At 48.6% G+C, this 57671-nt stretch carries 57 protein-coding genes and 5 pseudogenes (2 of these 62 only partly in view); 20 read left to right on the plus strand and 42 right to left on the minus strand.

What is annotated here, in order from left to right; genetic code table 11:
- The 11 genes and pseudogenes from HS1genome_RS03605 to HS1genome_RS03660 all read right to left on the minus strand — a co-directional run.
- Window positions 1-1650, minus strand: the 5' portion of a protein-coding gene (locus HS1genome_RS03605) for an AAA family ATPase (RefSeq protein WP_126449652.1). It extends 954 nt beyond the left edge of the window; only the first 1650 of its 2604 coding nucleotides appear in the window; the start codon lies at window positions 1648-1650; its stop codon lies beyond the left edge, outside the window.
- On the minus strand, window positions 1647-2759 hold the full coding sequence (gene mre11, locus HS1genome_RS03610) for a DNA double-strand break repair protein Mre11 (RefSeq protein WP_126449653.1): 1113 nt from the start codon (window positions 2757-2759) through the stop codon (window positions 1647-1649). Before mre11 ends, HS1genome_RS03605 begins: the two co-directional genes overlap by 4 nt.
- A pseudogene (locus tag HS1genome_RS03615) lies at window positions 2759-4293 on the minus strand (helicase HerA domain-containing protein). Before HS1genome_RS03615 ends, mre11 begins: the two are co-directional and overlap by 1 nt.
- 80 nt (window positions 4294-4373) lie before the next feature.
- Window positions 4374-4754 (minus strand): annotated as a pseudogene (locus HS1genome_RS03620) (rubrerythrin); the annotation flags it as partial.
- Between the two features lie 79 nt (window positions 4755-4833).
- Complete coding sequence (locus tag HS1genome_RS03625) at window positions 4834-5601, minus strand: ABC transporter permease (protein WP_126449655.1); 768 nt, start codon at window positions 5599-5601, stop codon at window positions 4834-4836.
- A gap of 2 nt (window positions 5602-5603) precedes the next feature.
- Window positions 5604-6578, minus strand: coding sequence for an ATP-binding cassette domain-containing protein (locus HS1genome_RS03630; protein ID WP_229768105.1), 975 nt, complete (start codon window positions 6576-6578; stop codon window positions 5604-5606).
- A gap of 5 nt (window positions 6579-6583) precedes the next feature.
- Window positions 6584-7081, minus strand: a complete 498-nt coding sequence (locus HS1genome_RS03635) for a PadR family transcriptional regulator (RefSeq protein WP_197721522.1) — start codon at window positions 7079-7081, stop codon at window positions 6584-6586.
- 87 nt (window positions 7082-7168) lie between these two features.
- Window positions 7169-8269 (minus strand): MFS transporter, encoded by a 1101-nt coding sequence (locus HS1genome_RS03640; RefSeq protein WP_158613712.1) that lies wholly within the window; start codon window positions 8267-8269, stop codon window positions 7169-7171.
- Between the two features lie 24 nt (window positions 8270-8293).
- Window positions 8294-9249, minus strand: a pseudogene (locus HS1genome_RS03645) (acetamidase/formamidase family protein).
- Window positions 9250-9646: 397 nt separating this feature from the next.
- The gene (locus tag HS1genome_RS03655) at window positions 9647-11401 is read right to left on the minus strand and encodes a molybdopterin-dependent oxidoreductase (RefSeq protein ID WP_126449658.1); all 1755 of its coding nucleotides are present in this window, start codon (window positions 11399-11401) and stop codon (window positions 9647-9649) included.
- 5 nt (window positions 11402-11406) lie between these two features.
- Window positions 11407-11904 (minus strand): DUF4382 domain-containing protein, encoded by a 498-nt coding sequence (locus tag HS1genome_RS03660; protein ID WP_126449659.1) that lies wholly within the window; start codon window positions 11902-11904, stop codon window positions 11407-11409.
- A 76-nt stretch (window positions 11905-11980) separates the two neighbouring features.
- Between HS1genome_RS03660 and HS1genome_RS03665 the strand changes: the two genes are divergently transcribed.
- The 3 genes from HS1genome_RS03665 (at window position 11981) to HS1genome_RS03675 (ending at window position 14906) form a co-directional block, all read left to right on the plus strand.
- Window positions 11981-12661, plus strand: coding sequence for a chlorite dismutase family protein (locus HS1genome_RS03665; protein WP_126449660.1), 681 nt, complete (start codon window positions 11981-11983; stop codon window positions 12659-12661).
- 500 nt (window positions 12662-13161) lie between these two features.
- Complete coding sequence (locus tag HS1genome_RS03670; protein WP_126449661.1) at window positions 13162-13896, plus strand: DUF1614 domain-containing protein; 735 nt, start codon at window positions 13162-13164, stop codon at window positions 13894-13896.
- Window positions 13897-14177: 281 nt separating this feature from the next.
- On the plus strand, window positions 14178-14906 hold the full coding sequence (locus tag HS1genome_RS03675; RefSeq protein WP_126449662.1) for a hypothetical protein: 729 nt from the start codon (window positions 14178-14180) through the stop codon (window positions 14904-14906).
- Window positions 14907-15319: 413 nt separating this feature from the next.
- Here the strand turns inward: HS1genome_RS03675 and HS1genome_RS03680 are convergent, their stop codons facing one another.
- The 5 genes from HS1genome_RS03680 to HS1genome_RS03705 form a co-directional block, all read right to left on the minus strand.
- Window positions 15320-15574: a hypothetical protein gene (locus tag HS1genome_RS03680; RefSeq protein WP_126449663.1), complete on the minus strand. Its 255-nt coding sequence runs from the start codon at window positions 15572-15574 to the stop codon at window positions 15320-15322.
- A gap of 1091 nt (window positions 15575-16665) precedes the next feature.
- A complete protein-coding gene (locus HS1genome_RS03690; protein ID WP_126449664.1) occupies window positions 16666-17505 on the minus strand; it encodes an ABC transporter permease in 840 nt (279 codons plus the stop codon).
- A complete protein-coding gene (locus tag HS1genome_RS03695) occupies window positions 17498-18406 on the minus strand; it encodes an ABC transporter ATP-binding protein (RefSeq protein WP_126449665.1) in 909 nt (302 codons plus the stop codon). The genes HS1genome_RS03690 and HS1genome_RS03695 overlap by 8 nt, the downstream gene beginning before the upstream one ends.
- Window positions 18407-18964 (minus strand): hypothetical protein, encoded by a 558-nt coding sequence (locus HS1genome_RS03700; RefSeq protein WP_126449666.1) that lies wholly within the window; start codon window positions 18962-18964, stop codon window positions 18407-18409.
- Window positions 18964-19500, minus strand: coding sequence for a thiamine-phosphate synthase family protein (locus tag HS1genome_RS03705; RefSeq protein WP_126449667.1), 537 nt, complete (start codon window positions 19498-19500; stop codon window positions 18964-18966). The genes HS1genome_RS03700 and HS1genome_RS03705 overlap by 1 nt, the downstream gene beginning before the upstream one ends.
- Before the next feature lie 199 nt (window positions 19501-19699).
- On the opposite strand from HS1genome_RS03705, the gene HS1genome_RS03710 reads away from it, so the two are divergent.
- The 3 genes from HS1genome_RS03710 to HS1genome_RS03720 all read left to right on the plus strand — a co-directional run bounded on the left by HS1genome_RS03710 (window position 19700) and on the right by HS1genome_RS03720 (window position 21653).
- The gene (locus HS1genome_RS03710) at window positions 19700-20443 is read left to right on the plus strand and encodes a hypothetical protein (protein ID WP_126449668.1); all 744 of its coding nucleotides are present in this window, start codon (window positions 19700-19702) and stop codon (window positions 20441-20443) included.
- A gap of 25 nt (window positions 20444-20468) precedes the next feature.
- A complete protein-coding gene (locus tag HS1genome_RS03715) occupies window positions 20469-20912 on the plus strand; it encodes a PadR family transcriptional regulator (RefSeq protein WP_126449669.1) in 444 nt (147 codons plus the stop codon).
- 147 nt (window positions 20913-21059) lie between these two features.
- Complete coding sequence (locus HS1genome_RS03720) at window positions 21060-21653, plus strand: hypothetical protein (RefSeq protein ID WP_126449670.1); 594 nt, start codon at window positions 21060-21062, stop codon at window positions 21651-21653.
- Here HS1genome_RS03720 and HS1genome_RS13285 read toward each other — a convergent pair.
- The 8 genes from HS1genome_RS13285 to sul7d all read right to left on the minus strand — a co-directional run bounded on the left by HS1genome_RS13285 (window position 21650) and on the right by sul7d (window position 25851).
- Window positions 21650-21925, minus strand: coding sequence for a DNA/RNA nuclease SfsA (locus tag HS1genome_RS13285; protein WP_126451302.1), 276 nt, complete (start codon window positions 21923-21925; stop codon window positions 21650-21652). The genes HS1genome_RS03720 and HS1genome_RS13285 overlap by 4 nt on opposite strands.
- Complete coding sequence (locus HS1genome_RS03730) at window positions 21840-22064, minus strand: DNA/RNA nuclease SfsA (protein ID WP_126449671.1); 225 nt, start codon at window positions 22062-22064, stop codon at window positions 21840-21842. Before HS1genome_RS03730 ends, HS1genome_RS13285 begins: the two co-directional genes overlap by 86 nt.
- 277 nt (window positions 22065-22341) lie before the next feature.
- The gene (locus HS1genome_RS03735; protein ID WP_145986047.1) at window positions 22342-22719 is read right to left on the minus strand and encodes a hypothetical protein; all 378 of its coding nucleotides are present in this window, start codon (window positions 22717-22719) and stop codon (window positions 22342-22344) included.
- A gap of 32 nt (window positions 22720-22751) precedes the next feature.
- Entirely contained in the window at window positions 22752-23429 is a 678-nt protein-coding gene (locus HS1genome_RS03740; RefSeq protein WP_232018785.1) for an aldo/keto reductase, read from the minus strand.
- Entirely contained in the window at window positions 23426-23584 is a 159-nt protein-coding gene (locus tag HS1genome_RS12520; RefSeq protein ID WP_232018786.1) for a hypothetical protein, read from the minus strand. Before HS1genome_RS12520 ends, HS1genome_RS03740 begins: the two co-directional genes overlap by 4 nt.
- A 537-nt stretch (window positions 23585-24121) precedes the next feature.
- On the minus strand, window positions 24122-24637 hold the full coding sequence (locus HS1genome_RS03750; RefSeq protein WP_126449673.1) for an SLOG cluster 4 domain-containing protein: 516 nt from the start codon (window positions 24635-24637) through the stop codon (window positions 24122-24124).
- Window positions 24638-24669: 32 nt separating this feature from the next.
- Window positions 24670-25164, minus strand: a complete 495-nt coding sequence (locus HS1genome_RS03755) for a hypothetical protein (RefSeq protein ID WP_126449674.1) — start codon at window positions 25162-25164, stop codon at window positions 24670-24672.
- 504 nt (window positions 25165-25668) lie between these two features.
- On the minus strand, window positions 25669-25851 hold the full coding sequence (gene sul7d / locus HS1genome_RS03760; protein ID WP_126449675.1) for a Sul7d family chromatin protein: 183 nt from the start codon (window positions 25849-25851) through the stop codon (window positions 25669-25671).
- Between the two features lie 250 nt (window positions 25852-26101).
- Here sul7d and HS1genome_RS03765 point away from each other — a divergent pair, with 250 nt between their 5' ends.
- Window positions 26102-26968, plus strand: a complete 867-nt coding sequence (locus HS1genome_RS03765; protein ID WP_126449676.1) for a menaquinone biosynthesis family protein — start codon at window positions 26102-26104, stop codon at window positions 26966-26968.
- 491 nt (window positions 26969-27459) lie between these two features.
- Here the strand turns inward: HS1genome_RS03765 and trxA are convergent, their stop codons facing one another.
- The 3 genes from trxA to HS1genome_RS03780 form a co-directional block, all read right to left on the minus strand.
- Window positions 27460-27807 (minus strand): thioredoxin, encoded by a 348-nt coding sequence (gene trxA / locus HS1genome_RS03770; RefSeq protein WP_126449677.1) that lies wholly within the window; start codon window positions 27805-27807, stop codon window positions 27460-27462.
- A 36-nt stretch (window positions 27808-27843) separates the two neighbouring features.
- A complete protein-coding gene (locus HS1genome_RS03775) occupies window positions 27844-29670 on the minus strand; it encodes a glycoside hydrolase family 15 protein (protein WP_126449678.1) in 1827 nt (608 codons plus the stop codon).
- Between the two features lie 88 nt (window positions 29671-29758).
- Window positions 29759-30202 carry a peroxiredoxin gene (locus HS1genome_RS03780; protein WP_126449679.1) on the minus strand — a complete coding sequence of 148 codons (444 nt, stop codon included), beginning with the start codon at window positions 30200-30202 and terminating at the stop codon, window positions 29759-29761.
- 51 nt (window positions 30203-30253) lie between these two features.
- Between HS1genome_RS03780 and HS1genome_RS03785 the strand changes: the two genes are divergently transcribed.
- Genes HS1genome_RS03785 through HS1genome_RS03795 form a run of 3 tightly spaced genes read left to right on the plus strand, consistent with a single transcriptional unit; the run spans window position 30254 to window position 34144 of the window.
- Window positions 30254-31774: a site-specific DNA-methyltransferase gene (locus HS1genome_RS03785; RefSeq protein ID WP_126449680.1), complete on the plus strand. Its 1521-nt coding sequence runs from the start codon at window positions 30254-30256 to the stop codon at window positions 31772-31774.
- Window positions 31775-31833: 59 nt separating this feature from the next.
- Window positions 31834-33339, plus strand: a complete 1506-nt coding sequence (ppcA, locus tag HS1genome_RS03790; RefSeq protein ID WP_126449681.1) for a phosphoenolpyruvate carboxylase — start codon at window positions 31834-31836, stop codon at window positions 33337-33339.
- Between the two features lies 1 nt (window position 33340).
- Complete coding sequence (locus HS1genome_RS03795) at window positions 33341-34144, plus strand: ATPase (RefSeq protein ID WP_126449682.1); 804 nt, start codon at window positions 33341-33343, stop codon at window positions 34142-34144.
- Window positions 34145-34188: 44 nt separating this feature from the next.
- Here HS1genome_RS03795 and HS1genome_RS12525 read toward each other — a convergent pair.
- From HS1genome_RS12525 to HS1genome_RS03805, 3 genes and pseudogenes are all read right to left on the minus strand, one after another.
- A pseudogene (locus tag HS1genome_RS12525) lies at window positions 34189-34514 on the minus strand (recombinase family protein); the annotation flags it as partial.
- A 158-nt stretch (window positions 34515-34672) separates the two neighbouring features.
- Window positions 34673-35386, minus strand: a complete 714-nt coding sequence (locus HS1genome_RS03800; protein ID WP_126449683.1) for a hypothetical protein — start codon at window positions 35384-35386, stop codon at window positions 34673-34675.
- A gap of 166 nt (window positions 35387-35552) precedes the next feature.
- Window positions 35553-38174 (minus strand): ABC transporter substrate-binding protein, encoded by a 2622-nt coding sequence (locus HS1genome_RS03805; protein WP_126449684.1) that lies wholly within the window; start codon window positions 38172-38174, stop codon window positions 35553-35555.
- Window positions 38175-39252: 1078 nt separating this feature from the next.
- Between HS1genome_RS03805 and HS1genome_RS03810 the strand changes: the two genes are divergently transcribed.
- The 6 genes from HS1genome_RS03810 to HS1genome_RS03835 all read left to right on the plus strand — a co-directional run bounded on the left by HS1genome_RS03810 (window position 39253) and on the right by HS1genome_RS03835 (window position 44752).
- Window positions 39253-40245, plus strand: coding sequence for an ABC transporter permease (locus tag HS1genome_RS03810; protein WP_126449685.1), 993 nt, complete (start codon window positions 39253-39255; stop codon window positions 40243-40245).
- Entirely contained in the window at window positions 40242-41672 is a 1431-nt protein-coding gene (locus HS1genome_RS03815; RefSeq protein WP_126449686.1) for an ABC transporter permease, read from the plus strand. Before HS1genome_RS03810 ends, HS1genome_RS03815 begins: the two co-directional genes overlap by 4 nt.
- Window positions 41665-42663 carry an ABC transporter ATP-binding protein gene (locus tag HS1genome_RS03820; protein WP_126449687.1) on the plus strand — a complete coding sequence of 333 codons (999 nt, stop codon included), beginning with the start codon at window positions 41665-41667 and terminating at the stop codon, window positions 42661-42663. The genes HS1genome_RS03815 and HS1genome_RS03820 overlap by 8 nt, the downstream gene beginning before the upstream one ends.
- On the plus strand, window positions 42660-43586 hold the full coding sequence (locus HS1genome_RS03825; RefSeq protein WP_126449688.1) for an ABC transporter ATP-binding protein: 927 nt from the start codon (window positions 42660-42662) through the stop codon (window positions 43584-43586). Before HS1genome_RS03820 ends, HS1genome_RS03825 begins: the two co-directional genes overlap by 4 nt.
- Before the next feature lie 67 nt (window positions 43587-43653).
- Window positions 43654-44091, plus strand: coding sequence for a hypothetical protein (locus HS1genome_RS03830; RefSeq protein WP_126449689.1), 438 nt, complete (start codon window positions 43654-43656; stop codon window positions 44089-44091).
- Between the two features lie 7 nt (window positions 44092-44098).
- Window positions 44099-44752 (plus strand): uracil-DNA glycosylase, encoded by a 654-nt coding sequence (locus tag HS1genome_RS03835; RefSeq protein WP_126449690.1) that lies wholly within the window; start codon window positions 44099-44101, stop codon window positions 44750-44752.
- Here HS1genome_RS03835 and HS1genome_RS03840 read toward each other — a convergent pair.
- Both HS1genome_RS03840 and HS1genome_RS03845 read right to left on the minus strand, forming a co-directional pair.
- Complete coding sequence (locus HS1genome_RS03840) at window positions 44707-45837, minus strand: NAD(P)/FAD-dependent oxidoreductase (RefSeq protein WP_126449691.1); 1131 nt, start codon at window positions 45835-45837, stop codon at window positions 44707-44709. The genes HS1genome_RS03835 and HS1genome_RS03840 overlap by 46 nt on opposite strands.
- Before the next feature lie 49 nt (window positions 45838-45886).
- The gene (locus HS1genome_RS03845; RefSeq protein ID WP_126449692.1) at window positions 45887-46300 is read right to left on the minus strand and encodes a hypothetical protein; all 414 of its coding nucleotides are present in this window, start codon (window positions 46298-46300) and stop codon (window positions 45887-45889) included.
- Window positions 46301-46354: 54 nt separating this feature from the next.
- Here HS1genome_RS03845 and HS1genome_RS03850 point away from each other — a divergent pair, with 54 nt between their 5' ends.
- Window positions 46355-47002: a hypothetical protein gene (locus HS1genome_RS03850; RefSeq protein WP_126449693.1), complete on the plus strand. Its 648-nt coding sequence runs from the start codon at window positions 46355-46357 to the stop codon at window positions 47000-47002.
- On the opposite strand, the gene HS1genome_RS03855 is transcribed toward HS1genome_RS03850, so the two are convergent.
- Window positions 46999-47460, minus strand: coding sequence for a Dps family protein (locus tag HS1genome_RS03855; protein ID WP_126449694.1), 462 nt, complete (start codon window positions 47458-47460; stop codon window positions 46999-47001). The genes HS1genome_RS03850 and HS1genome_RS03855 overlap by 4 nt on opposite strands.
- 46 nt (window positions 47461-47506) lie before the next feature.
- On the minus strand, window positions 47507-48310 hold the full coding sequence (locus HS1genome_RS03860; RefSeq protein ID WP_126449695.1) for a tyrosine-protein kinase family protein: 804 nt from the start codon (window positions 48308-48310) through the stop codon (window positions 47507-47509).
- A gap of 407 nt (window positions 48311-48717) precedes the next feature.
- Here HS1genome_RS03860 and HS1genome_RS03865 point away from each other — a divergent pair.
- Window positions 48718-49674: pseudogene (locus tag HS1genome_RS03865) on the plus strand (IS5/IS1182 family transposase).
- 750 nt (window positions 49675-50424) lie between these two features.
- On the opposite strand, the gene HS1genome_RS03880 reads toward HS1genome_RS03865, so the two are convergent.
- The 4 genes from HS1genome_RS03880 to HS1genome_RS03895 all read right to left on the minus strand — a co-directional run bounded on the left by HS1genome_RS03880 (window position 50425) and on the right by HS1genome_RS03895 (window position 52904).
- A complete protein-coding gene (locus HS1genome_RS03880; protein ID WP_126449696.1) occupies window positions 50425-50817 on the minus strand; it encodes a type II toxin-antitoxin system VapC family toxin in 393 nt (130 codons plus the stop codon).
- The gene (locus tag HS1genome_RS03885) at window positions 50807-51031 is read right to left on the minus strand and encodes a type II toxin-antitoxin system CcdA family antitoxin (RefSeq protein WP_126449697.1); all 225 of its coding nucleotides are present in this window, start codon (window positions 51029-51031) and stop codon (window positions 50807-50809) included. Before HS1genome_RS03885 ends, HS1genome_RS03880 begins: the two co-directional genes overlap by 11 nt.
- A 486-nt stretch (window positions 51032-51517) precedes the next feature.
- Window positions 51518-51610, minus strand: coding sequence for a hypothetical protein (locus HS1genome_RS12530; RefSeq protein WP_229768104.1), 93 nt, complete (start codon window positions 51608-51610; stop codon window positions 51518-51520).
- A gap of 1087 nt (window positions 51611-52697) precedes the next feature.
- Window positions 52698-52904: a sulfocyanin gene (locus HS1genome_RS03895; RefSeq protein WP_126449698.1), complete on the minus strand. Its 207-nt coding sequence runs from the start codon at window positions 52902-52904 to the stop codon at window positions 52698-52700.
- A 136-nt stretch (window positions 52905-53040) separates the two neighbouring features.
- Here HS1genome_RS03895 and HS1genome_RS03900 point away from each other — a divergent pair, with 136 nt between their 5' ends.
- Window positions 53041-53415: a hypothetical protein gene (locus HS1genome_RS03900; RefSeq protein WP_126449699.1), complete on the plus strand. Its 375-nt coding sequence runs from the start codon at window positions 53041-53043 to the stop codon at window positions 53413-53415.
- A 926-nt stretch (window positions 53416-54341) separates the two neighbouring features.
- Here HS1genome_RS03900 and HS1genome_RS03905 read toward each other — a convergent pair.
- Entirely contained in the window at window positions 54342-55322 is a 981-nt protein-coding gene (locus HS1genome_RS03905; protein WP_126451303.1) for a pyridoxal-phosphate dependent enzyme, read from the minus strand.
- A gap of 790 nt (window positions 55323-56112) precedes the next feature.
- Complete coding sequence (locus tag HS1genome_RS03910) at window positions 56113-56292, minus strand: hypothetical protein (protein ID WP_126449700.1); 180 nt, start codon at window positions 56290-56292, stop codon at window positions 56113-56115.
- A gap of 41 nt (window positions 56293-56333) precedes the next feature.
- Between HS1genome_RS03910 and HS1genome_RS12990 the strand changes: the two genes are divergently transcribed.
- Window positions 56334-56459, plus strand: coding sequence for a hypothetical protein (locus HS1genome_RS12990; RefSeq protein WP_268243629.1), 126 nt, complete (start codon window positions 56334-56336; stop codon window positions 56457-56459).
- 500 nt (window positions 56460-56959) lie between these two features.
- Here the strand turns inward: HS1genome_RS12990 and HS1genome_RS03915 are convergent, their stop codons facing one another.
- Window positions 56960-57559: a hypothetical protein gene (locus HS1genome_RS03915; RefSeq protein ID WP_126449701.1), complete on the minus strand. Its 600-nt coding sequence runs from the start codon at window positions 57557-57559 to the stop codon at window positions 56960-56962.
- A gap of 10 nt (window positions 57560-57569) precedes the next feature.
- A protein-coding gene (locus HS1genome_RS03920) for a hypothetical protein (protein ID WP_158613713.1) crosses the window boundary here: on the minus strand, window positions 57570-57671 show its final stretch. The gene runs 702 nt beyond the window's last position; 102 of the gene's 804 nt are visible here — the last part of the coding sequence; its start codon lies beyond the right edge, outside the window; the stop codon is at window positions 57570-57572.

A 57671-nucleotide genomic window follows, 5' to 3' on the forward strand; every position in this document is an offset into this window, starting at 1 on the left:
GACTTCTTCCTCAGTGGAGTCGGACAACCTCAAGAACTCGTCGTGAATTGCCCTTAGCTCCTTTTCCTTGGAGGAAAGTTCCTCAAACTTCTTCGCTAGAGGTTCGAGTTTCTCCATTTGGTCGCTTATTTCCCTTTTTCTTTTCAATACGAGCTCAAGCTCTGCCTTAGAGCTTTGAAGTTGATTGAGAAGGACAGAGACCTTTTCTCTCTGCTTCTCGAGTTCCTTCACTCTGGCCCGGGTCCAGGAAAGCTCGTCGTTCAGTTCAACTTCCCTGGCGTCCAACGATAGTAACTCGTCCTCTGCTTCCGACTTCAATCTCCTCTTGTGTTCTTCATCTAGGGGCCTCCCGCAGACTGGACAGACTTCCCCCCTTATCTTAGATAGCCTCTCCTTTAGCTCATTTCTCTTGGTATATAGGTACTTTAGCTCACTGGAAAGTTCCGACTCCCGCTCTCTTAAATTCGAAATTTCACTTGAAATTTCCCTCTCTCCAGGCATAGACTCGAGCTCGGTCGACAACCTCTCCGCAACAGCAGAGGTAGTTTTCTCCTTCTCCTCCAACTGTTTAAGGGCGGCCTCTAGTCTGGTGTACTCCATGTACTCTCCATTGAGCTTATTGAGCGCCTCTCTCAACTCCTCGTACTGACGGGCTTTAGCTTCGAGTTGAACTCGTCTAGCTGCCCGAACCTCTAAGTTGCTCAATTGGGTCTTAAGGGTCCTAAGCTGAGAACTGAGGGTGGAACCAGCGTCCTCCAAGTTCTTGAAGTTCTGTAGCTTCAGCTTAAGCTCGTTAACCTTGCTCAACTCTTCTACTTTTCTTCTGAGTGCCTCTATCTTCTCGTCGCTGGGGAGGGAGGTCTTGACTTCACTTAACTCAACTTCGAGTTCGGAGATCTTTTTGAGTAGTCTTTCAACGTCGCTACTAAGTGTGACGTATTTGCTTTGTAGGCCGAGGAGAGTGTCCCTCTTTTTCCTGTAATCGTCGAGAGTTCTACGTACTTCTCGGAGCTCACTCTCACTGACCATTAACTCCTCCTCTCCCTTAGACAGTTGAACCTCGAGATCCTTGCGCCTTCTAGTCAACTCCTCTCGTCTCTTCATCCTCTCCTCTGCTATTTTCAAGTCCGCCTCAACCTTCTGTTGCAGAGCTCTTATGGGACCGTTAGTTGAGACGAGTTTCTCTATTCTATCAAGTCTCAACAAGAATGTCATCACTTCCCCCAACGAATCGAAGACGTCCTCGATTCTTCCTTGTCTGACGAACACCGTAGAGGTTAGTACGTTCTCATCGACCTTCAAAAGGTCTCTAATCCCTGCGGTCACTCCTCTAGCGCTCCTGTGAATAGGTTCATTGTTTCTCATGAGGAGGTCTTGAGGGTTGTTGCTTGTCAGCTCCCTCCTGACTTTGTACGTGACGTCCCCCTCAAACATGGAGAGTTCAACTAGACCTCTCCTGGTTCCTCGCCTCAATAGCTCGCCTATACCTCCCCTACTAGGTGTCCTAAAGAGGGCGAAAAGTATGGCGTCAACCACACTGCTCTTTCCCGCTCCGTTCTGGCCGACAATGACGTTTACACCCTCAGAGAACCGAACCAGCGTGTCCTCGTGGCTAAGGAAGTTGACCAGCTTCACAGACGCTATTTTCAAGTGAAAGCGAACCTCCTCAATTCGTCTTCGACACTCTCGTCACTTACCTCTATGATCTGCATGATCTTAGAGATCTCCTGTTCAGTATAACCGTTCTCCTTAAGGTATTGTGATATTATCTCTCGAGCTCCTAGGGACTTCACGTCTGCCCTTATTCCGTTGGAAACCACAGTCCTGTCGTCTAAGTTGTAATACTCGGCCACCTGAAGGAGGGAAGAGAGGACTTCCATGACATCTGACCTCCTCCTGGTCTTACCGATCAACGTGATATGAACTACGGGCCTCCTATGGTACCTGCTCAACTCTACCTTTAACTCTTCTACTTTAGACTCAAGGGTCTCCGAGTCTACCTGAAACTCCAGTTGCGGTCTGACCTCCACATCGATTTGCTGCAAATTAGGTTCTCCCTTGGACAAGTCCACTAAGTAGGCCCCCTTACGGTCTCTTTTATAGCTCTCAATTTCCTCCCTTCTCATGACCTCGGGAGATCCGGCTATGGCCAACAAGGAGCCGTCTGGCATCTTCTCCCTCTTTCTGCTATGTATATGTCCTAGAGCGTAATAGTTGAACCCCTTGGGGAGATCCCCTAACTCCAACTGCCAAGAGTTTTCATATGGAAGGTACTCTCTCATCCCTTGGTGCAACATAAGGACGTTCCTACCCTCTCTAGGCCTTGCGTTGGATAATAGTTGCCTCAACAACTCCTTAGAAGCCGTAGGATGGTGGGGAACGCCGAAGATGTTTATTTGAACGTCGTCCCTCACGGTGAACGGTTGCTCTGGGGTGGAGAGCACTTCCAAAAGGCCGATCTCTTTCAGTAGTTTGTGAGTGTAGGTTCCCTTCCTCTTCGGAGTATCGTGATCACCGGGTATTGAAATGAAGGGAATTCCTCTTTCCTTGAGCCTCCTCAACTCCCTCACAGCTACTAACTCGGCAGTGTTGGAGGGCTCGTAAACGTCGAACAGGTCCCCCGTGTGAACGACGGCCTTGACGTGCTCCCTAATGGCAGCGTCTACCAGTTGACTAAAGGCGTGGTAAACGTCCTGCTCCCTCGAGTCTAAGTTATACTGTCTCTTACCAAGGTGTGTGTCGGAGACGTGCATTATCATCAAAGGTCACCCATTTGGGCCACTTTCCTAGCTAAGGAAATCGAGTTCTCCATCTCCTCCTTCGCCCTGGTCCATTCTCCGATTATATCTGGATCCGAACCTCCTAAAGTTCCCTCAAACTTGTCCACCTGGAGTATCGCGGGAATGGAGACGATCTTTCCCACTACGATGGCTTGACCCGTGTTCAAACTGGAGAGTTGTTCCACTAGGTCCTCGCTGAGGTTGTCACTAGACTCTAGTATGTACCTCTTGTCTGAGGGTTCCACGATCCTTAGGACGATCTTATTGGTCATTTGACTAAGGATGTTTTCGTCCAATCCCTTCGGCCTCTGACTGACTATGACCAAGGAGACCCCGAACTTCCTTCCTTCCCTCGCTATTTTGGCTGCCCAAAACTTCGCAAGAGTGGGACTCCCCTTAGGGAGGAAGACGTGGGCCTCCTCCAACACAGTCACAACTGGAAAGAACTTGGTGTTCCCTCCCCTGGACCTCGCGCTCCTAGAGGACTTACCAGTCTCCAATAGCCTTCGAAGGTAGTGGGAAACCACTGCATCCATCGCTTCTTCATCTAGATTTATGAGATCTACTACGTTGACGTGTCCCAGCTTCAATTGGTCCACTACGTCCTTAGCCGTGAAGTCTATAATGGAAGCGTAGGTTTCAGCGAAGTCCTCCAGCTTATTGAGTACTTCAGCCGTAGTGTCCTTACCTCCCTTTCCCTGGAGTTCACTTTCGTTAGCCCCCAACATTCCCTTCAGTCTCTCTACGAACTCCTGTGCGGTGGAGGGTAGGGAGATCTGACCCTCTTCTCTACCCTTCTCAAGTGACTCCTTGAAGGTCTTCCATATGGTTCTCAATATCCTATACTGTACGAAGGCGTTGTCCCTTATGTTGATCAGGGTGGCGAACTCACGGGTGCTCAGCTTCAGAGGATTGAGCTTAGGTTGAATTGGATTCAGCTTGTCTATCGTGCTCGCAGAATACTCCCCGTGGTAGTCGAAAATTACCACAGCCCCTCCTAGTGAGGCGATCCTCTGGGCCAATACGGCGACTGTATTGGACTTTCCAGAGCCAGTGGCCGCGAGGATGGCTAGGTGACGAGTGAGGTACCTCAGCCTAATCTTGACTTCGGTCTCCGAGCCCACTAGTTTACCTAACCTAAGGTCGCCGTCGGAGAATACCGCTGCTAACTCTTCGTTAGTGGGTTCTCTCAGAGGGGTCCCTGGAGGTGGGGAAGGTCCGGTTGGAGGAGAGCACGATCGTTGAGGTTGCACAGTAGTTTGACCCTTACCGTAATGTACTCTGGGAACTTAACGTTGGAATTCAGTCTCATGTTAGAGATTCTCTCGGCCGCGTCGGGATCCCTAATGGAGCCGTTAAGTAGAGGACTTCCCCTGGACACTTTCGTCACTAAACCGAGGACTTTGTAACCATCGTACTCCAACACAACGTAGGTACCTAACCTGACTTTGCTGGCTGTTATCGCAGTGGCGGATAGAGTGTCAGCCTCGTCAATTACGTGCCCCAGTACCACCTGTTAAGAGTTGCCTCCACTTTATTTAAACTGTACCTAAAGGAGATCAGGTAATACCAGAAAGAGGAAAAATTAGGTTATAAGGCTTTGGCGGTCCTTTTGAGAACCTCGGCTATTCCCTTCTCTTGCTCCGCAAAGGAGCAGAGCATCTTCTCGATGTCGGGGTGACCCTCTTCCTTAGCCTTCATGGCAACTACGTTGTACTCACTGACGTGCTGGAGGTCCTCGACGTCGGCCAATTCCTTGGCAGTGGCCTGCAGCCCCTCAGCCTTCACCAAGGTCTCGAATATGGCTTTGGCGTGTCCTAGTTCCACTGCCGCTTTCTCCCTGAGGAGCTTCGCTTCCTCAGTCCTCCCTACGGCCTCCATTCTTTCGGCCAGTAACGCCAAGGTCATATAGTCCTCGGCGTTGGCCCTCAATAATTCCTTGAGACCCTTTTCGGTCTCTTTCCCTAGAGACATACGCAAACCCTACTCTTTCAGTGACATAGATAGTATAAAAGATTTCGGCAATTCGTTTGAACATTTACTCCGTAATGTTTTACTCTGGTGTTAGATATTTCTTAGCTACTAAGAAACCTATGAACAACATCGCAACAGCGAAGACGAAGAGATAGAAGAGGTACATGGCAATTGGATCTCCATTCAGTATGACATCCCTGCCCAGTTCGGCTGAGTAAGTTATTGGATTTACGTCGCTGAGGTACTTCATCCAAGTGGGATAAAACGATAGGGGGAAAAGTGCGGTGCTGGAGAACATTAATGGCAAATTGATCAGGTTGGCTATGACATTAGGTAGCTGCCAGTCGGCGGATCTCATGGTGACTATGAGGTATAGCGAGGAAAAACCCACCCCTAGTAGAATAAGACCCACAATCCATTCCGCGAAACCCACGGGGTCTGCCGGCAGCACTACTCCGAAGGCTATTCCTGCGAGAAGCATCACTGGGACTTGGATGAGGCCTCTGGTCGTCGCTCCCCCTACCTTCGCCAAGAAGATGGACCACTTCGGTGCTCTAGTTACCATGACTTTTTTCAGGTATCCGAACCGCTTGTCCTGTATCATGCTCATGGAACTGAAGAGGCCTATGAACAACATGGAGACCGAGAGCTCGCCTGGCAAAAGGAAGGCGATGTAGTTGTTGGTGTGGAAGAAGGTGGTGAGGAACTCCTTGGGCACGTTAGTGAGGCTGCTTCCAAAGAAAGCTATCCACATTATGGGTTGCACTAACATAATGATGATCACTCCAATGTTCCTGAAGGTCTTCTTTAGTTCCCTCTTGTAGAGGACCCAGAACTCCTGCAGCATCTTTATCCCCTTCTCGCCCTCCTGATAGTCATGTAGAACTTCCTATAGTCGACCTCAGAGTCGTCTAATTTCTTCCCAGTTAGCTCCATGAAGACAGTATCTAGGGTCGGTTTTTCTATCTTTAATGACTTTACTTTGGAGAAGTTGACTGATTTCAATAAGTCCACTACTGTCCTATCTGCGCTGTTCACCTTGACTCTCACCTTACCATCGTTCATGTTAACTGAGACCATACCGGGGACATTCTTGAGGACGTTGGGATCGAAGCCTTCTTCGACCTCTAGCTCCACTACATCTCCTCCAACCCTAGACTTCAGTTCCTCTGGCGTCCCCATAGCAACGATTCTCCCTTGTGTGATTATTGCGACAGTACTGCAAAGCGAGTCGGCCTCCTCCATGTAGTGGGTTGTCAAGAAAACAGTGACTCCCATCTCGCCGCTTACAGTCCTTATAAGAGACCAAAGCATGGAACGGGTGTTAACGTCCAATCCTATAGTCGGTTCATCCATGAAGATTACCTCTGGCGAGTGGAGCAAAGCCGAGGCTATCTCCAGTTTCTTCCTCATCCCAGTGGAGTACTTCCCCACAGGCCTTTTTGCGTACTGAAAAAGGTCAAAGTACTTCAGGAGTTCAGCGGCTCTTTCCTTCCAATCCCTGACTCCTTGTAGCTTCCCTTGGATCTCCAGGTTCTCCCAAGCGTTCAGGTCATCGTCGAGTATGACGTCTGAGGATATCCAACCTATCCTAGACTTCACCTCCTGCGGTTGCCTCACCACGTCTAAACCACTCACTAAGGCCTTTCCTGACGTTGGAGGAATGAGACCCGTGAGGATCTTGATGGTGGTGGTCTTTCCCGCTCCGTTTGGGCCCAACAGGCCAAATATCCGTCCCTTAGGAACCTTGAATGAGATAGAGTCGAGAGCGACGAAGTCCCCATATTTTTTGACGAGATCTTCAACCTCTATACTGTACTCCACTTCCATCACCTCAACAATTGATCTAGTTTCTCCCTAACTTCAAGTAGTTTTTTCTTAAGCGCTGGATTTCTATCGAGTTCAGATTTCTCCTCCATAAGATACTCTACATAGTAACTGAGAGTTTCCACCGCCTCTACTGGTCCAGACATCTTCCCGAGTGGACTAGGCTCAGGGACACCGACGAGCTCGTTACGTCCCTTCTCTGTTATCCTGTAGAGCTTCCTATTACCTAATTCTCTATACTCTATCATTCCTTCATCGGTCAACTCCTTGAGCGCCGGGTAAACGCTTCCAGGCGAGGGTCTCCAGAACCCCATACTCGCAGCAGTAATGGAGTCTATTATCTCGGCCCCAGTCATCTCCCGTTGCGATAGCAAACTCAGGATCCAATACTTGAGTCCGAAGGATCTAGCCCTGGCGGCTCTACCGAACCATCCCCACAAACTCGGTCCCTCGTCTATCGATATCGAAATCGATATTTTAAATATTTTGGACTTCCTCAATGTTACTAGACATCAAACTAAATGGACTTGCACTAAATGGCCGTATTACGAAACAACAAGACACTGGTCTTCAGGAGGGCGAGAAAGTCAGTTAGACAGTGTAAGCACAATTAAGGCGGCCGATATGGATGCAAAGAATGCATATAGATACGCATAAAATGGACTGAAATAGTAGAGAAATCCCATCATAGCATTGGCACTCAACAATCCTAGGCTCCGTCCCAACGATAGGAGGCCCATTGAAGTGCCCATGGACTCTTGACTGGCGAACTTGGTCACTAAGAACGGTTCCATAGTTTCAACCACACCCGTGGATGCACCCAATATGGCGGAACCCAGAAACACGAAGCCGACGTGAGGTAGGGTACCAATTATGATGTTTCCCAAGGATGCGAGGCCATAGCCCATCAGTGCTAAGATCTTGACTTCCGAGAAGGAAACCCTACTAACTGTAACTCCGACCAGAGCGGAGGACAAGAGGAACACCGCATAGGACAGGATGGAGAGAGGCTCTGACTTCGACGCCTGGAAAAGAGTTAGTACAGGGAAACCGAAACTATAGGTGGAGAGACCAAATAGTCCCGCGGTCAGACCTAGGGTGGACAGCTTAAGCTTGTTCTTCATTCGCACATTACTACTCTTCTTCCCACTCGTTGACGTAAATAGAATAAAAGTAGAGAGAAAGAAGAAAATAGCTGTGGAAAGGAAGACTTCACTTAATTTCAATTGAATGTAGAGTAGGTAAGATAGAAGAATGACGGAAGCAGTCCCTCCTCCCACATCCAAGGAGTGAAGGAGACCCAAGGCTCGCTTAAGTTCCTGGCCCGTCGCTACTTCCGTGAGCATAGCTCTTCTGGCCGGAGTCCTGAAATTCCTCATCCACCAGCCACCTATAAACAGGGCCGCGGACAGAGGAAGTGAGTAAGGTAGGGCTGAAAACGACATCAATAAAATCATGGAGTTACCTATCAATGCCACTTTGCGTCTCCCCCACCTGTCGGCGGCCATCCCTCCGACGAACCCTACCAAGGAACCCACACCATAGTTAAGCGCCTCTAGGAGACCGTAGTAGTAAACCGGAGCGGCGTAATGAACCACTATTAAAATGGGGAAAAGAGCAATGAGTCCTTGATAGCCCAGGTCGGCGAAGAACGCTGAAAAAGAGAGCTTGTAGATTTCCCTGTTCAACTCTACCATCTCGGTGTAGGTAGCCTACGAGGGTCTAGGGAACTCCAATTTCTCCTCAAAGATTTCAGTGGGTAGGTAAGCAGTAACTATCCAAGTGGGCTGATCGACCACCTCGCTGACTTTCAAGTCCACCGCGGTGCTAGCCAGCATATATGCCTCTACCGGTTCCATATAACCGCTCAAGAAAGCTATGGTTGATTTGACAGCCTTCTTGGTAGCAACCCACATGTTGGAGTCCATTCCTGGAAAGGCCAAGTACTTGCTAAACTCCCTGACTCCAGACGTAACGAACAGAGGTTCTCGAATCCCTGCCCTTTTCACCACGTTGACCCTGAGCTTGATGCGCATTGGGGCCTCAACAGCAGTTCCGCAAACCTCGCCGTCCCCCTGGGCCAGATGAGTGTCACCTATGGAAAACATCGCCCCTCTAACGAAGACCGGAAGGTAGAGTTTGCTTCCAGTGTTAAGGTGTTTTATGTCCATGTTTCCACCGTTCTCCCGAGGTGGGATAGTACTGAACCTTCCCTTGGAGGGGAGCGCTGTTCCTATCACTCCAGGGAAGGGTGAAATGGGAAGTCTCACGCTGAGCTCACCGAACTTGGCCCTGGCTGTGCCTTCCTTTACGTTCCAGAGTTTTAGGGCAGGTCCAGCTAAGTCAACTGGCGAGGTATAGCCTTCGTCAGCGAGTAGTCCGAAGCCTGGGAGTACTGCGGTCCAGCCCCATCCCATATCCTCGAACTCTAAGAACTCCACTTCGAGGGCATCACCTGGTTCAGCACCTTGGACTTCGATTGGCCCGGTGAGGGATGTATTCTGTCGAAATCGAGTCGCCTTAACTGTTCTATATTAGAGGTTGGGGTGATTTGCCCATCTGAGGCTTCTTTAGTCTCCACTTCAATTTCCTCTCCAGAATTCGCCGTGGCTATGGGGGGAAGTTGGTTATCCCACTTGTTATGGGTTATGGCGTGAATGTTTAGCATAAACTTATGACGCCGAAGTGTTATAGAAACGTTTCTCATTCGTCTTCGAACCTTCATCTAAGTTAAATCACATGTTCTCTAGATCAGTTTACAAAAATATTAGGTTGAGGGGCCGAAACCTTCGAAGGTGGAGATGGATACCCCCTAATTAATATTAGTTAGATGTTTTCTTTGTGAAGAAACCAATCTCTTCCCTAACTCGAGGATTTAGTGGGACTGGGGGAGGGGCAGCTAACATCCCTCCATTTCTCTTTATAAAGGCCAGGGCTTTGCGATGAAGGTCCCATTTTCATGTGGGGTGCTCCTCTGACCCCATCGACCGCCCACCGAACGAGAGGTGTACCAAATCGACAGTGGGAACGATGAACCCCCTGGAGGTAACCCTCACCCTTTAGGGCTAGGAGGAAGTCAGAACGTACACTGAAACTTCTAGGCCGTTGAAGGTGGGCGTCCCCCCGTACTTTCCCTTGTAACTCCCGAAGAGCGCGTTGATCGGAGTCCCGTCCAAGTCGATCAGACACGACTTATGCATGTAAACTACATTTGAGGGAATGGCTGGATCCTTCCTGAATTTCACTTTCACTCTGCCGTATCTAGATTGAATGTATCCCTCTCCCTCCAGATCGTTGGTTAGTGCCACTGGCTCCGGCACACCGTGAACTTCCTTGAATTGGCTATTGGTGTAAAGTGGATGCGAGGAAAATACTAGAACCCTACCCTTAGGAGGATCCACTAACTCAGGCAGCGGCCCAACCCTGGGTCTATAGACGTGAGTTGGGTTGAGTTTAACCATTCCCTCCTTCCGGAGCTTCTCCAAGGTCACACCAGTTGCCCTTAACGCGCCATTTATCGCGTCTTCGAGAGACTCCTCTAAGAGGGGGTGGGTGACTCCCAGCTGGTCAGCGAGTTTGTACATAAGGTCCCATTCCGTAATTCCTTTTTGGGTGGCGACCGGTGTGTTGTATACCAAGTAGGTGTGCCAATAGCTATATATGACGTCCCATTTCTCTAAGAAAGTGGGGGCAGGGAGTACTACGTTAGCCACTTTCGCGGTCTCTGACCAGAAGGGATCGTGTACTACAAGGAACAGCTTACCTTCCTCAACAGCCTCCACAATCCTGTTGGAGTTAGGCAAGGAGTGAACTGGGTTGTTGTTCCAAACGAACGCGAAGTCTACCTCGTCTACCCTCTCCCCGATGTCTGCCATTCCTATCACCTTCCTAGGAGGAGCGATCTTGGTCCCTCTCAGGTAGGCGAAGTCTATTCCTAGGCCTTGACTGTTGGCGTAGAAGAATCCCCTCTTCATCCCAAGTAGCGCAGGGAGGAGGGATATCATTCCTACCGCGTCTCCGCCATTAAACGTCCTACCCATTGCAAAGCCTATAACTGTGAGGGGCCTCCTTTCCTCGTAAATAGAAGCCAGTCTGTCCAAAGACTCCAAACTCAGGCCAGTCGCCCCCGACACATAGGAGGGATCGAGTCCAAACGCTGTGCGTTTCAACTCGTCCACACCCTCCACCTCCCCTCCGTAACCTTTGGAGAGGAGCTTTCGAGCTATCCAAAGGGCTACGAGAAGGTCACTTCCCGGCCTGACCAAGAAGAATTCGTCGCTCCTAGACGCCGTTATGCCCTTTCTTACGTCGATAGTCACCTTGTACTTGTCCTTGAAGAGAGTCCATCCGTGAACGAAACTCACGGCGGCCTCGATTCCCCAGAATATTACAGAATCGTACTTGACGAACTCTTCTGGAGTCGCACCGAAACTCGTTCCGTACCTAGCCGCTATCGAGGCATGGCCCTCTGCACTGCAGAGGGAGTAGTCGGTAGAGGATGCCCCCAGGACGTTCCAGAGTCGAGACGGATAATACCAAGTTAGGAGTCCCTGACTACCGTCATAACTTATCTGAAGGATTCTCGTTGAGTCTCTCTTCTTAACGTCTTTGACCTTACTAACAATTACCCTCATGGCCTCTTCTAGGGAGACTTCCTTGCCATCCACGTAAGCCTCCCTCACCCTGTTCACACTGTTTCTCCTCAGATCGTCGTTACCTCTTGAACATGCGAAACCGTTAACTGGAAATAGCTTCAAAGGCTTGTAGTTCTCGTCGAACACACACGTGTCGTAACAGTCCCTCGTGCACGCAACTACCAACGTTTTCACCGTAAAGAGGATTGGTTCAGAACTTCCGCCACGAAGACTGGTCCGACCTTAAACCCACCGTTCCCCAACTCTATCAAGTGAGGATTTCCGGTCAGGAGTATGGACTCGCTAGATCCCCCTTTTAACTTCATTGACCCGACTATAGGTATTTTGATGACCTGACTGGGGACAGACACCGTAAAGTTGCTCCCGCCTATCTCGATTGTTGCCCCAGTTACGTATAGCCTGATCTCGTTGTAGGTTCCGGCCGGAATTCTAGACGAGGTCAATAGAGTCAGGTTTGAGGTCAACTGAAAAGTAACCGTCCTGTTAGATATTGTAATCCACGAACCGTTGACGCCGTGAATCATAACGGAGTCGATGGTGAAGAAGAGGGGGTCCGCTGGGTCGGCCTTAACGTAAACGGTGACCTGCCCGGTACTGTAGTATTGATAGGTGAACACACCTCCGACCACGGCCAACACAATTACTACAACTGGAACGATCCATTTCATGCTAGGAGGAAATATGTCCTTTCCGAGATATAGGCTTTGAGGATAGGTGTATTAAGCTCTCCTCGGAACGAACTATGTGACCACCGAGAATAATCTGCGTTACATTTTCATGTTCATAGATGCCCTGAGGCTTAGGCCTACGTGGTGGGAAGAAGATCCTGAGAGGAGAAAAGAGAGGTTATGGAAGCTTAGAGAAAATCTCCAAAACCTAAGAAAGGAATTTCTGCTGCTTAGGACTTACTCCTCCCTACGGTGGGATACCGATCTTATAGTCTGGGGAGCCCACACTTCCACTGAGCCGTTTCACGGCCTCAGGGCATCACTTAGATCTTCTCTAGGGATCCACGGTGAGGAACAGTTTTCCACTATATCTATATATGAAACCTCTCCCTATAAGGAGGGTGGAGGCGATCTTTCAAGGTATTTGGCTGGGGAGGAGTCAAGGTACTTCGTCGCTTACCCCATGAAGAAAGCGGTTGACTGGTACCTTCTCCCCTTTGAAGAAAGGAGGGAAGTAATGAAGGAACACATGGATGTGGCTAAGGGCCATCCAGAGGTCAAGGGAATAAGAGCCTACACCACATACTCCTTCGGTTTGGGGGACCAAGAATTCGTAGTGATATATGAGATGAATTCCCTACCTTCCTGGTCTCACGTTGTGGAGAAATTAAGGGAAGTCAAAGCAAGAAAATGGATAACTAAGGAAGAACCTCTACTAGTGGGTGAAAAAACGGATTTTAGCCATTTTCTTAGGTAATGAAAGTGGCAATACACTTTCACGCACCGGTCATTGGACCCATGGGTTTCTTGGGGAACTTCTCTGAATCCTCCCTTTAATTTCACCTTTCCTCCACGAAATCAAGATTGAGACGGCCTACTCGGTTCCCTGGACTCGCTTACCACGACTCGATTTTACAGCAGAGCTAATGTGTGTGAAACTTATCTGGGAAACCCTTCGCGGAAAGGGCTAGTGACCTTCGGCAATTTTCTAGGACACCCTCCGACTTTACTTGAGGGACGAGGAACTAACGCCCACACCCTCCTGGAGTGGGGAGAATGGGCCCTTCAACGTGGAATGACCCCAACTCACCAGGGGTGTTCGAAGGAATACCGCAGCTGGAGTGAGGTGCGACAGGATCTTATAGTTAAGAGGTCTCCAGAGGAGGAAAACTCCACGATGGAAATCAGCTTGTTCTGAGAGGAGAGTGTGTCACCTCACGTTTATTTACCCAATTTACTATAACCTTGTTGAGGCGTTTGGAGAGGAGAGTTTTAGTTTTTCTGCCTTTCAGAGGTACGTCAGCAGTAGTTTATGGATTAATGGCCATCCTTATGGCCTTTATATCTTTCAACTATTTCCTCCTGCTGTTTAAGTATACGTCGTTCAGTCTGATCGAGAGTGTAGTAGCAGCTTCCTTAGCGTCCTTCGTAAGTCTAGTAACGAGCCCAGTCAACGTAGTGATTAAGGAAGTGCGAAGGAGAGTAGAACTGCCAACCGTCGACACCGTCTATGTCTTTGGTATACCAATTTACTTCCCGAGGTTAGAGCTTTCGACCCTCAACACACTCATAGCAGTAAACGTTGGAGGAGCTCTCATTCCTGTTTTACTCAGTGCGATTCTCGTTCAAGTATTCAGATCATCATTTCTATTTCTGCTCCTGGATGTTTTACTGGTAACGGTCCTAAGCAAATATATGGCGAGGGTAGTTCAAGGAGTAGGAATAGTAATGTCGCCCATTTTACCTCCGCTTATTTCAACCCTCCTTGCATTTCTAACGTTCCATAGCGATCCGTTTTTGATACCTGCTGCCTCATACATTTCTGGAGTTTTAGGAACTTTAATTGGAGCAGATCTCTTGAACTTGAAGAAGGTAGTTGAGGCTTCCCCACAGATAGTAAGCATAGGAGGTATGGGTACCTTCGATGGAATATATATTACAGGAATTTTGGCTATTCTTTTTAGCTATATATTAATATCGCTCCAGCTGTGACTCTCCCGTAGGCTAAAGTTCTCGACCGAGAACTAGGGGAAACAGAGTAGGGCCGAAATGCCATAGAGGTGGGTGGACAACCTCATAATTCGAGTTCCATATCCTTATATCAGGTATCATCTTAATTGAAACTAACATTAAGTGGAATCGGATACTCCGCTCTGTTCCTAAGGTTAGAACTCTCGATGAAAAACACAATCTTCACTACTTTAACATTCATACCCATAATCAACAGTAAGTTACAGTGTTCTCTCTATCTCCTTAATGACTTCTTATAACGCGTGAAGGGACAGTCAGGCATCATAGGTGGGGCCATCCTGATACTAATAATGATGGGAGCGGTGGGCCTAATTTCGGCCTATCAAGGACAGGTGCAACGGGACGCAATTCAAGGCTCTAACGCAGTTCGCGCTACATTAAATGAGCCAATCCTTTACATTCAACACAATGGGGGAACTGAGGTCTACTCAAGTGGGAGGGATGAGATTGCCTACGTAATATACCCAAACGGAACCGAGAGAGGAGTGCAGATAAATGTAGGGCCGGCTCCGGTTAACGTCTCTTACCTAGTTCCTAGTGGATGGGCTCTCTTCGTTACTTCTGATGGATTAATATATAACGTTAGTTCTTACGCTTCTTTCTACTACGGATCTTCCGGCGAGACTTTCACACCCTTGGTCTGGCCTGAAATACCTTGGGCAAGCGTGGATTCCAACAACTCGATACGAGTTACGTTGGAGTTATCCGGTGGTGAATATGGGCTCCATACATTATACTACACCTACTCCATCGTGTTAGCCTACTCGTATCCCCTCCAGCAGGTGAAGATTTCCACGGGAGATAAGTCATTGACGGTAACCGTACCTCCAGGTTCCTCGGAAACAGTCTACATATACTTACCTATGCCGCTTTTATTCGAGGGAGTCTCCATGGCAGGAGGATTCGTCGTATTAGACTTGACCGTGGTTTACGGGGGACCACCTATACTTTTCCTATGTCTATTCCTATGAATTAACGTTAAGGAAGTCTGGCGCTAATACTTTTTCGCGTTGATAAGATTGATTTCCTGGGCGGAACATATCTGTGACCCACTTCTGCCACCCTTCTCCATTGCCCGGTTAAAGGACAGCGTTGGCCGAGAAGCCGTCGTCACGCATCGAACTGACGAAGTGATCGAGACGAGCGCTGGAAAACAGCGCGTTCCTATCCTTCGTCAAGTATAACGTTTCCTAACTCCGCGCCTCCTCCAAGTGGGTGAGCACCAAAGAATAGTGAGTTGCCACAAATTACAGGAGCTTCTCCCCAATTCGAACGAAGCGTTTGACTTTTAGAAAAGCCAGAGTAGACCCCGTGAGGAGTTGTGATAATCAAGTCCTTGGGGAACCGTCGCCCTTTAGGGCGGCGAAGAAACCAACACCGTACGCTACCTTTCCATCGCACCTTCCCTCCTTCGTCTCCTATACACTATCGAAGCCAACGCCTCTCCTTTATCATCAAACTTAACGACTACCTTGCAACTTTCGAACTGTATGGTCATAACATCGTACCTACTCCTGTGAACAACGTGGTAACTTAACGGATCTCCTAGATCAGGAAATCTGCTTATTATCTTGTCTAAAATGAAGTTCTCTTGGTCTAAGGATGGGGGTATCCTGAAAAGAAAGAGCTCACGCTCCATGAGAATCAGTGACCAGCGTGGTTTAAATGTTTAGCTAGTTTGGTTCGAAGTACTTCCCCCTTTGCCGCTCTCTGGTTTCCTCACTTCCCGAAATGGGATTCAACAAAAGTTGGTTATAAGGATCTTTAAGGTGGTCTGAGAGTTCACGGCCTTCGGCACGCGGGCTCCTTGAGGGGAATCTGCTGCGATGAATCTGTTGGAATGTGGAGGGATCTACCTTGAAGTCACCTTAAGGGGGGTGTTATTTTCGTCATGTCAGTATAGGATGTAGCGCCCTCAGTACGGAGAACCGCATAATGTTTTTCAACCATCCCTCACGAACACGATACTCGCTTTTAACTCAACTTCCTTCTAAACCAGTGAGGGATAAGCTTTAGTTATTTTCCGTCGCTTCCTCGTCCTGAAAGGGTTTTCCCTCAAAGGGCCTGGCGTTCGCACCGTCGATTGGGGATTGCATCTCTCGTTTGGTGACCAGTCTGGCGGCTCAGAGGACCACCAGCAGAAGGGGACTTTCGTCGCTGAGCTCCTTTAAGGAGGGAAGAGGAGGATGTTATTCGCCTCTCCCTCAGTCCCGTTGAGTACTCAATCAAGCTGGGAAGGAGCGTCGTCGGCGTTGCTGAGGAAATATCTAACTAAACAATTTTAACTTTACGGGGGTTAAGGGGGCGAAAGTCCCCTTCCATGGGGACGGACAGTCCCCTTATGGAAATGTTTTTATGATAATGAAAACAAATAATTCTTAGACCCTAACTGAAAGAGCTGGGTCTCACCCTCGGGACTGGGGAACTCAAGCCTGTCGATAGGAAACCCTCCGTGACCTCCCTCCCACGATTTTCACAGAAAGGTTCCACGGAACCTCCGCTACCGAAGGGGATCGATGTATCTCTGAGGAGCGGGAAATCCCCACCGGGAGATGCCCAGTCCGTGAGGGCGGGGTAGTTTACTGAGGAGCTGTCCGTTCCAACCATAAAGGGCGGGGCTTTTCACCGCCCTATCTCTTTTTTGTGGGGTAAATAAAATGATAAAGATGTAGACCTCTTCCAGATAAGACAGTCAGTTCTAGTTGAATAAGGCTGGCCAGGGAGGCGAACTCAACTTATTCGCTTAGGTACGTCCCTCTTAGTGAAACTCAAATAAGCTATGGCCGTTGCCGCGACGAAGTAGGCTAGTGAATATGTGACCGCAGCTACTTGGCTTCCGTTAACAGCGGGGAACACTTCAACTGCCTGAACTATCAGAGAAGAGTTCGGAATGGAAGATGCGTAAATGAAGGGAAGTTCTACGGCTCCCCAGGATGGAAGTGCCACAGCTGCTTGCACCAACAGTTCCGACGATAGTAACTTGCTTACAAAAACCAATATACCTCCTATGAGAATGGAACCTATAAGTATGGAGCTGGCCGAAAGGAAAGATATGGTGGTTCTCCTCAGAACTTCACCTAGCATGAAACCTATCGTGTAGAAGGGTATCGCAGAGAACGCCACTGTCCCTACCAGCTCTGGAAGATAGCCCAGATCTCGTTGAGATCCAAAGAAAATGAAGGACATGACCAGAGCTAAGGCCACCATCAGGAGGTAGATAAGGAGAACCAAGATGTATCCCCCCACAAACTTTCCAGTGAGGAACTGCACCCTGTTCAACGGCTTAGTGAGGAAGAAGTCCACCGTTCCTTGTTCGTACTCTTCGGACATGGACCCTGAGGATATCGAAATTGAGATGAAGTGGAGCAGGAGGCTCAAGGGTAACATGGTCCCTACTAGCCAAATATGGCCCTGAATTTGAGCCAAGATCTGCTCTACACTAGGGGTCCTCAGTTGGGAGAGTATAACGTACACACCTACTTCGAAAAGTAGTGTGATCGCCACCATCACTATTACCTTCCTTCTCGCCACCGCCCTCTTCAACTCGTAATATACGACCCAACTAACCACTTTCTCTCGCCTCCTGTATGGCCCTAAGGTAGGCCTCCTCGAGCTCCATCTCCATTTGGAAGTCGTAGACCCTCACTCCACCATCCATTAAGGCCCTAAGGAGTTCATGTCTTTTGTCTTCCTTAAGAGCCACAATTAGCTTGTCCCCATTAAAGGAGAACGAAGCTACATAGTTCAGATTCGAGACTACCTGAGAGGCCTCGGAGACGTTCTCGGCCGATACCCTGACTCTTATGCCAACAAACTTCCTCACGATCTCCTCGGGGGTACCCCTAGCAAATATCTTGCCTCTGAACATGATAGCCACTTCATCACTTAGTTTCCTCACTTCGTCAAGTTGATGTGAAGAGTAGAAGATTGTCGCGCCCGACTTCCTGAGTTTAACTAAGATCTCTCTCATGTGTGAGTTAAGGGCAGGGTCCATTCCTATGGTGGGCTCGTCCATTACTAGGAGTTCGGGTTGACATAGCATGGCCTCGGCCAAAGCAAGTCGCTGCACCATGCCTTTACTATATCTGGAGATCTTGCGAGTAGCATGATCAGTCATTCCTACCTCGTCTAGTGCAGACCTGACTTCCTCTTCTCCACAACCCCTCAACCTAGCTGAGAGGGTCAGCAACTCCTGTCCAGTCATGAAGGGTGGAAGGTTCGGAAGCTCCTGGATGTATCCTATCCTTTTCATGACTCCCTTTTCTCTGAAGGGGTTCCTACCTAGTAGACGAACCTTACCAGAGTCGGGGTAGATGAGTCCTAGCATACTCCTTATTAGAGTAGTCTTTCCAGCTCCGTTGGGACCCAATAGGGAGAATATCTTCCCTTCGTTGATGCTCAACGTAACGCCATTAAGCGCAGTTCTATCGGAATAGGACTTCCTAAGGTCAATCAACTCTACGGCTAGCACTCAATCCACCCAGTAAGGGGAATCGCGCCTTCCTCCTGCCTCTGCCTTGCGACCTTTAGACGATCTCGAAACGAAGTAAGCGATCACCGCACCCCCCACAAAGGACCCCGCTACGTAGAACGGGATAGGACTCAGATAGACCTGAGGGTTGAGCTGATAGTTCGTGTCTGTGAGTCGCATTTGAAAGGGTCCTGCAGTCAAGTTATATATCAGGCCCGTCTGGAAAACGTAGGCGTAGCCCGAGAAGGTCGAGTTTCCAAAAGTGAGGTAAATAGACATTCTTTCCCCCTGATATAAGTGTCCGTCGTAAGTCAAGTGAACTTTCCCTTGAGGAATAGCTGTAAGACCGAATTCGACGAAACCAGAGGAGAGGGAGAAGTTTTCTCCCGAGAGAGGGAGAAAGGGCCTGAGTAACTCCGCTGCAGCACCTGAGTCAGTGAAGTGAAACTGTTCTAGCGATAGTGAGATCTCCGAGTAGTTAGGAGTGTAATAGTAATGGAAATACCCTTGAGATCCGTTAAACAAAAGGATGTACAAGGCGAATAGGGTAGATATCATTAGACCATCTCCGTGAGTTTGATTGCATCCTTCACAACTGATTCAGGATCTTCCCCTAGAATGAAGGTTCCTGGCTCTTTTCCGAAGGCCCCTAGGTCCACTATGAACCTCGGAACAGATCCGGTCGACCTGTAAGCGGATTCCACCATGAAGTTCATTGTTCTTCCTTCCTTTGAGGCCGAACGAGTGGGTTCAAGCGACCTGTCGAACACATAAGCCCCTATGGTCGCGGGATCTACAATCTTCACATTCATTGCCGAACGTACCTTTGGGTCGTACTTCATCGCGGTCAGTATAACCCTCGCAATGTGATCGGAGGCCCCGAAGGCTGGAGGAAGACAGTATATCGCCCTCCCGAAGGCCCGCCTTATCCTCCCAGGTACTGCGGCAACGTCCTCGATCGAAGCGGCGTTGGAGATGGCGTATCCTATGTTGGTGCCGACCTCTGGAATGAGCCTAGAGGAGGTGGAAGCGGAAGTGAATTCCTGCAGGGCCCTACTCAGAGCAAACAAAATATGTTCCCTCTCGTTGTCCACAGCTTGTGTTCAGGAGCGCAGTTAATTAACCCTTGTTAGTTGGGACTCCACGAGATGAGATATAGTAGTCTAAGCGAAAGCTACCTTGAAAACTTACATGAAGCTGTTCAGTAAATCTTTAAATGGGGATAAGGTAAGAATAATACGCTTCCACTAAGAGGTTTGGGAGGTTGGAATAGAGTCAGATAGTTTACTATTCTTGGGCCCTGAGGGTAGACTGTACAGAGACTTCAGGCCCAAGTTCTGGTCGATAGATTTCCCCGGAACACTAGTAGCAAGGGTTCCAAAGGTAAAAGTAGATGTGGCGCTAGAGGGTAGTAAGGTAGAAGCGAAACTGAAGGTACCCCCAGATCCGATAGTACTGGACCAGGTCTTGAGCAAGAGACCGTCCAGGACTATTCTTCTACAGCCCTTAATTCGCGGTGTCAAGGTAAACACAACTATTCTAAGGGGGATGGAAAAAGTCGCTAGGTCGTATGGGATGAAGGTGATCTTCGACGACTCGCTGACCTACCTGAGTTCTCCTCGAGGTGCTGTGGGACTACTTGACCATAGACCAGATGTTGTACTACGTAGGGCCGAGGACAAGTGGTTAGTCTTCGAAGGAAGAAACATGGACAACAAACTAACCCACTGGGACCCCTCGATGGCTAAAGCCACGACTCTAGCTAGGGAGGTGGAGGAAATCCTGACAAGGGAACAAGGCATCACAGTGCAGAGGGTGGGAAACGTAGTCTCTGTCTTCACTTCGCCGCTAGTGAGGCAGTATAGGGACCTCTTCGCCGTAAACTGGAAGGCCCTCCATAGAGTGAGGCTCTCCCTGCTATGTAGTGGTTTCGTAACAAACCTACCTCTAATCTTCGTAACTCACCTCCATCGTGAAAGTGACGCGGTGGAGCTAGGGGAAAACCTAATAAGAAAAGTGAGAGAGATCAAGAGTTAATATCTTTTTGGACTTTCCTTCTCATATGAAGAGGCTTAACGCTGCCAGAGTCAGGAAAGGACTTCTAAGGTACTTGATTCTCGATGCGTTAGCGATGAAGCCAATGTATGGCTACGAGATAATCAAGTACGTGGAGTTCAAGTCCAGGGGCCTCTACTCTCCCAGTCCTGGGTCTATATATCCCATTCTGAGGAAATTAAGGGAGGAGGAACTTGCTGAGGAGTCGGAAGAAGACGGCAAAAAGGTGTACAGGATCACACAAAAGGGCCTAAAGGTAAGGGAGACTGCTAAGATGGAGTTGGGAGAGGCCTTCACGGAAGCTAGGGCGTTCAGGACTGTCATAGCTAAGCTCTTCGAGATGGCGGTCTTCCTTTATATATCAAAGGAAAAACTGGACGGGACTAGGACAGCCCAAGTGATCGACGTACTGGATAACTGCGACAAAAACCTAAGGGAAATCCTTAAGTGAGATGAAAGTTTTCGTGAGGTATCAGGCTTTAACAGTAATTACTCGTAAGCTCCCACATATACGTGTAGATAAACTTCAGAAACAATCTGGCGATATGGTAGAAAAAATATTATAAGAGTTGGGAGGGGTAATGAGTTCAGGAAAGCAATGAGGAGAATAAACCTAGCGGCAGACCAGAACGTTGCGGCCGAACTAGAGAGTGAGGCCAAGAAGAGAGGGTACACCCTTTACGCTGTCACCAACATGGCATTGAAGCTAGCGGTCAGGGCTATGAAAGAAGGGGCGGATCTCGAGCTATTGGAAGGGCTCTTGGAGTTCTACAGAGTGATGAAGTCGATGGACGCTGTACCCGTTACCTCGTGGTATTTGGACAACGTGAGCAAACTTTGCTTCAGCGCCAACCAGCAGGAGTTCCTCTCTATATGCGAAGCGGCAGGAGATCAATTGGCGTCCTACCTCAAAGGGAGAGCCAAGGACTTGAGTGGAGTCCTAGAGATATACAAGGTTATAAGGGAACTTCTTCCGATAAGTGAGATTAGTATCAACGCCGAAGATGGGTTCACTGAAGTCAGAGTCGCAGGCACCGGATTCAGCAGGGAGTCTACCACTTGTGCCGCTAGGGCCTTCTCTAGAATGTTAGAGAGCTTCGGACTTAGGACTGTGGAACTCTCCGCCTCCCCGGGAGGTATAATTTACCTAAAGCTGAGGCCTGTCACTGGAGACTCCAATAGTAGGCCCTAACATAATGGAATGACTCCCTCATAGATCAAGGAGCCCTCAACGAAGGAGAACTTAGGCACTATGACCTCAAGACCTTCAGAAACGGCCTCTCTTAACTCCAGAGAGAAATTGGGAACTGTGTCGTGGTTGGGAGAGAAACGAATTGCCTTTGGGGCGAAAGACAATACCAGTAGAGCCGTTTTAGACTCAGATATACGAAGTTGTCTTAACGTTCTGAGGTGAGTAGTGCATCTCTCTGTAGGCGGCGTAAGGGAAGAGCGGGACGCCGTTATTCACTAAGGTACAACCCTTAACTTCCACGTAAGTGTCTTCAATGAGAAAATCTAGTCTGCTAGACTTAACATTGACTCTCTTCTTAGTGCTGGCCGGTAGGAAGTTAGCCTCTAATAACGAGTGAAATCTACTGTCCACTAGTAGTCAGGCTTCCCTCCAGGCTACAGTGACTTAGATAGACGTCCTCACCCCTCGAGCTTCCCTCACTAACACTGAGTTGCCAGTGAAGATAAGTTCCTTCAACCGTCCTGGATCGTGTAGAGGAGCCTACACGTCTTTACCTCTACCTCTACAAGGAACCTGTTTGGCTAGCCGACAACTCGATCCCCTCTAAGATGTAGGGAAAGTCGACAACTTCTCTCCAGTAAGGGGGTAACGCCATATCAATTTGTGGTCTCCACCGGAGCTCTCAATGCTACTTCATTAATACCTTCGCCTTACTCAAGGCCTCCTTGTCTATCAATCCTTTCCTCTCCATAGAGGTTAGTAATTCCCTCAAGGTATCGATCGGTATATCGCTCGGTAAACCATGAATTGTCAGATAAGCCTCCAGCTCCTCATAGGTCAGCTGCTCTGCCAGTTCCACCAGCGCTTCCACCACCGCTTTCTGCCATGGGTCGAGGTATTCCCACACCCCGGCAGGTTCCGATCCATCACCCTCAACTCTTAATTCAGATGGTTCATAACCCATGTACCTACTGGCCAGTTTAGCAGCTAGTATCGCTTTCTTTCCCAGCTTCATGCCAGACCTCCAGTCTAACACCCGCGACAATTCAATTAGTCCAAGGCGCACTATTTACTTTTCCTTTAGAAGACTAAAAACCCTTACTGGCCCGCTACGAGCCTCTCGAGTTCCCTCCTATCCGAATCGTCCATCCTCCACCCCACTGCCTCCAAGTTCTCCTTAACATGCTCCACCTTGGATGCTCGTGGGATGGGGAAAACATTCGGAATGGAGGCAAGCCAATTGAGGGCCAATTGGGAGGGCGTTTTACCATATTTCTGGAGGAGGGGCCTCAACTTCTCTGAGGTATTGGACAACTTACCGTGCGCTAATGGGTAGTAAGCCATAACGGCTATTCCCTCCTTCTGACAATAAGGTATGAGGTCCCTCTCAGGTACTCGATGGGAGAGACTATAGTTTATTTGAATAGAAGCTAGCTCGTATTTCTTAAGAGAATGAACGGCTTCCTCAGTTTGTTTCAGGGAAAAGTTACTGATTCCTATGTGTCTTATCTTGCCTTTATCTACCATTTCCTCCATGGCCCCCATTGTCTCAGATATGGGAACTCTCCTGTTGGGGAAGTGCACCTGGTAGAGATCAACGTAGTTCAGACCTAAGCGATTCAAGCTTCCTTCCAGGGCTTTGAATAGGGATTCTCTCCTGAGATGGTTAGACCAAACCTTGGTTGCCACGAAGAGTTCCTCACGCTTCGCTCCCCTTATGGCCTCCCTTACTAGAGGTTCGGAGCCATATATCTCCGCTGTGTCTATGAGGTTCATCCCCCTTCGATTCCGGCCCTTATGGCCTCAACCTTCCGTTTCCCATCTCTCCTAAATCCCAGCCTGGACATAACTATCCATAGTGGATCGTAGTATGTTCCCATCCCTATCGCCGAGACCTTATCTCCGGTCTTGCCAAAATCCTTGTACTCCACGGTCGTCCATCGGAATAGAGGGAAAAATACTTTAGCGGATCTTTTCGCAAGAAGTGGTATGTCCCTAAATCGTCCTTTCTAACCATGTTGACCTCCTCCCCGCCCTGAAGGGCGAGGGTTCCCTTAGGGCGGATCACGGGTTCGTGGTTTACCGCCTTCACCTTCATCGCTTCGCAGATTGTGGGAACTACCCACCCCGCTCCGTTCGTCCAGAGGTGGACCACGGGGTGGGCCTTCAGCTCATTACCCCTATCCCTCACCGTGGGGAGCCCTCTGCCCACGGTCCTTAGGGACTCGGGGATGTGTAGAGCCCTTGTCGGGCATCCCCCTACGGGGGACACGTTTTATTCTACAAAAAATTTAAACATTCGGAGATTTAAAAACTTTTACCTCGCCCCTAGAAGGGGTGAGGCTCGTCGTTCTTTTTTCAATGTCCCTAGAGTTTGACTACTAAAGGATAATGGGAGGATAGGCTACGGAGTTTCTGATTTCTTATAGAGATAAAGAAGCCTTTTGGAAGTGCTTGAAACGAGAATCTTAACGACCTCCCCTATACGTTAGTCCCAACCGAATTGCCTCTAGTCCTGCCTCCTCTGGCGTATCTACATACTTGACAACCGCTGATCTCCTGCTATCCAACCTTTCTCCAAAAGCTTCAGCAAGTCTATCGGTGGACATGCCTGTCCCTTTTAGGACAACGACAGGCTTACCCATCCCATAGGCCATGAATACTTCGGTGATTGTCCCCGCTTCTCCTCCCAGACTCACTAACACATCCGCAGAAGCACAGATCAGTACACTCCTAGCCCTAGGTTCCATTCCAGTCCTTACGGGTATGAATCCTCTTCTCCTCGGAGCGTCCTCGAAGTAAGGGAGAATGAAGACGACCTCTAACCCCCTTTCCACTGCGGCCTCAGCGACGTTAGACATCAGCCCCCAATAACCTCCTAGGATCACCACCGTCCCGTAAGGGAGAACCGAAACAAACTTCCTTGCTGTTTCGGGTCTGAAGGAGCTACTACTAGCAGCTACTCCAATCACCAAGTTGGACATGGAGGGGTTTTAGTAGACTTCAATATAAACTACTAGGCTTTGGGACGAAGGACGAATCCAACTATCAAAACTATGACGCCCACTATTAGCAGGACGATGCCCAGTAACACACCTACTATGCCACCCAAGAATGCCCCAAGTGAGGGGAGGACAGATGGCTCAGAGTAGTAAACTGTAATGGGAGCAGTGTAGTTATTTGTCAGTGTAATGTTGGAACTAGCGGTAGGGAGTGCTATAGCTACGAAAGTGTCGTTTATCGTCCTGACTTGAGTTACTCCTGTTGTCTTGACCTCCAACGGAACATCAGCTGAGTCGTTGAAGCTGAAGATGATCCCCTCACCTCCTTTAAATGGACCAAGGGACAGCGATTCCCCAACACTTAATTGCCTTACTATTGAAGGGTGAGTAATGTTCTCAAGGTTCAGCTTACTCAGCGTAGGCACAGCGAGTAAGGGACCTATCACCAAAAACAATACGACACCGATCACGAGGATGATAGCGCCAATTATGACAACGTTCCTTCTCAAGTCTACACCTACGGCCTCCTTGAATGTCTCATTAATATGAATTTCTGAAGGCCCCTCAACTTGGCCACAAGATCTAACTTAACAGATTTGTAGACGGTTTCTGATCAGCGTTTCAGTGAACCACAATGCCCTCACGGACGAGGTGTTCTAGCGACGAGGGTTTCCTGCCCCTCCGAGCGACATCGTTCCCATCACCACAGAGGGGGTCCCGCTTAACGGAACCGTTCTGTGAACTATGCAGAAGAGGAGTTAAGGAGGGTCCCTTTTCACAAGCTTGAGTTCCCCAGTCCCTATGGTATGACCAAGCCCTTCACGGCCATGGTCTGAAATATTATCAAGTAACTACGAAATGTTTCCCTGAGGGGACTTACGTCTCCTCAACTCCCAAAGACGTTAAATTGTAGGGGAACAGTTAGCGCATTTTCCCTAAAGCCAACAGGGTCAAAAAGACAAAAGGAATACTAAAAAATAAAAACTAAACTACTTTACCTTAATATGCCCAACCTATTTGCCTACTTTGTTCTTCAGTTCGGCAGGGGCATCCTTCTCCGACACAGCTCCTCGCCCAGTCTTTCCGTTGTCGTCATAGGTGAACGATATCATTTTCCCTACCTTCCACACTTTCTTTATCTTTGAGATGTCGACTTGCTTTGTTTCTCCTTTGTACTTGAACTTTACAGTTGCCACGATAAGTGTGTCTACGGACACAGTAATTAGCTTTACGGTGAAAACCTTGGTACTACGTATTAGAGGTAAGCACACAAAGCAGGTAACAGAAGGTTGCCAACACAAACGAGGAGAGGTTAGCCGTTCAAGTTTGAAGTCACAGAAGACCTCCCCGACACGATGACACAAAAGTTTCACAACTCCATAAAGAGATCGGATATACAAAGGCGTTGAACCAAAGATATTTTTCCCTCAGAGCAAGGGATTACCCATGACAACCATTAAGGTAGGGGCGTTAGCGGACTCTGGAGACCTGTACCCGTTCATACCTCTCATGGAAGGCTATGTTAGGCCCGAGGGAGTGAAGTTGGAGTTCTCTGTTATTTCAACAGTTCAGGATGTGAACGAAGCAGTACTTAAGAAGGAAGTTGACGTATCCGTCCCATCAGCAGCCCTCTACCCTTACGTCCAACAAGACTACTACATACTTACTTCGGCTGTGGCGTCAGCAGTTGACGGTATCACAGGTATGCCACTTCTCTCGTGGAGACCCATGGACTTGAAGGAGGCAAGTAGAGCTAGGCTCATAGTACATGGTCCCCACACCACTGCTTTCACTTTGTACAAGCTACTTGTAGGAAAGTATGGTAAATTGATCATAGTCCCAAGGGTGCTAGAGGAAGTAAAGGCCCTGGGGGAGGTAGGGGATATACTGGTCGCGGTCCACGAGACCAAGATGATGTATGCCTTGAGGAAGTTGGGCAAGCAGGTCTACAAGGTGACTAGTATGTGGGACATGTGGAAGGAAATTTCGGGTGGCTTGCCAATGCCGATGGGGACCGTGGTAGTAAATAAGGACCTAGGGGAGGATGTTGTGAGAAGATTCAAGGAAGCGTACGATAGAAGTAAGAGGTGGGCGGAAAATAACCTTGAGAAGATAATACCAATAGACGTAAAAATTATGACAGAAGCACAAGGAGTTCCTCTGGAAGAGGAGGTTGTGAAGGCTACTATCAGTGCGGACATAACAGAGTATAACGTAAGTAGGGACAAGGTTGAGGAGGGACTAAAATTCTTCTATAGAATAACTGAAAATAGAGGTGTGTTGCCTAAAGTGAGGGAGCTGAATCTACTTTGAACTATATGCTATCTTACACGTTACAACTCCTCGATTTTCTACTCTCTGAAAGGGCCAGGTCCTCTTTCCACCTAATGTTGAGTTACGTAGAATTTGGTTCTTCTCTGACTTCCTCTCAACTCCTAAACGATTCCGTCCCAGATGGTTCGTCTTTCCCCCTATCGATTCGGTTTTACATCTCTCACTTGAAGGGATGTCAGAACTCTCCATTTGAAGGATGAGGATTCACAAATTTGAAGGGGATCCCTCATTGAATACCTCTATAGACTATATGGAGTGTCCAAAGTACGGCAACTGTGGGGTAGACTTACAAAGCAAGCCATCCACCACTAACGATGTTTTCGTTCTTTCGAAAGACTCCCAAAACCCGCAAACTTCTCGACCTTCTGTCCTTTCTAGACAGATTCCGTAGAAACTCCCTTTCAATGCGCTATGGTCACTAATACTTGTGTAAGGAGAGCCGAGATTGCCATGCCACAAGAAACTGAAGCTCACTTTAGCAGTGACTTCAATCTAATCTCTACTACCTCCCTAGGAACAGCACCCACCACTTCGTCGACTACTTCTCCGTCCTTAAAGAAAAGGACGGTGGGGAGACTCATTATTCCGTATTCGGCTGCCACGTCTTTGTTCTCGTCCACATTAATCTTCCCAAAGGCCACCTGACTGTAGTCCTCAGAAAGCTCTTCCAAAACTGGAGAGAGGATGAAACACGGAGCGCACCACTCCGCCCAGAAGTCGACAACGGCAAACTTATTCCTCTTGAGAAAATCCTTGAACGAAGCGGAGTCCAACTCCGTTACTCTACCCTCTGACACCTTACGCTGCTCGCTTACCATATAGAAACAACTCTACCTGAAAATAAAAACTCGCTTTCATGAGTTCGTCATGAGGAAGGCCCTGAGGTACTCTGCGTGGCTCCATAGGAGTGGAGTCACAGACAGAGGGGTCTTGTCGAAAGGACTTACTTGCTCTGGGAGTAAACCTGTGGGAGTGGCCACGCTCTCGGCCCAGCTCAAGAGCTCAGAGGCCCTATCGACGTCTCCTCTAGCAGCATGGTACTGAGCCAACCACATCGTCGTAATTATCCAAGGGTTACCCTGAATACCGTTGTAACTCCCTTCCACTCTCTGGTAGTAATCGTTCTCGTACCGTGCCAGTCCACCGCTCTTAGTGACCCACAAGGTCCTTTCGACAACCTTAACCGTACTCTCTATCACAGGATCGTCTGCCCTGAAAACGTCAAAGATCAGCGTCGCCAGTAGACTGGAGTCTATGGTTTTGTCCACCTCTAATATCTTCCCGTCCCCACTCAATCTCACAGTCCTGTAGAACACCCCCCTCTCTCTATCGAACATGTAGTTCAGTATTCCTTGTCTAACTTCCTCGGCCGCCTGTTCCCAACCTTCCTTCTCATTGTCGTTGCCGAGCATCCCAGCCAGCTTGGCAGCGGAACTCATTCCTGCGTACACTGTTGCAGCAGTGTATGTGTGAGTCCCGAGCCTCTCCTCCCAGAGGTCATACGAGGCCAAGGGCAACTTCAGTTTGGAATCCCTGAACCAAGTCATGAAGTCCATGGCCTGTCGCACCTTGTCGTAAACACTCTTCAGAAGATCATAGTCTCTGCTCTGTTGGAAGTACCTCCAAAAACCGAATATTGCTGTCGCTGTCTCGTCCTCCTGGATGTTCCTAGCAGTGTCGCTCACAATGGTCCATGGATGCCACGTACTTCCCTGAGTGCCGTCGGGATTGTACTTCTGAAATAAGTAGCCCTTCTCCCCGAATAGAGAGAAAAGGAATTGGTAGAATTTCTTGGTGGCACTATGGTAACCCAGCTGGTCCAGTACCATCATAGCCAGGGTGGCATCGCGAGGCCAGATGTAGGCGTAGGTGTCCAGATTGAACTTCATTATGCCGGTGTCTAAAGATGCAGGAACTTCCCCTTTTTCACCTAAATGAGCCATCAGGACTGCCAAACTTGACTTAACTAGGGAAGATCCCTCGTGTTTAGACAATAGAGACCTCCAGTAACCAAGGTTTCGTTTGAAGTAGTGATCTGGGTCTTTAGACAACTCCGCGTGAATTCGTTCTACGTCCTTTCTTGAATCACCCACAACTAACCAATAGTAGAACTCTGGATAGGCGATGGAGATTGCGGAGTCGACTGAGCCTTGGGCAATGGGGTTCTTACTTAGACTTCCGTCCTCGGAGTCCTTGAGAACCGCCCCCTGATCTCTCCTACCTGTGGTGTACTCGTAAAGTTTCCTAGACGATCCCGCCAAGAAATAAGTGCTCTCCTTGTAGTGAATTAAGACGTCCTCGAAGGGATCGTAGAATGCCGTATCCCCTACCGCATTTCCTCGCAGTCTCAAGTCGTGATAGAATATGAACCTGACGAAGCCCGGTCCTTCGGCTCTGATCTTCCTAATAAGGGCGTTGTAGTAGAAGTCCACCGTATCGTGGAAGGTTATCTTAAGTCCATCCCATTCGGCATAAGCAGTAGAGACTAGACCGTTCATAGTTATCTTCTTAGGGATGTCCTCGAACCAGGTAAACTTACCATCGTGCCAGATTCCCACCTTCGACTTTCCCCCAAGAGAATGATTGTGCATTCCCTTGTAGGGGTAATACACATCTCTTAAAGCGTACGACTGATCGTAGAGAACGGTATACTTCCCGTTACCTAATATGACGCATCGCACAGTGCAATGTGAAGCTTCGTGTTAATAACGAAATAGGATTTCTGGTACACACCCAGATGGACGCGTAGAAACCTGTTCAAAACAGCATTTATTTGGCCAGCTCGGTTATTACCTCGAGTGCTTGATCGGCGTGATCCTCAGCCTTTTTCAGGTTCCTAAGCACCTTAACCACCTTACCACTCTCGTCTATTATGAACGTCACCCTTTGTGCGCTTGTCCCCCTCTCGCTCAGTACACCGTACGACAAAACTACCTTCTTCTCAGGGTCGGAGAGCAATGGAAACTTAGCCGAGTGGGCCTGAGCGAACTTTTTCTGAGCGTTGATAGAATCGACACTTACACCTAGAACCTCCGCGTTATGCTGCTTGAACTTCTCGTAGAGTTCGTTGAACCTCTCCAGTTCCCGAGTGCAACCCGGTGTGGAAGCGCGAGGAAAGAAGTAGAGTACGACTTTCTTACCCCTAAACGAGGAAAGCTTCACTCTCCCCAGCGTTGAGTCCAACTCGAAGTCTGGAGCTTCCTGCCCCTCCATGACACATCTCTCGAGCTCCTCGCTTATAAGGAGGGTGGCTACCTTTAACACGTGGACGCGCTGGCCTCCCTTAGGCGGAGATACGGAAAGCACGTAGAGCTGCCCTCTCGAACTCACTCAATTCTCCAGAAGCTCTTCGACGAAGAGGGAAACCCCGTCCCGCCGTTCAGGAAGACCGTTGAACTAACTGATGTGAAGCTGGTGTGGTCTACGCAAGATATGATATATGTGGGGTTGGATCCTTCGCCTGAGGGGAGCCACCTCCTAATACCCAAGGAACCAGAGAAGTTCTTCAAAGCGAAGATGGCCGAGATCGGAGTTGATGACGAGGAACTTCTAGCTACGCTCACGAGGCTGGAGGAGGGACTTCTCAAAAAAGTGCTAAACCCGAGTTTGAGTCAAGAGAATCACGTGGTAAGTTCGTTGGAATTGCCCTCAGACCTGCTTCAAGCGGTTCTCTCTCACCCCAACTTCGAGGCCCAGGTCAACGAGTGGAGAGAACTCGGTTTAAATCCGGATTCCCCTAGAAGTTCCCATCTTCCCGTCGACACCGCATTCTTCCCAGAGCTGAGAGGGGATATCAAAAAGAGCGTAGAATTAAAGGGAACACTGATAAGAGGAGATAGTCTATTAGCTCTTCGGGCGTTGATCCCTCAAAATAAGGGGAAAGTCAAGGCGATTTACATAGACCCTCCATTCAACAAGGATAGGGAAAGGGACTTCACATACTCTGTCAACTACCCAAACCATATGTGGTTGACCATGTTAGAGAACAGGCTTGAAATCGCTAAGGATATCCTTCGGGACGACGGTGCGATCTTCGTGAGGTGTGATCACGACGGAAACATGCTAGTAAGGCTACTCATGAACACGGTATTTGGTGAGGAGAATTTCAGGAACGAGATCGACATAAAGAGGAATCAGTCGCTCCCTAAAACTAGCCTCAAGAAGCTAACTGAGGAGACCGAGAACCTACTCGTCTACAGCAAGGGGGAGGGCTTTAAGTTCAAACGAATGTTCGTTCCGCGAGAGGCAGCCTGGGTCGATCTAGGCACCAGACCTGCAGACAGTAGAGGTAAGCCGATAAGGATAGACGGTAAGGAGTTCTATCCTCCTAAAGGGAGGAGGTGGGCCTACAGCGAAGCGAAGGTGAGAGAGTTGTACAACAAGGGACTCGTTAGGGAGGTTAAAGGCAAGCTGAAGATTCTCCTAGATAAGAGAGCGGTGGGGACGAACTGGACCGACATTCCTGGGTACTCCACCAACCCCAAATGGGGTCTCAAGACTGAGAACTCGGAGATCCTCCTCAAGAGGGTGATCGAGTCTTCCACAGAACCAGGAGACACGGTAATGGACTTCTTCCTCGGCTCGGGTACCACGACTGCGGTAGCTCACAAGATGGGAAGGAGTTGGATAGGGGTCGAGCTGGGTGTGCACTTCTCCACCGTGATCATGAGAAGGATGAAGCTTGTAATAGCTGGGGACTCAAGCGGTGTATCTAAAGAGGCGAAGTGGAGGGGAGGCGGGGGGTTCACTTACTTCAAGGTGGCCCTAAATGATAGAAGGGTATAAGGTTAGTTGAGTAAGAGGTAGGACAGACTTAAATTTTAGGTATCATAAATTCCGCTGCCTTGAGATCTGTTCCGAGGACGATGTCAACACAACACCCCGACAATGCGAACGTCCCCAGCTGGTCGAGTTCAGAGGCCATTGAAGGGGAAGACGAGGTTAAGGAGGCCTTCCTCTCGTATAGCCTATTTGGGACACAAGAGGTCATGTGGGACTCTGAAGGAAAGGACGTAGATCTCCACGTCGTCAGAAAGTTACTGTCCTCATACCCAGACTTCTTCAGGGAACATATTCTGGGGAAAGACCTGTTCCTGACTTACAGGATACCGAACCCGAAGATCGAGGGCGCGGAGAGAAAAGTGTTCGCCGAAACTTTGGAGAACATCCCCATAGCGTTCGACGTAGCTGAGAGGTTTTACGGGAGACCCGTACCTGCAGTCTTCGAGGTAATCTTGCCCTTCACTACTAGTTCGTCAGAACTCGTGGCCGTCGCTAAGTACTACGAGAAAATAGTGGTGGGGAAGGAGAGCATTGACTTACATGGCGAGCTGTCTGTGAAGGACCTCGTTGGTGAGGTTTCTCCCAAGAGGATAGAGGTGATTCCATTAGTTGAGGACATGCAGTCCATCCTGAACGTAAGACAAATTGTGGGCGAATATGTGAAGGCGGTGAGGCCCAACTACATTAGGGTTTTCATAGCGAGATCCGATCCCGCAATGAACTATGGGCTCGTTCCAGCTACGATCTTGGCCAAGTGGGCGTTGAGGAAACTGAAAGAGCTAGAGGTTCCTGTATTTCCAGTGATCGGAGTCGGTTCTGCTCCTTTCAGGGGGAACTTAAGGCCTTCTAATGTGGAAAGGGTAAGTGAAGAGTATAGGGGAGTGTATACGTTCACGGTTCAGTCCTCCTTCAAATACGATAATCCTGAGGACGAAGTGAGAAAGTCCGTAAGTTACTTGAACGGCCTTCCAGGAGACGGTCACAACTGGGAAGAGGCACTCTTCGTTCTAGAACCCTACGTAAGGAGGTATCAGCGGGAAATCGAGGGGCTAGCGAACGTGATAAATTTAGTGGCAACTCTAGTTCCCAAGAGGAGAGCTAGGAAACTACACGTCGGTTTGTTCGGGTACTCTAGGAGTAGTGGCAACGTAACTTTACCTAGGGCGATCACGTTCGTAGCCTCCCTTTATTCCATAGGAATACCACCGGAAGTCCTGGGACTAGCGTCTTTAGCAAGATTATCAGAAGAGCAGTGGAGTAAACTGAGCTCGGTATACCTCCACCTCAGGGACGACCTGAGGGAGAGCCTAAGATTCGCCGACTATCAAGCCCTCGATAGGCTGAGGGGAGGTCCTTTCAACGTAGATGACTCGATTTTACGATCAATAAGGGAAGACCTTTCCTTCGCAGAGGAGGTGTTGGGTATAAGAATAGGAGGGGAAGACTACGAGAGCAGAACCCACAGACTGCTGAGCGAATTGGTTGCCATAGCGCTGGAGGCGAGAAGGCCTGAGGAAGGAAGGAAAAACGTTTTAGAGATGGCTCTACTTAGGAAGTTCTTGGGCTGAGTTGAGGCTCCTGGTTTCTGGCCTCCTCCGCACAGACTCCGGCAAAACCACTACCGCCATTGGGATTCTCTCTAGGTTGAGAGAGGTCGGCCTCAAATTGGCCCCACTCAAACCTGTGGCCGGCCACAACGCTTGGTACAGCTTCAGCACCCTCCTCAGGAGCGTTGAACTCGGTATACTCGTAGGGAACGACGTCTTAAGATACCACGACGAGCTAGGGGCCGACCCACTGAAGGTCAACCCGTTCGACGTCCTCTTCGGAGTTCCAGATCCAGAGTTTTTCAGGGACAACGTGAGGAGCTACTTGAATTACCTCGAGAACGGCATGCCGGTCATGTTAAGGGTCTCAGACTGTTCAAGCGGAAACAGTACGCACCTGGTAACCAATTCGTTAAGATACCTCCCAGGAGGCTTGAGGAAACACGTCACAGAGCTGGAAAGAAAAGTTAGCGCCACAATGGTAGAGGAATCTTACGTGTGGGACTTGGTACAGAAGTCGTGGTTTCTTACAGATCCTTGTGTGAAAGGTAAAGACGTTTTAATAGAGTCCTACAATGACGCCGCAGCCCCCACTCCCTCTTCCCTAGCGACGGACTTCTCGCTTATCGTAGCACCTGGAAGGATATTCCTCTACAAAGGAGAAGACTTCAGGAAAGTGGTAGAGTTCCTGGGCTCGCCGTGGAGCGTGAGTTCCTCGGAGGCGTTCAAGTACCTCAAAGCCTTACGTTCATTTCACGTTGAACCACTGTCTCCAGATTCTCTAGGAGCTGTGGCCGACTTCATCGCAAATAGCCACGAGGGGTGAAAATCCCTTTCTGTATATCGGCTCAGGAAATCCCCCTACCTTAGTACGACTATTTTAGACACATCGTTGTTGAGGATCATCCTTAACAACTCGAGGAACCCCTTCCTCTTCGCGTTCATTTTGGAACCTAAGTCTGTTGTCACCAGGTCGTATTCCCTTGACCTGGTCCTCCAAGTATTTGTCCTGTTTCACCAGGTCGTCCTTCTAGGCGTCCGACGATAGTCTGGCTTATAGTATAATTTTCCTTATTTCCCACTATGTCCCATAAGTTTTTCAACTTCCTCTTCTCTAGACCTCCACTTCTTAGTTTCAAGTATTATCAGTTTCATATAACCTTTCTTAACATTTCTTGTAACTCTTGATATGATATCCCTTAACGGTGGAACACTTCTTTTAGTCTCAGCAGTATAATCATTTCTGTATTTAAAGGATATAAACTTCACGACTCAACGAAAATCGCTGTAAACGGCTTCGTGGGTTTTAGAACCGAATCTCATCGAGATTTGCGAACTTGAGGGGGCCAAAAATCTAATCTTTTTCCAGCAGTTCGTCTAGTTCCTTCGTCGCCACACTAAGTGAGTTGGGGGAATCCTCCCTAACCCAAGAGAGTGCTCCTTCAATTCCCTCGCTCAATATCTTCCGATCGAGGGCGTTATCCCTCGACCTGATAAAGAAGGCCAACTTAACGCGTACCTCGTTCAAGAACTCCTCAAGGAACCTGGCTGAGTTAAGGGCACGGAGTATATCCTCTTCCTTCACTGCCTTGAGCCACAGGTGTTCCATTTTAGCCTTTTGGAACGTTTTGCTCTGTAGAGCTAGGGAACGGAGAAGAGAATTTATGGAGAGGGTGGACTCGCGTCTCCTCTTTGAAACTAGGTCCTCAATTAGGGCTGTGGGGAGGGAAGGAACTTTCACTTGGCGACTTCTAAGACCTAGCGATCTCATCAGGTTCGCTGTCTCCTCCTCTATTCTGGAGAAGGGAATGGGTTCCCCAAGTAGAACTGCAGAGGTTCCGTATATGGTAATTAGGTCCATCGTTATCATTAACTCCACCGCATCCTCAACGTAGTGAGAGTCAGGGTGAACTGCCCTATACACCCGTGGCCATCCTTGAAGAATAGACATGATCGGGGGTTTAGCGTAATGAAGTCTAATGTAGTACCCCCCTCCAATTAACCTATAGGCTTTGACTGCCGCCATCTCCGGAAGCCCCGCCGACTCAGCTAGGGATATGAAATCCAAGGACGACCTACTTCGCTTTTAACACGCCAGACAAAAAACTTCCCCTTCTTAAAGGTCAGGAAACTTCTTTGGAGGTAAAAAAAGAAGAAAAAATAAAGAAGAAAATCTGTCTTTACATCCCGTTCACTACGTTGAACGGAGAAACCCTCTCATAAAAACTAAGAGTTCACCTTCTCCTTAGGGATAGGGCAGCCACTGCAATGGCTATTATGGCTACTACTATTCCCACTATTCCTACGGTGAAGGCCGTCGAAGCAGAGGACTGAACTGAGGCTATACTGCTGTGCAGGGACGCTATCTCGCTGGACAACTGCGCCGTCTCGTTCTGAAGCTCTGCGAAGTGATAGTTGTTACTGAAGGTCAGAGTACTTACCGATGGAATTCCCGCTATGGTATAGTCTACTGTGAGAGTGTAGGGTCCGTCCGCCTCGTTGGAGGCATTGAACGGTACGACAACGTTGACTCCATTGGTGGTTGGTTGAGTAGAGAACGAGACTGGAACTCCGTTGAGAGAGACCTGCGTGACAGAGACGTTAGAGCCCTCTATTGTAGCCGTGAGCATAGCTGAGGGGGTGGTAACCACATTGGTTGAGAGCTTTAGCGCTCCCACGGTAAGTTCGCCGTAGTCGTACTCCATTCTAGTCTGTCCGTTCTGAGTCCACACGGCCTTCGCAACTATTTCATACACACCAGGTTGCAGGCCAGTGGTACTTAAGGTCCCTCTGTACAGTCCTGGGGCAACTGGACTCATGGTCGTGATCAGTTGTTGCCCGTTCACCGTCACGTTACCGTAAGGTTCTCCCGTAACGTTAAGGTATTTGAGGTATAGGTAGACCGTAGCCCCAGTCACAGGGTTGGCTATTAATGAATCGTTAGTCTGATAGTTCCACGTGTAATATGTGAAGTTGGCGGTGTAAGTGAAGGGAGAGCCAGCGACAACGGCATATGGGAACAGAGCGGGATCTATCCTGAAGTAATGCGGATTTGCCGTCACTACTATCTCCTCGGCTGGAACGTTCCAAGTCTCGAACATGTACGGTCCAGAAGATATCAGAGGAGATATCTTCTCCTGATAGAGCACCTGAGGTGGAAGGGAACCGTAGACGTGCCAAGGCATTATTATGTACCCAGTTAGAGCGTAGAACTCGTCTAAGTAGGAGGAGCTATTGAAGTAGAACACTATCTGGTACGGGCTCGTCACCTGTGTCCACACGAGGGAAGGTATCTCGTCGAAGACGTCGCTGTTTATGAATCCCTGATCCACGAGGTAAGTGTAGTTGACTGTGAGTCCGTCGAATGTATTGACTCCCATCATTCCCGCGAGGTCGTAGTACCACACAGTGAAGTTCACGTCGTAAGCAGTGACAGGAGCACCGTCGATCCAGGTGTCGTTGTGGACCAAATTCACCGTCAGAATGGAGCCGTTGACTAGCTTATCACCATTGGGGAGAGTGGTGTTTACGAACTCCTTATAGGTCCAGTTTGCCGCTATCCAAGGGGAAATCTGGGTTGGGTTGTTGAGTGGACTTATTGCGAGACTATCGTACATATCGTCTATACTGTTGGCGGCGTATAGGCTAACGCTAGCATATGGGTTCTGGTGTCTCGGAGTGTCGGAACTTACTGATGAGAAGATGAATGTACCGTTCAGGGCGGAGTTTATGGGATGGACGTCCATTATGTTCACGGCGTACACTGGAGTTCCAGAGTTCATGTAGATGTAGTTGGCCCACCCAGGCAAGTACACCCCTTGAATGGCATTACTCCAGACGAAGATGACGTACGGATCGTCCACTTGCAACACATATTCCAACTGCTTGGTCTCATTTATTGCCTGCGCCAGAGTGGGCGCATTGAAGGCCTTCTGATAGAGTTGACCAACGGTGGAGTTGGAGAATCCCCCTGTATTGGCGGGACTACTGTAGATGGCTCCCAGCCAACTGTTGGGGAAGGGACCTAAACTTATCCACCCGAACGAAGTTATGTTGAAGTCGTTGTAGGGCGGTGTAGTGGCGTCAGTCAGGAGGGTTCCGAAAGTCGTCTGTACGGGAGTTATTGAAAGGTTTATCTCGGAGGCGGCCTCCTCCAGGATGTTAGCCAGCTTTTGTGCGGGGGTGTCGCCCGTGCCGTAAAGGAAGGTCAATTTCAGTGGCACGCCGTTATAAAGCCATTTACCGTTAACGTGAGTAACTCCGGGGATCATTGAAAGGTATTCTGCAGCTCTAGTCAAGTTGTAAGATTCGTATTGGTTGTAATAGGCCACGACTTGTGGGTTGAACCACTCCTTGTAAATCGTGGGACTCACGTAGTATGGGTAGTCGGTTCCTAGGAGTCCATCGTCCAGAACATACGTCGTGACCTCGGTAGTGTTTATCAAGCTACTTATGGCGTACCTGAAGTAGAGGTTGGCCGTCAAATTGTTTCCGAAAGCGAACACGAGCTGACCGAAACTTTCAACTGGGGCAATCGCAGTGAATATGGTGTTGTTGTAATGTGTCAGTAGAGTCTTAATTTCGTCGGCGTGATCCAGGGTAGCGAAGTCTATCTTTCCGGCAATTAGCGCGTTATATTCGTCCGTGTGGGTGGTGTAGGCGTAGAGGTAGATTATTGTTCCTACCCACGGTTCGTTGTATCTGGCTTGGGCTGGGGTAAGGATGGGGGTATCGAAGTTGGTTATGGCGTAGCTGAAGCTTGGAAGGGCCGAAACCGCTGATGCCGCTATTAGCAGGAAGAGGGCCAAGCTTAGAATAAGCCTTTTATACTCCGTTCCTAAAGTTGAGCTACTCATATGCAAGAGAGACCTTCCATATTAACTTATAAATCTTATCATGATAACAAGTTATCTACCATTCGCGTTCACAAAACTGAATTAAAATAGAACCGTGTCACCCTGAACTGCGTAGAACGCTCCCCTGACTGAGGAATTCCCTCCGGTACAGACAAGGTAACCGTGGAAGTTCCAGTGAACCACAACGTGGAGGAGTGGTGGAGGGTACCTACTACTACTCTCCGCCCAACATACTCTCTCAATATCTTAAGGGTCTTCACCAACTCCCTAAGCACAAGGCATACGATTTCCTTAAAACTCCTTAATACAGTTTAGAAACTTAGAAAACTACTAAGTATTGTTTCCAGTATTTTAGACTGTGCTGACTACTCTGAAACCCCAGGAACGAAGTATCCTCGTAATTCCTTCTGGGCACCTTAAATTGGGCTTCACCCTTGCTGGAGTTTCTACAGAACATTTCTGAGATCTGACTCCCCCCAGAGGGGTTCCCTCCCAGAGAGTTCGTCTTTCCTCCCGTCGATTCATGTTTACATCATCTTATATATGTGGAGAGAGACGGCTCAGGAGACCATCTCCCAGATGAAAAGGGACTTTCGTCCATGGCGTCTAGTCCCTCATGTGGAAAGAGGGGAAGGGACTCTAGGTGCTCCTCCCTTAGTTCCATAAAACCTCGAGCTGGGAAGGGCGTCGCCACTAGGAAAATTTTAGAAAACTAAATTTAAATGAGGGGACTATCCCTCCCCGCTGGAGGTTTGCCACTCCCACAACTCCTAATTTTTTAAGATTTTTGTTAAGTATGGGTTCACCCTCCACACGCGATACTAAGTTCGGAAATATTCTCAAGGTCTTGATGTGACTATCGGATCGATTTTAGCAATGAGTACTTTATATATTTGAGATTGTGAGTTATCTCGCCCTATAAAAATCTTCACCTCCTCTACTTCCGTTGAAGTCTTCGTATGCAACCTCACTAACACTACTTGTGAACAGAAACACTTGAGATCAAGTGATAAATCAACAACAACCTCTCTTGAACTTTTGGTAAACATATAAAAGGGGATCAACAATTCTGAATACGATGAATTACCTCGTTAAGAGGATAGTTGAACGAGTAGTCCTATTGTTTGCTATAATCAACTTCAATTTCTTCCTGTTCCAAGTGTTACCAGCCATATATAACATAAACCCAGCCCAGCTATACGTCCCGCCCACTTACAGGGGACTCCCGAGAAGCGTCCTAGTCCAGGGGCTAGACGCGAGGTTCGGACTCAATCAGCCGCTTGACGTAAGATACGTTAAATATATCATAGCATTACTGACGTTTCACTTTGGCGTCTCTTTCCACTATCAGTCCCCCGTCTTCGACCTCATTGCTCAAAGGTTTCCCGTAACGGCTCTGCTTGTCGTTCCGAGTCTCATATTGAGCACTTTGTTGGCAATTGGGTTGGGAATCTACTCCGCGGCGAGGAACGGAAAGTTGGGAGACAGCGTGAATTCGTTCTTCGCGATCTTGACCTACTTCATCCCAGCGTTCTGGTTAGGAGCGATAGTAGTGTACTACTTCGGTTTCCAACTCGGATGGTTCCCCACTAACATCGCGGACGCGATAACTAGGAACGGCGTAGCCTTAAGCGGAGCCGCCTACTGGCTCAACTTAATGAAATTCCTAACTCTTCCTATCCTCTTAATTACAGTCCTCTCTTACGGAGTACGAATGATCTTACTTAGAAACCAGAGTGTGGATCTGAACAACAGCAACTTCATCGTTAACTTGAAGGCTCGAGGAATAAATGAGAAGAAGATATTGTACAAACATATTGTCAGGAACGCTGTCCTCCCAGTTTTCACGAGAGTCGGAATAGATCTTGCCTTTCTCTTTGCGGGAGTAGTGTTCGTAGAGGACATATTTAACATCCCAGGTCTCGGGAGGCTCCTGGTCACAGCAGCGGAAACCCTCGACATACCGTTGTTGAGCGCTGACTTCTACATTATCTCCCTCTTCGCGATAGTCGTCCTCCTAATAATGGATCTGCTGTATCCGTTAATAGATCCCCGGGTGAGGTACGAATGAACAAGACCCTCAGCGACCTATTACACAGGAAGTCCTTCTTGGCCTCCATAGTGATCCTTGGGTTATTTGCTGTCTTGGCGGCGGCGGCACCGGTCATAACCCCTTACAGTAATCCCTACTTACCGTCTCAGGCCAGGGTGGCGGCACCTTACGCCGTGCCCGCTTGGGCCACAGTTTTTCCTCAGTATAGGAACCTCCCCCCTAACCAGAATTTGATTCTCTCAACCTTCCGATCTGAGGGGGGAAAAGTTACCGAGTTCAATTCAACTTTCCTAGAGGTGACAGTGCCTCCTTCTGGTGTAGTCAATGTTACATTCCCGGTAAATTGGAATTACAAACCTCCTTATTCCTTCGCGGTATCTTTTCAACTGGTTCCTCCAAAAGGATACTACATACTTAATGTCTTGATAGGCCAGGGTAACAGGACGTTTTGGTTATATAGTGTCGTCCCGAAGGACTACGCGATCCCGCCCCAAGTTGGCGTACCAAGTACTCCAAGCACGATCTTCCTAAGTTCTGCCCTCCTGAGCGCTTCCAATTCACCTTACGTTTCAACGCTCTCTCCCACACAACAGGCCCTCAGTGGAATATACCTTCCAATTTACGTATTCCGTTCGCCTGGAACTTACAATCTCACCCTATCGTTGAACAACGAGGGTTCCACACCACAAGTTTTCGTCTTCAGTAAACCAACGTTCAGCGACAAGGGATATGCCTACGGTAGGTTGGGAACCGACGACAATGGTGCTAGCGTCTTCGCCGAGTTCGTGCTGGGAGCCAGATTCGACCTGTTCATAGGGTTAGTGGCCTCTGCCATGATTCTTGCGATTGGGCTAGTACTGGGGATGCTAGCTGGGTACGTGGGAGGAAAGGTGGACTTGTCCCTGAATGCCTTCACCGACTTCTTCCTGTTGCTACCAGGACTTCCTCTCTTGATCACGGTGGAGACCATACTGGTAGTCTCAGGGGCCATCGTGAGAGTCAGCTTAGCCACAGTGATCGTCCTATTGATCGCACTACTCTCTTGGCCGGGCACGATGAAGATAATCAGGTCCCAGACCCTCTCGCTCAGGAGTAGGACGTTCGTGGAGTCTTCCAAGGCCTTGGGGGCTGGTAACTTTCGAATAATGATGAGGCACATCCTTCCGAACTTAGCGGGGATCCTTTTCGCTCAGCTGGCCTACGACGTCCCAGGAGTGATATTAGCGGAATCCGGACTCGATTTCCTTGGGCTGGGCATAAGGAGCTTCCCCACGTGGGGGAACATGCTGGGATACGCCACAACTGCAGCGTCAACTGCGAACAGCTTCGCCTGGTGGTGGGTTCTCCCACCGGGGATTGGAATAGTAGTGCTAAGCCTCGGCTTCTTCTACTTCGGGAGCGCACTTCTAGACGTGTTGAGCCCATACAGGTTGAGAGGTGAGTGAGACGTTCGAAGAAGATGCAATAAATCCAGTGCTTCTCATAGACTCGCTGAAGGTGTACTTCAGAACTAAAGGGGGGTACGTGAAGGCAGCAGACGAAGTCTCCACCTTCGTCAACGAGGGAGGAGTGACGGGGCTCGCCGGAGAGTCGGGTTCAGGGAAGTCCACAGTGGTGAGTCAGGTTTTTAGAATACTTCCTAAGAACGGCGAGTACCTAGGAGGTAAGGTCCTCTTCAAGAACAAGGACTTAATGAAAATGAACCTCAAGGAGTTCAGCAAGGAGGTGAGGTGGAAGAGGATGTCATTGATACCTCAGGCCTCCATGGATGCACTGGATCCTGTTTACAGAATAAAGGATCAGATGCTGGAGACGATCCTGGAGCACGAGGACGTAAGTAAGGCAGAGGCGATGGAGAGAATATACAAGTCCCTGGAATCGGTTGGTGTGCCTCAAGAGAAGGCCGAAATGTTCCCCCACGAGCTCTCCGGAGGTCAGAGACAGAGGGTCATCATCGCCATGGCCCTGCTGCTCAATCCAGACTTAGTGATAGCCGACGAACCGACCACCGCTTTGGACGTCATAACACAAGCACAAATAGTGTCGTTGTTGAAGGGACTCCAACAGTCCAGGGGATTCAGCATGATGATGGTTACCCACGATCTCTCCCTACTTGCCGGAGTTAGCGACATGGTGACCATAATGTACGCTGGAAAGGTGGTGGAATTAGGAGGAGTGGACAAGATATACTCATCCCCCCTCCACCCCTACACCCAACTCCTCATAAAGTCCATACCCGACGTGCGAAAGTGGAGGGAGAGGAAGTTAGTGTCTATTCCAGGTTACCCGCCTGACCTGATAGATCCACCTAGGGGTTGCAGGTTCCACCCACGATGTCCCCTCGCTATGCCGATCTGTAAAGAGAAGGAACCCGAGCTCCTGAGAGTCGAACCTAGACACTACGTGGCCTGTCACGTGACGGGGGTGAGGAGATGATAGAGAGCAAAGGACTCAGGGTTTACTTCAAGTCGAGGAGTAAGATTGTCAAGGCTGTCGACGGTGTTAACATCGCTGTGGGTCAGAAGGAGATCGTTGGGTTAATAGGGGAGTCTGGGAGCGGAAAGACGACGGTGGGGAGGACTATACTGGCCCTCCAGAGGCCAGTGGAAGGTGAAGTGATCTGGAACGGAAAGAACGTCTTTGACCTCAGGGGGGATGAGCTCAAGGAGTTCAGGAGAAGGAATCAAATTATCTATCAGATACCCTACGAGGCGGTGGACATAAGGTACAAGGTATATGACGTGGTGGCCGAGGGGATAAGGATACACAGACTAGCGAGCACTAAAGACGAAGAGAGAGAAATGGTGTTGAAGGTTCTCGAGAACATGGGATTGACTCCGCCAGAGGAGTACGCCGTAGCTCTACCTCTTCAGCTCTCTGGTGGGCAGTTACAGAGGGTCGCAATAGCCCGTGCCCTGGTTTTAAACCCCGAAATGATAGTAGCAGATGAACCTGTCTCCATGCTCGACATGTCCATAAGGGCTGGAGTGCTCAACATATTCACTGAACTCAGAGAGAAGGGAACTGGGGTGCTCATGATAACTCACGACATATCCACCGTCGCATACGTGGCCGACAGGGTTTACGTCATGTACCTAGGGAAGGTAGTCGAACAGGGACCTGTGGAGAGGATAGTTGAGAACCCGCTGCACCCATACACTCAGGCACTCATCGCGGCCGTCCCCAAGCCAGATCCCTCTAGTAAGGTAGAGGTAAGGTTAAAGGGCGAGATCACACAGGTCCAGAAGGGCTGTCCCCTACATCCTAGATGTCCCTTCGCATTCAATGCGTGCCGAGAGAACGAGCCGCAGCTCAAGGAGGTGGAGCCAGATCACTACGTCTCCTGTTTCCTACACTGACCGAGAGAGGATGGACTCTTGGAGCCCAGGTAAGGCTTTCTCCTTTTTCGTGGTAATCACATCGGCTTTGATAGCTGCGTTCCTCTCCCCGGCGTTATTTCTCCTCACCTTAGTACCACTAATGCTACTTTTCTCGAGCTTTAGAGAATGGAACCTTCTGCGCCACTGGGGAGAGATAAAGAAGAGGGGAGAATTCTTCACAGACGCCAAGTTCAGGAAGGAGAGAAGAAATGCCGAAATCGGAATGGCTATATTAGTCACCACAGTGGTCTTTCCAGCAGTACTCACATTCCTTCCGGCGCCCCAATGGCTTTCTGCGACCCTTGGAGTCGTGATGGCGTGGCCGGCCTCTAACCTTCTAATACTAGCTATCTCCAGGGCATCGTCAGGAGGAAAACCTCTCTACAAGGTATATGTCTTGAACCTCATAGGGGGAGAAATGCTGGTGAGGAGGTACGGGTACACTCTGGGAGACCCGAAGGAACATGAATTAGAGGCCAGGTGATGTAGGCGTGAACCTGAGGCTGTTGAGCGAGAGAGTAATAAATTGTAAGCTATGTCCCCGTCTAGTGGCGTACACCTCCGAGGTCGCCTCGAGGAAAGTGAGACGCTTCTCCCACTGGGAATACTGGGGAAGGCCTGTGCCTAGTTTCGGTGACCCCGAGGCCACGATCATGATCGTGGGACTAGCTCCAGCCGCCCACGGAGGGAACAGGACAGGAAGGATGTTCACGGGAGACCATTCTGGGGAGTGGCTGTTCAAGGCCCTCCACGAGGTAGGCCTGGCAAATAAGTCGACAAGTATTTCTAGAGACGATGGCCTCCAGGTCAAGGGAGTATACATAACGGCGGTGGTACATTGCGCACCTCCAGATAACAAACCACTCCCCCAGGAGGTGGAGAACTGTCTGAACTACCTCAGGGAGGAGCTTCACTTACTTAATAGAGTTAAGGTGATAGTGGCGCTAGGTAGATTGGCCTTCGATCAGTTGTGTAAGATATATGGTGTGAAGGGCCGGTTCTCCCACGGAAGCTCAGTTACTCTGCCCGATGGAAGGCTGCTTATAGCCAGTTACCACCCAAGTGCTAGGAACACCAACACTGGGAAAATGAGTTGGGATCAGTGGGTCTGGGTGTTCAGGAGAGCTAAAGAGCTCTCAGGGTAAGATGTCCAAAGGAACTTGTACCTGTCCAAGTACGGATAACTTCTCGTCCTACCCAACACCAGGTCGGCCGCGTACTTACCCATAGCTGGAGCGTAACTCCAACCTAGCCTGCAGTTGCCCGTGGCCGCGACCACGTTAGCGCTCCTGAAGAGGATGGGGAATCCGTCTGGAGAACAGGGTCTGTGCCCACAGGACGCGTCGATTACCTTCTCCACTCGAACTAACGGGTTATTCCTTAACTCCCTCACACCGTCCTCGTAATCGGCCTCGAAACCCCACGTAATCTTGTACCACCCTTCGAGCGGAACTATGGCTACTCCCTCCTCCGCCAGGACGGTGGGAACTCCAGGTCCCCTCCCAACCACTCTGTAGCCATAACCCTTGAATGGAGTAAGCGGAAGGACGGTTGAGAGGGAGAGTCCAGCCGTCAACACGATCACATCGCCTCTGACTTCCCTGCTTGGTAACTTGACTGTGTCACCCTCCACCGAGCTAACCTCTCCTAGGATTAACTTTACGTTCCTCAACTCCCTTCTCATTCTTTCTACGAAGAGTTCAGTCGACAAGTGCGATAGCCCCGGGTAGTATAGGGCTCCTGCGAAGGGTGGGAAGTCCACTAGCTCAACTCTATTACGGAAGGGACTCTTTGCTTCTTCCTCCAGAGCTCTCTCCATCTTCGTTCGATCCGAGTATACCTCGTAGAGGCCCTGATGACGATAATTGAAGTCGTTCTCCTCCTCAGACATTCTGGCGTACTCCATTAGCGAAAAAGTGGCCATCGTCCTCATCACCTCCCAGGCTTCCTCTGGGGGATTCCTGTTCAGGTTCCTCAAAAGCTGTACTAGCCATTCTTTATTTACCCTCCTCACTCGCGTTACACCCCTCCTAGCATACTCCAGCATCTTCAAGATCATCTCAGCTGTGTTCATCCTGTCGAACCTGTAGGGCTCTATTAGTCCAGCTGCGTGGACTGAGCCGTGGCCTAGGCCGTGTTTATCGATGAGGGTAACGTCTATTCCTTCTCTTTCTAGGTAGTAGGCAGCAAACATCCCAACCACGCCAGCGCCTACGATTACGACTTCCACGTAATTCGGTTGAAGTAGTTAACTTTAAGCTAGTGTCCCGGTTGACCGATCAATCCACCGTCCTGTTCACCCATACGACCTGAGTTAAGTTAAGCTGTAGAGTCAGGCCATTACTGAGAGTTAAGTTAGCCGTACCGAACATGGGAGAGCCAACCGAAAGGGAGTAGTTATTGACGCCCGCGTGAGCCGGGAGATTGACGTTGACTTTATGCGACCCATCTATAACCTGAGTCACTATCACCGAATCTGGACCACCCACGGCCAAGGTGAAGTGGAGCTCGGAGCCGGTTACGTGGCTTCTTGTTACGTTGTAGTAGATCGTTTCTCTTCCGTGCCCAACCACCGTCACAATAGTCGTGGTGGAGTAAAACAACTGTTGGTAAAGGAAGGTGCTAGTAGGAAGAGAGAGGGAGATTAAGGCAAGTAACAGGATACCAAATTTCATGGTGATGAGAATCCACATATATGGGTCTAGGACCACCGATAGTGAATCCTAAAAATGTGGAGTGTTTACACCGTGTCGTTGAAAAACAGAGTAGAACCAGAACTAGTGAAGCTGGCTGATCCAGATCCTTCAGTGAGGAAGGAAACTTGGGCTAAGCTGAGGAGAAGGAAGCTAACGTGGGATCAAAGGAACTTCCTAAAGGCGCTCTTGAGGCATAAATTGAGAGGTGTGAGAGAGGACGCTTGGAGCCACCTGGACTTTTACGCCGAAGCAAGAATTGATGTCTCAACGGTGTACAGGGCTGGGTCGGAGAGATCCAGACTTACTGCTTGGCTCCACTACAGGGAAGCCCTTAAGGTGGGTGTGGTAACTGAGGGAGAACTGAGGGAGAACTCCAAGAGTTTCTGGAGGTTACTTAGGAGCTGGAGCCCTGGAGTGATGAAGAACGCGTGGAGACTCCTTCCCTCCCTATGGGCCGACGGACTACTTAAGGATGAAGAGAGGCTGATTCGATTCCTAGAGGCTAAGAAAGCGAGGGTGAGGCTCTTAGCCTGGGAGACAGCCCTGGAACTTATGAATAGAGGCCTACTGAATAAAGAGAAGTTGCTGAACAATCTAGGAGCACTCAGGGAACTAGCAGGTGGAGAGAGTAGGGCTTCCAAGAGGGCAAGGAGAATCTTGGAGAAGTTCGGGGGAGACTCTGAGCTAATTAATGCCTAACGTATGAGACCACCACCCTCCTTCAAGTGTTCTCGCAGGAACCACTCTGCCTTCTCGTGTACTTGAATGTTCCTCACGAACACATCGGCCGTACCAGGATCACCGTCCTCTTCAGCTTGCCTTATCGCTTTCTTGAATTCTCCTATGACGAGCCTGTGGTTCTCTATCGCCTGCTCGATCATGGCCTTAACGCTCATTCCCGAAGAAGCGAACTTGACGGTAGCGCCCTTCGCTATTTCCTCTGGGCTCCCTAACGCCTCAGAGTCAAGCATCCTTATCCTCTCAGCGAACTCATCGACTGTCTTCAGGACGTCACCGGCGAGTTGATCGAAGAGAAGGTGGGTCTCGTAAAAGAGGGGACCGTAGGTATTCCAGTGGTACCTCTTGTAGTTCATATAGATTGACATACTATTGGCCACAGCTCTGCGCAAATATTCCACAACTAACTCGGAACTCATGGTCTTCTATAGTATAGAGTTACTCTAAGTTAAAAGTCTTTCTAACCTATAGTTCTTGGATGACCTCGCAGGACGAACCCGAGGAGATCCCCTCTGCCAGTCTACGCATCACGTTCATGAAGTCATCGGCCTTCTCAGGGTCCTTTCTAAGGTAAAGCGTCTCAGAAAACAACGCTAAGGCCATATACTTGGAGTTCAACTGTTTCTTCAAACTTCTAGCCCTTTCCAAGGCCAAGTAAACTTCGTCGGGGAGAGGTGGTATCATGTTGACGACTAGGGCCACGTCCCCACCCATGATGGACTGCAGGTGAAGTGCGTAATTTTGTACGGACTCCATGCTTTGCTCGGTGTAGTCTGTCACATAAACGTTGGTGGCCTTCCCATCCCGTACGTGTCGTGTGTAACTTGGGACGTGAACAGAGACCTCGTCTAGGGCCGTGATGTTAGGAGGGTTGTCCCCTAGGACGAAGTCGAAGTCTTCGAGCACCTGATCTATGAACCTATCTATTTTAAGCCCTATACTGGGGTCGTGGTGGAGTTTGGGCAACAGCCTAACGAAGGTCGGAAAGTCACCGAAGAGTTGCACCACAGTGAGGTTTCCCGTGTTCATCTTCCTTCTCGTTATGGCCATCGTCGGTTCGCCGTCCCCAGCTATCAAGGCAGCTAGTCCTGGGCCCCTTATTCCAACAATCCTCGACACGTATCCATTGATGTCCTTATCTATCAGTAGTACATAATTGCCAGACTCAGCTAAGGCGTACGATAGAGCAAGCGCAACCGAAGACTTTCCCACTCCTCCCTTTGAGGAGAAGATCTCTACTTGCACTTCCACTCTCCTCGCCTGAGGCACTCTACTGGAGGCTGAGAGGGGCTTTCAAGTTCTGAAGGAATAGAGAGGGAAGCTATTTGCAAGGTACCTTCTAAATGAGCGTTAAGTCTGAATGGTGACACCTCAGAGTGGAGGCTCTGTCTCACATGACACATCATTATATTAAATCTACAAGAGAAGTGGAATTTAAAGCTAAAGTATTATAGAAGATCGTGACAATAGAAGAATTACTTCAGGCCTTATAGATAGGTTCCAAAGGAGGCGCGAAACTTCGCAGGCCGAAAGCCCCTGGAGGAAGCCTCTTCGAGGGGCCACTCCGACCAACACAGACGCGAGAGTGTCTGGAATGTAAAAAATTTAATTTTAATTGATGAGAATAAATTGATTCTTAGCATTATTTTGGATTAAATTGTAGTAATACTTAAGTTATGGGAGGAGAGGGTAGTACTATGGCACGTACACTAAGACATATTCCAAACTTGGTGTACTATCCACTCCCCTCAAGAGAAGATATGCCGTGGAGGGAAAATGGTTAACGGATATCAAACCCGTGCTGGACACCCTAGATTTTGAAAGAGTTCTAGGAGAAGGCACTCTGGTTTACCTGAAGTCACTAATCGTCATGGTGCTCGACTCCTGTTCCTATAGAGACGCGGTGAAAATGGTCAACGTGAACGTTGTTGCGGCGTGGTTCGTGGGGAGGAAAGTGGGGTAGAGTACGTTACACGATTTCGTGGAGAAGGTATATGAGGTGAGGAAGAAGTTGTTGGAGATCTTCTTCAAGCTTGAGGAGAAGTGCCTACCAGTTACCTCCCTGCAAGTCCACACTTCGTGGAATTCATTGCGTGGCTAGTGGACTCCTTCCTCCTGGACTTACCTCCTGGGAAGAGGAGTGTGGAAACCTTCCAGGAGAAGGCAGAGCTGGAGAAGAAGGAAGGTAAATTGAAGAAGGCCAAGAACCTGCTCTTCCTGGGGAGAACTAAGAGGAGGTTTGAGGGAAGGTGGACCAAGAAGAGGGGGTCTCACACTTCGGGTTGAAGGCCCTAATAGTTATCTCCACTTCCCTCTTCGTGAGGTCCATCACGATGAAGCCGGCCAACTTCTCGGACAAGAGGTTCAAGTCTCCGCTCAAGGGGATTAAGATAGCGGACAGGGGTTCCTCGCCCTCCCCCACCCAGTTCGTAGCTGTGGAGAAACCTTTTACGACTCTGAGGACCCATGTGGAGTTCTTCGGTACCTTCGTGTACAGGTTCCGAAGGCCCTACGGGACCACGGTGTGGAGGAACGAAGCCTTCCTCCACGTCCTGGAAGTCCTCTACAACATCAGGACTTTCCTTGCCGTTCAACGGAGGACTCCCCCAGGACGTCGGATAGTTCAACTCTAAGAAACGTCCTCGCACGCCCAAGCATCACCATGCATGACAAATAAATCTTCTCAACTTGATATTTTTCCATGATCAAGATTTTCCTGATCAACAAGGTTTTATCCTTCTGACAATATTAATATTTATCATTCTATTTATCTATTCATTCAGATAATTACATTCCGGACATTCTCACGTTAGGGACTCTAACCTACGGAAGATATAGTCTTACCAGACGTTAAGTCGCTAGATTTGGAGGAAGTGCTGAAAGACCTAGGTTGGAAATATAAAATGGAAACAAAGCGTGACATAACTCCTGTAGTCCAAGAGGTAAAGGTCATCTATTTAACCCACTGCAGCCTAGTAAAGAGGGTAGAGTACGTTGTACTTTCATTGACTTTGATTAACGGCTTAGGTGAAGAAATTATTCCAGTATACGGTGAGTTTACGACGGAAAAATACGAGAATCATCTATTGCAACAACTGTACTGGCTTTCTAAGTAGTGGTGAAATTGAAAGTACTCGTCGATACTAATATAGAATAGAGAAGTAAATCATTTAACTTACTTAGGAATTATGATCCAATATTTGTTGACCTTGTTATTGCAGGAGTGATAAAGAAGGAAAAATATGCTTGAATTTATGAAGAAAAATAAACTTGAAGTAGAAAATAAATATTTAGCGTTTGGTAGGGAATTTTTGAAGATACTGTATCTGCAAAATGTTCAATTGGAATATCCTGATGTGAATGATTAGACAATCTAATTTTCTTTACATACTTTTTATCAAATTCTTTAACGAAATAGCATTAGCTTTTCTTATTAACTCTTTATCGTTAGATACAAGGATAAGCCCTAAAGATTCGGCAACGTATGCATAAGCCGCGTCATAGTAAGTTAAACCCCTTTCTATGGCAATTCTCATTACCCCTTCAAGAGGCGGATCGTCTACTACGTTAAACCTTCGCATTAATTCATAGAAAAGTTTAGAAAGTGTTATAGGATCTTTAACCTTCTTATGTATATAATACTCCTTCCATATAGCATTACCTACCTCATAAAAAGTTAAGGTGAGTATGTGAATTTTCTTAATATCTACTTTATCCGCGTAATCTAAAAGCGAATATAAAGCTGAGGCATCGAATAGGAATTCCCTATCTTTCATCCCTACTCTCCCTAACAGCCCTTATCCAATCATCTTCGCTTACATCCTTCATTAGTTCCTTAATTTTCATAGCCATATCCCTAAGCTCTTCCTTTTCCTTCTCCATTATTGATTCCTCTAGTGCCTTTTCTACAACTTCCCTAATATTAATTCCTAGCTCCTCTGCCTTCTTCTTTAGCTCTTTCTTAACTCTTACGCTTATTACGTCTGACATGGATACGTATACGAAATATGCGTATATAAAACTTTCGTATATTTACGCTTCGTTAGGTTACTCCAATCAGAGAGAACATATGATCAATTCTGTAATTGACTATTTTCAACATTTTCGGTAAATCGTGGATTTTGTTAATTCAGTATAAAGTATATAAAGTATAAATCCAGTCTCAATTCACTATTGAATTTATTGACTGATAAAATTAAAATATACTATTTTAGGATATGTAAAAATTTCCATTGTAACTCAGAGAGTTTAAATTAGAATTTAAGGAAATTAACTAATTCAAGTAAATAAAATTGTTTAACATACTCTGACATGAAACTGCAATGTTAAAAATAATAGGTTAAGAACGAGTAATACGCCAAATAATTAGTTAAAATACATAAAGAATAATTAGAAAGATTAAGTTAGGAAAGGATACAAAAAAGAAATTCTATTAAAAACTTTTCAAAGTACTAAGATCACTTCTCTCTTAACAATTCAACAACTTGCTTTAATCTTCACATGACCGCTCTTGTGCAAGACCTTAAGACGTTGATATAATTCGGCCTTATTTAACCGTGTGGCCTCCAACAGTTCCTTAAACCACGCAGACCTTGTATAATAAAGACCTAGTAGTATTCCTAACCTAACTCCAACGTTTAACTCCTTATTATTCTTACAGGAGTTTTATTAATTTCTCTAGCTCCATTCCTTAGCCCTCTTTACCAATTTGTACATAAGGTCGAGGAACGGTGGAATCAAGAGAGTTATCGTGTAGAAAGGAGACGGTGTAATGGCTACTCCCGAAAGGATATACGACGTGGCTAGAATGTACTCTACGGGACTCTCTTTCTGAAACCTTACGGTAAAGATCAACTGACCGCCAATGAAAGATACATAAGTGCCTACAAGAAATGTCTGGTAAACTAGATAGGGACGGCTACATCAAATACGGTTCGTCGCGAAACTCCCGGTAGTTCGCTCGCGTCCTCGACGAGTTCCTCGACTGCCGGCTTCCCCTCTCCCGGCCCGAGTTCCTCGGGCCGGAGATCTGGAGGTCGCCGGTTCCCGCCACCCCAGCTTTCGGCTCCCTGCGTCGACCGCGCCGTTTACCCTCGCTGGGGGAGCGACCCTAGGGTCGTCGTGCAGATCGCGCGCCGAGGGCGCGTCCCTACAACGGTCCTCGGCCACCTTAGAAGGTAGGTCTAACTCCTACCTCAACGTGGTGTAGAACTCCTAGTGGATTTTACCTGACACTCCCTTCTGGGTCCGGGAAGTTCTCCTTCTACCGGAACGGGGTGGAACGCATCGCTTGAACGTAGTAGTTCGCGGGGCGACCTTCGTCGAGATCGCGGTTCCGATCCTTCGACCCTCCAAGACGTCGAAAGTTGCTTGGGAAAAGTAGTAATTTAAATAGAAGGAGACTGTCCGTCTCCGCCGTGAAAGGCGAGGCTTTTCCCCCCCCCCCCCCTTAACCCCCTATTCTGTAATCTGAGTCTTCGTCTACTACTAAGGTTAGATAGCTGAGTTTGACTACGACGTCTTCCACAACCTACTCTAAAGTGGAATAGATGATAAAGCATGGAACTCCGCCCTATATTCGTTGGATAAGGGAGGCTACAGAGCAGGAAACTCTGAGGTAGTCTCATACTCGTGTTGAATCCTTAGTTAATTGACTTCAACCCCACGAGTAACCTCCTGAAGAGCTTGAGGAGCTCCCTGAGCTGGTGCTAGAGGAGGTGCCACTTACACTGCTGTAATGAGGAGTTACAACAGAACTATGGCTCAAAGCCACGGCCATGAATGCCCCGCCTACTGCCAATATTAGGACAGTTAGAGCAATTATAACTACCTTGAGCCAAGTAGATCCTTTCTTACTTACCATAAATGAATTCGCGTGATCTGCCTTCTTTTATCCTTTTACCCAAATCTGAGCTTCATCCTTACTTAGCGAATTTCCCTCACAGAATGCACAACGATCTTGGAAAAAGTATTTCTACACCCCAAGTAGGTCCTGCCATATGAACGGGGTTTCATCTATAGGTAAACCTTCAAGGATAGTGACCAGCGCTCTATTAGTGATCTGGGCAGGGATACACTTCACATTGGGAGAAGGACTTCTTGCTAGGTTACCCTTAGTTGGAGAGTTCTTCTTTGTTGATTCCGTGATAGCCATAGTTGGTGCCATCGTATTAATTGCTGGACTCAGAGTCCTCTATCTGCCAGTGTTAGTGTACGCATGGATCAATTACCTCCTCTTGACAGAGTCAAGGATCCTTCCTGCTCCAATCCTAGGCGAGCCTTTGCCGGCGATAAACGAGTATGTTATAGGAACTTTCGTACTTGATATTGTGATAATAGTTCTCGCAACAATGGCGTGGTTGACATCTAAGTGATCTACAATCTGACATTTTTATACTGATAAGGGTCTAAAGGGATCCCCTCTTTGAGAACAGAAGGTCTATTTATACAAGAGCTCAGAAACGAACTTAGTCCATATCTCTCGCGCTTCCGCTTAGACAGTTCAGTGAGGCTCACCCTCGTCGGTAAGTCTACGAGGGGCATCAACGCGACGAACGAATGCTACCCTCAAAGTGGGGCTACGTTGATAACCATAAAGCATGGAACTCCGCCCTATATTCGTTGGATAAGGGAGGCTACAGAGCAGGAAATCCCACCAGCGTTGGGTAGTTCATGCTGCTACAATCAAGGGCTCTACATCCAGACGGAATTGAGAGTCAATTGTAGATATACCTTAGTCCCCTTAAATGTTAGCTTCGTCCAATCCTTAACCCTCTTCGAAGACCTGTTATTTCCCCTAAAAGAACACTATATTCAAAAAGGGCTCGCAGTCACTCTAACACCTCCTAGACCTTCCTCAAAGTTGACCTAACCCTGACGTGGAGGTTCTTCAACCCACTCTTTCTCAGTGAGGCTCGTCCTTTCTCAGCCACCCTCTTCCGCGACTTGAGTATGGAGAGAGCACCATCTATAGCTCTATCGACGTATTGCGAAGCTGCCTCGTGAGTCTTGTACGATAACAGCCTGAGTCTTAAGCTTTTCTGAACACATCCTCAACTGTTCGACGGAAAGTTGTACTGAACGAGGAGACTCCAGGATAGAGATTAAGTTCTTTATCAGTTTTCATCCTGAAGTTTCCATCATCCACATTAGGCGCTTCTGTTTCAGAAATGACCTTCTCAATCTTCCTATGAAACCTGGAAGCCGTCCATTTACGCTACCAAGACTTTTAGAGACCTCCTCGTTCTCGGTCTGGAGTGTTTTGAGGAATCCTTTTGCTGACATATTGTCTGAACCTTAGTTAACCGTTCTTAAGACCGTGACCAGTGAGGACCAATACCGACTTACCTTCGTATATCCCTTTCTGGTAGGCTGCGTAGACCGTGGCAGAACTATACTCAACGTATAGGCCCATTTTGGCCAATTTTTCTCTGGCCTCTACTATCTCATCCTCGTCTACTACGACGCAGAGGTCTGCCGCCTTCACCATGAAGTCTATGAGAACGGGGTTAGTACTTACTAATGCGTCGGCAACTGACGTTACCTTCAATGGCGGTGTGTAGGTCACTCCCTCTTTCCTAGAGCAAAGGGGACTCACTTGCCTAGTCTGTACTGCCACTATCTTAGGAGGGTAGTTCAACTTCCCCTCCCTAAGGAGGTGCTGAAATCCCTCCCATACCCCTAAGAGGAGGGTGCCAGCCGAGACGGGTAGGAAAACGTAGTCCAATTGAGGAGACTGATAGTGAAGTTCGTACGCCAAGGACCTTATTCCGTCCCTAAAGTGTGGCTCTAGGACGTGAGATGCATAATAGGCGGGGGCGTTGGAGGCTGCCCTAGAGACGTCGTCCCTAGAACCGGGAATCCTCTGGACCGAAGCACCATAGGCCTCGATCTGCCTCACCTTGGCTCCGGCGGCGCTTTCTGGGACATAGACTCTGACCCTCATACCAGCAGCCGCACCATAGGCAGCGACGGCGGAGCCCGCGTTACCTGAGGAGTCCTCACTTATCTCTAGGATTCCGACATCCCTGAGGTACGATATCATGGTCACCGCTCCTCTGTCCTTGTAGGACCCGGTCGGGTTCATGAAGTCGAGTTTGAAGCCAAGGTTCCCTTTCCATATTAAGGGCGTGTTGAACTCCCCGAGGCTGATCCATTCCTTCACGTAAGGGAAGTTGTCCCTCAACTTCTCCCTATGGGGGAAGTCTACCTCGACCTTGAGGGGGCCCCCACAGGACTTGCATCTTAACTCCAACCCCTCCCGCGGGGTCCCACACCTCATACACCTCTCCACTAGTCACGTTTCAGGGGACAGCTAAAAAGCGAGTGACAACCCCTTCTCAAGCAAAGGGACCTCACAAACAGTTTAAACTTGTGGTACTGCATGTTACTCTATCAAGGGCCGAAGAGAAAGTGAGGACCTCTACGATTCAGCGCGGAGCCGACTAGAGGAGGTAGTGAGGGGTGATAAATTGATCGTGGTGGGGGGCGGACAGGAAAGACTTCCCTGACTAGGGTGTCCCTCAACGAAACGGAACTTCCTTTTCTATTCCTCGATCCGCGGTTCTCAGAGAACCCTAAGATAAGCGATGTAGGTAGGGTGCCCAAGGACGAACTAGATCGGTTCCTCAAGAATTACGGGGGACCTGATAGCTTCCTGAGGTGAGTCCTTAACAAAGTGAGGGGATAAAGGTGAACTCAAGTGGATTGGAGGTTGAGCTCAAATGGAGGGGTGAGGATTCACTTAGTTTCGGAGACCTACTTTGAGCGTTAAACGAGTTAGGTGAGAGCGAAGGTACGCCAGTTATTCTTGAGATAGACGAGGCACAGGAGCTTAGGAGGGTAGGCTGGATAGACTTCAGGAGAGTTATGGCGTATTCTTACGACAACCACAGGTGGTTCAGATTACTCCTCGCCGGCTCTGAGGTGGGAGTACTATACCAGTTCCTGAAGATATGAGGACACTTCTTCCCCGCTCTTTGGACGCGCGAGGGTCGAGGTGAGTACTAGGAGGTTCAGCAAGGAGGGGATCGAGTTCCTTGAGATCGGCGTCACACAGTCCAGAGTCGCGCCTAACATGAAGGAGCTAGAGGAAGCAGCTGAGAGTCTTGGAGGACGTAGCTGGGTGGATTACTTACTTCGGGAGGAACTACGTTGGGGATCGAAGAGGAGGTGTTTAGGTCGGCCATTACGTTAGCGTCGAATGAACTGAAGAAGTTCCTGAGTGGGAGGTGGAGTTCTCGGTACGCCACAGTGTTGAGGGACCCCTCTGTCCCGAGGAGTTTGGACCGAAGTGAAGAGGTGGTTGGAGGAGGTAGAGGGAGGAACTATTAACGAGAGGACGCTCGACGAGATCCTTTCCACTCTAGCGGGAGTAGTTGAGAGGACTGAAAAGGGTACACCATCCCAGGTCCTGTAACGAGGATAGCCGCTTCCATGTTGTTAAGCCGGCCTAACTCAGACTAGAAAAGGAGGCTAGTATTACTGATTGAGGATATTACTTGGAGTCCAAGGGGGAAACAGTCGACCTAAACTTCCACTGGAGAAGGCTTGTGAAGATTTCTCTTAATGAAATCTCCTCACTTCGTCGGTAAAGATAACTCCCAGTTATCTCTACTTGAGGAGGTACTGAAGATAGGCGTCAACTTTAGGGGACCGCGAGAATTCTGAGGACAGGCAGGTCGACTGAGAACTTCCAGTGGAACCTAGCATAAATACCGGATGCCTTGATTTTTATTCTTTTCAGCTCATTAAATGTAGGCTCAATGTGTTAATATCCACATAACTGTGAAAAACACAATTATACCCAATACGAGGCCGAGATAGTGAAAGAAAATGGGGAAAATGACGTGAGTCTCGAGGGTCTCTAGACTCTGGGCTCTAGAGGCTGTAAAGTTAATAATAATATTATATTTTTTCTTATTTACGAATATAATAAACTATAGCAGCAATTAACACCACCACAATTCCCACTAGGACGTAAAGCAGGTACCCTTGGGCCGCGCTAAGTGCGGAAGATTGAGATGGAACTGGGATGACGGAAACTGGAGTCTGAGAGTACACTACAAAGTAGGTAGAGACTGGGTCGTTTATCACGAAGACCCTCCCAGATGACAGGAAGTACTGAGAGTCGTTGAGGAACCTGAAACCGTGGTCGGTCTCAGCTGCGACATAAATGTAGTTGGTGTGATTTAGTAGAGAGACGTTGAACACTGAAGGCAAAGTGGAGTTAACCACAACCTCCTGTGATGTATAGTTCCTTCCGTCCAAACGTAGCGAGATTACTTTCTCAATTGTAGGAGAGACTCTAGGGAGTTGCACGGAAGAGCCGTTGTGGTAGACTGCGAGGAAGGTCGAGCTATAATTCAGGGAAACAAGGACTAGCGTAGCCGTCCCTCTGACGTAGATCGGGTGAGTGAGGTTAACGTAGGCCGTAGACTCCACTTGCCCGTCCTTTGTAAACACTAACAACACCTGAACACCCATCATATCGCTGAGAAGTGAATCGTAAGAAGTCACCTTGGAGGAGTTAGGCCAGGTGAATGTATCCTATGGAGGTTCCATTCACTCCGAAGAACTCTAGGGTGGTGAAACCTGTCACCACTGACTGACTGAAGCTTTCTCCAAGAAT

The organism is Sulfodiicoccus acidiphilus, from assembly GCF_003967175.1.
Classification (GTDB): Archaea; Thermoproteota; Thermoprotei_A; order Sulfolobales; family Sulfolobaceae; genus Sulfodiicoccus; species Sulfodiicoccus acidiphilus.

Excerpts from the sequence above, each read along its gene's own strand:
- HS1genome_RS03880 (WP_126449696.1), bottom strand. The coding sequence starts at position 50,817 with ATGAAAGATAGGGAATTCCTATTCGATGCCTCAGCTTTATATTCGCTT.
- HS1genome_RS03855 (WP_126449694.1), bottom strand. The coding sequence starts at position 47,460 with ATGAGTTCCGAGTTAGTTGTGGAATATTTGCGCAGAGCTGTGGCCAAT.
- HS1genome_RS03765 (WP_126449676.1), top strand. The coding sequence starts at position 26,102 with ATGACAACCATTAAGGTAGGGGCGTTAGCGGACTCTGGAGACCTGTAC.
- HS1genome_RS03720 (WP_126449670.1), top strand. The coding sequence starts at position 21,060 with ATGAGGAGAATAAACCTAGCGGCAGACCAGAACGTTGCGGCCGAACTA.
- HS1genome_RS03805 (WP_126449684.1), bottom strand. The coding sequence starts at position 38,174 with ATGAGTAGCTCAACTTTAGGAACGGAGTATAAAAGGCTTATTCTAAGC.
- HS1genome_RS03905 (WP_126451303.1), bottom strand. The coding sequence starts at position 55,322 with ATGAGGTGTGGGACCCCGCGGGAGGGGTTGGAGTTAAGATGCAAGTCC.
- HS1genome_RS03700 (WP_126449666.1), bottom strand. The coding sequence starts at position 18,964 with ATGATATCTACCCTATTCGCCTTGTACATCCTTTTGTTTAACGGATCT.
- HS1genome_RS03750 (WP_126449673.1), bottom strand. The coding sequence starts at position 24,637 with ATGTCCAACTTGGTGATTGGAGTAGCTGCTAGTAGTAGCTCCTTCAGA.
- HS1genome_RS03625 (WP_126449655.1), bottom strand. The coding sequence starts at position 5,601 with ATGCTGCAGGAGTTCTGGGTCCTCTACAAGAGGGAACTAAAGAAGACC.
- HS1genome_RS03780 (WP_126449679.1), bottom strand. The coding sequence starts at position 30,202 with ATGGAGGGGCAGGAAGCTCCAGACTTCGAGTTGGACTCAACGCTGGGG.
- HS1genome_RS03740 (WP_232018785.1), bottom strand. The coding sequence starts at position 23,429 with ATGAACCTCATAGACACAGCGGAGATATATGGCTCCGAACCTCTAGTA.
- HS1genome_RS03825 (WP_126449688.1), top strand. The coding sequence starts at position 42,660 with ATGATAGAGAGCAAAGGACTCAGGGTTTACTTCAAGTCGAGGAGTAAG.
- HS1genome_RS03680 (WP_126449663.1), bottom strand. The coding sequence starts at position 15,574 with ATGGAGCGTGAGCTCTTTCTTTTCAGGATACCCCCATCCTTAGACCAA.
- HS1genome_RS03900 (WP_126449699.1), top strand. The coding sequence starts at position 53,041 with ATGAACGGGGTTTCATCTATAGGTAAACCTTCAAGGATAGTGACCAGC.
- mre11 (WP_126449653.1), bottom strand. The coding sequence starts at position 2,759 with ATGATAATGCACGTCTCCGACACACACCTTGGTAAGAGACAGTATAAC.
- HS1genome_RS03885 (WP_126449697.1), bottom strand. The coding sequence starts at position 51,031 with ATGTCAGACGTAATAAGCGTAAGAGTTAAGAAAGAGCTAAAGAAGAAG.
- HS1genome_RS03715 (WP_126449669.1), top strand. The coding sequence starts at position 20,469 with ATGAAGAGGCTTAACGCTGCCAGAGTCAGGAAAGGACTTCTAAGGTAC.
- HS1genome_RS03895 (WP_126449698.1), bottom strand. The coding sequence starts at position 52,904 with ATGGTAAGTAAGAAAGGATCTACTTGGCTCAAGGTAGTTATAATTGCT.
- HS1genome_RS03845 (WP_126449692.1), bottom strand. The coding sequence starts at position 46,300 with ATGTGGATTCTCATCACCATGAAATTTGGTATCCTGTTACTTGCCTTA.
- HS1genome_RS03660 (WP_126449659.1), bottom strand. The coding sequence starts at position 11,904 with ATGAAATGGATCGTTCCAGTTGTAGTAATTGTGTTGGCCGTGGTCGGA.
- HS1genome_RS03815 (WP_126449686.1), top strand. The coding sequence starts at position 40,242 with ATGAACAAGACCCTCAGCGACCTATTACACAGGAAGTCCTTCTTGGCC.
- trxA (WP_126449677.1), bottom strand. The coding sequence starts at position 27,807 with ATGGTAAGCGAGCAGCGTAAGGTGTCAGAGGGTAGAGTAACGGAGTTG.
- HS1genome_RS03810 (WP_126449685.1), top strand. The coding sequence starts at position 39,253 with ATGAATTACCTCGTTAAGAGGATAGTTGAACGAGTAGTCCTATTGTTT.